The organism is Mesorhizobium sp. P2_B11 (assembly GCF_056404855.1).
Window position 1 is genome coordinate 53,789 of sequence record NZ_JBFUDF010000007.1, and the last position, 56,944, is coordinate 110,732.

At 63.6% G+C, this 56,944-nt stretch carries 50 protein-coding genes (2 of these 50 cut by a window edge); 24 read left to right on the forward strand and 26 right to left on the reverse strand.

Features of this window, described 5'->3' with window-relative positions; genetic code table 11:
• Both AC1DYJ_RS23115 and AC1DYJ_RS23120 read left to right on the forward strand, forming a co-directional pair.
• Positions 1-106, forward strand: partial view of an SDR family oxidoreductase gene (locus AC1DYJ_RS23115; RefSeq protein WP_477281871.1) — the 3' portion only. Its footprint begins 623 nt before the window's first position; the window shows 106 of its 729 coding nt (coding positions 624-729); the start codon falls outside the window, past its left edge; it ends in the stop codon at positions 104-106.
• A 134-nt stretch (positions 107-240) separates the two neighbouring features.
• The gene (locus AC1DYJ_RS23120) at positions 241-1,851 is read left to right on the forward strand and encodes an FGGY-family carbohydrate kinase (RefSeq protein WP_477281873.1); all 1,611 of its coding nucleotides are present in this window, start codon (positions 241-243) and stop codon (positions 1,849-1,851) included.
• A 26-nt stretch (positions 1,852-1,877) separates the two neighbouring features.
• Here AC1DYJ_RS23120 and AC1DYJ_RS23125 read toward each other — a convergent pair whose 3' ends face one another.
• Entirely contained in the window at positions 1,878-3,146 is a 1,269-nt protein-coding gene (locus tag AC1DYJ_RS23125; protein ID WP_477281875.1) for a cytochrome-c peroxidase, read from the reverse strand.
• 206 nt (positions 3,147-3,352) lie between these two features.
• On the opposite strand from AC1DYJ_RS23125, the gene AC1DYJ_RS23130 reads away from it, so the two are divergent.
• On the forward strand, positions 3,353-4,897 hold the full coding sequence (locus AC1DYJ_RS23130) for an acid phosphatase (protein WP_477281877.1): 1,545 nt from the start codon (positions 3,353-3,355) through the stop codon (positions 4,895-4,897).
• Positions 4,898-4,977: 80 nt separating this feature from the next.
• On the opposite strand, the gene AC1DYJ_RS23135 is transcribed toward AC1DYJ_RS23130, so the two are convergent.
• The 6 genes from AC1DYJ_RS23135 to AC1DYJ_RS23160 all read right to left on the reverse strand — a co-directional run bounded on the left by AC1DYJ_RS23135 (position 4,978) and on the right by AC1DYJ_RS23160 (position 10,895).
• Positions 4,978-5,910, reverse strand: a complete 933-nt coding sequence (locus AC1DYJ_RS23135) for a phosphatidate cytidylyltransferase (protein ID WP_477282612.1) — start codon at positions 5,908-5,910, stop codon at positions 4,978-4,980.
• Between the two features lie 97 nt (positions 5,911-6,007).
• Positions 6,008-6,676, reverse strand: coding sequence for a lysophospholipid acyltransferase family protein (locus AC1DYJ_RS23140; protein ID WP_477281879.1), 669 nt, complete (start codon positions 6,674-6,676; stop codon positions 6,008-6,010).
• A complete protein-coding gene (locus tag AC1DYJ_RS23145) occupies positions 6,673-7,113 on the reverse strand; it encodes a hypothetical protein (RefSeq protein WP_477281881.1) in 441 nt (146 codons plus the stop codon). Before AC1DYJ_RS23145 ends, AC1DYJ_RS23140 begins: the two co-directional genes overlap by 4 nt.
• On the reverse strand, positions 7,110-8,465 hold the full coding sequence (locus tag AC1DYJ_RS23150) for a phosphatase PAP2/dual specificity phosphatase family protein (protein WP_477281883.1): 1,356 nt from the start codon (positions 8,463-8,465) through the stop codon (positions 7,110-7,112). The genes AC1DYJ_RS23145 and AC1DYJ_RS23150 overlap by 4 nt, the downstream gene beginning before the upstream one ends.
• 4 nt (positions 8,466-8,469) lie before the next feature.
• Complete coding sequence (locus tag AC1DYJ_RS23155) at positions 8,470-10,251, reverse strand: bifunctional alpha/beta hydrolase/class I SAM-dependent methyltransferase (protein WP_477282614.1); 1,782 nt, start codon at positions 10,249-10,251, stop codon at positions 8,470-8,472.
• 41 nt (positions 10,252-10,292) lie between these two features.
• Entirely contained in the window at positions 10,293-10,895 is a 603-nt protein-coding gene (locus AC1DYJ_RS23160; protein ID WP_477281885.1) for a CDP-alcohol phosphatidyltransferase family protein, read from the reverse strand.
• Between the two features lie 174 nt (positions 10,896-11,069).
• Here AC1DYJ_RS23160 and AC1DYJ_RS23165 point away from each other — a divergent pair, with 174 nt between their 5' ends.
• Positions 11,070-11,624 (forward strand): NADAR family protein, encoded by a 555-nt coding sequence (locus AC1DYJ_RS23165; RefSeq protein WP_477281887.1) that lies wholly within the window; start codon positions 11,070-11,072, stop codon positions 11,622-11,624.
• A 7-nt stretch (positions 11,625-11,631) separates the two neighbouring features.
• Here the strand turns inward: AC1DYJ_RS23165 and AC1DYJ_RS23170 are convergent, their stop codons facing one another.
• A complete protein-coding gene (locus AC1DYJ_RS23170) occupies positions 11,632-12,135 on the reverse strand; it encodes a hypothetical protein (protein WP_477281889.1) in 504 nt (167 codons plus the stop codon).
• A gap of 362 nt (positions 12,136-12,497) precedes the next feature.
• Here AC1DYJ_RS23170 and AC1DYJ_RS23175 point away from each other — a divergent pair, with 362 nt between their 5' ends.
• Positions 12,498-13,619 carry a hypothetical protein gene (locus AC1DYJ_RS23175; RefSeq protein WP_477281891.1) on the forward strand — a complete coding sequence of 374 codons (1,122 nt, stop codon included), beginning with the start codon at positions 12,498-12,500 and terminating at the stop codon, positions 13,617-13,619.
• A gap of 238 nt (positions 13,620-13,857) precedes the next feature.
• On the opposite strand, the gene AC1DYJ_RS23180 is transcribed toward AC1DYJ_RS23175, so the two are convergent.
• The 3 genes from AC1DYJ_RS23180 to AC1DYJ_RS23190 are packed head-to-tail and all read right to left on the reverse strand — an operon-like array spanning position 13,858 to position 17,614.
• Positions 13,858-16,158, reverse strand: a complete 2,301-nt coding sequence (locus AC1DYJ_RS23180; RefSeq protein WP_477281893.1) for a xanthine dehydrogenase family protein molybdopterin-binding subunit — start codon at positions 16,156-16,158, stop codon at positions 13,858-13,860.
• Positions 16,155-17,138 (reverse strand): FAD binding domain-containing protein, encoded by a 984-nt coding sequence (locus AC1DYJ_RS23185; RefSeq protein WP_477281895.1) that lies wholly within the window; start codon positions 17,136-17,138, stop codon positions 16,155-16,157. The genes AC1DYJ_RS23180 and AC1DYJ_RS23185 overlap by 4 nt, the downstream gene beginning before the upstream one ends.
• Positions 17,135-17,614 carry a (2Fe-2S)-binding protein gene (locus AC1DYJ_RS23190; protein ID WP_477281897.1) on the reverse strand — a complete coding sequence of 160 codons (480 nt, stop codon included), beginning with the start codon at positions 17,612-17,614 and terminating at the stop codon, positions 17,135-17,137. Before AC1DYJ_RS23190 ends, AC1DYJ_RS23185 begins: the two co-directional genes overlap by 4 nt.
• 451 nt (positions 17,615-18,065) lie before the next feature.
• Between AC1DYJ_RS23190 and AC1DYJ_RS23195 the strand changes: the two genes are divergently transcribed.
• On the forward strand, positions 18,066-18,683 hold the full coding sequence (locus AC1DYJ_RS23195; RefSeq protein WP_477281899.1) for a TetR/AcrR family transcriptional regulator: 618 nt from the start codon (positions 18,066-18,068) through the stop codon (positions 18,681-18,683).
• Between the two features lie 9 nt (positions 18,684-18,692).
• On the opposite strand, the gene AC1DYJ_RS23200 is transcribed toward AC1DYJ_RS23195, so the two are convergent.
• Entirely contained in the window at positions 18,693-20,783 is a 2,091-nt protein-coding gene (locus AC1DYJ_RS23200; protein ID WP_477281900.1) for a bifunctional AfsR/SARP family transcriptional regulator/alpha/beta hydrolase, read from the reverse strand.
• Positions 20,784-20,917: 134 nt separating this feature from the next.
• On the opposite strand from AC1DYJ_RS23200, the gene AC1DYJ_RS23205 reads away from it, so the two are divergent.
• Positions 20,918-21,280 carry a hypothetical protein gene (locus AC1DYJ_RS23205; RefSeq protein WP_477281902.1) on the forward strand — a complete coding sequence of 121 codons (363 nt, stop codon included), beginning with the start codon at positions 20,918-20,920 and terminating at the stop codon, positions 21,278-21,280.
• A 27-nt stretch (positions 21,281-21,307) separates the two neighbouring features.
• Here AC1DYJ_RS23205 and AC1DYJ_RS23210 read toward each other — a convergent pair whose 3' ends face one another.
• From AC1DYJ_RS23210 to AC1DYJ_RS23230, 5 genes are all read right to left on the reverse strand, one after another.
• A complete protein-coding gene (locus AC1DYJ_RS23210) occupies positions 21,308-21,604 on the reverse strand; it encodes a hypothetical protein (RefSeq protein WP_477426266.1) in 297 nt (98 codons plus the stop codon).
• 3 nt (positions 21,605-21,607) lie between these two features.
• A complete protein-coding gene (locus AC1DYJ_RS23215) occupies positions 21,608-24,157 on the reverse strand; it encodes a caspase family protein (protein WP_477281904.1) in 2,550 nt (849 codons plus the stop codon).
• A 268-nt stretch (positions 24,158-24,425) separates the two neighbouring features.
• Positions 24,426-25,430, reverse strand: a complete 1,005-nt coding sequence (locus tag AC1DYJ_RS23220; RefSeq protein WP_477281906.1) for a zinc-dependent alcohol dehydrogenase family protein — start codon at positions 25,428-25,430, stop codon at positions 24,426-24,428.
• Between the two features lie 37 nt (positions 25,431-25,467).
• Positions 25,468-25,734 (reverse strand): hypothetical protein, encoded by a 267-nt coding sequence (locus tag AC1DYJ_RS23225; protein ID WP_477281908.1) that lies wholly within the window; start codon positions 25,732-25,734, stop codon positions 25,468-25,470.
• A gap of 97 nt (positions 25,735-25,831) precedes the next feature.
• Complete coding sequence (locus tag AC1DYJ_RS23230; protein WP_477281910.1) at positions 25,832-26,581, reverse strand: DUF899 domain-containing protein; 750 nt, start codon at positions 26,579-26,581, stop codon at positions 25,832-25,834.
• Between the two features lie 380 nt (positions 26,582-26,961).
• Here AC1DYJ_RS23230 and AC1DYJ_RS23235 point away from each other — a divergent pair, with 380 nt between their 5' ends.
• Together AC1DYJ_RS23235 and AC1DYJ_RS23240 are read left to right on the forward strand one after the other, a co-directional pair.
• Entirely contained in the window at positions 26,962-28,182 is a 1,221-nt protein-coding gene (locus AC1DYJ_RS23235) for a helix-turn-helix domain-containing protein (protein WP_477281912.1), read from the forward strand.
• A gap of 29 nt (positions 28,183-28,211) precedes the next feature.
• The gene (locus tag AC1DYJ_RS23240) at positions 28,212-28,844 is read left to right on the forward strand and encodes a Vgb family protein (protein ID WP_477282617.1); all 633 of its coding nucleotides are present in this window, start codon (positions 28,212-28,214) and stop codon (positions 28,842-28,844) included.
• Between the two features lie 38 nt (positions 28,845-28,882).
• On the opposite strand, the gene AC1DYJ_RS23245 is transcribed toward AC1DYJ_RS23240, so the two are convergent.
• Complete coding sequence (locus AC1DYJ_RS23245; protein WP_112566614.1) at positions 28,883-29,188, reverse strand: hypothetical protein; 306 nt, start codon at positions 29,186-29,188, stop codon at positions 28,883-28,885.
• A 173-nt stretch (positions 29,189-29,361) separates the two neighbouring features.
• Between AC1DYJ_RS23245 and AC1DYJ_RS23250 the strand changes: the two genes are divergently transcribed.
• From AC1DYJ_RS23250 to AC1DYJ_RS23265, 4 genes are all read left to right on the forward strand, one after another.
• The gene (locus tag AC1DYJ_RS23250; protein WP_477281914.1) at positions 29,362-30,144 is read left to right on the forward strand and encodes a 4'-phosphopantetheinyl transferase family protein; all 783 of its coding nucleotides are present in this window, start codon (positions 29,362-29,364) and stop codon (positions 30,142-30,144) included.
• Positions 30,145-30,243: 99 nt separating this feature from the next.
• Entirely contained in the window at positions 30,244-36,504 is a 6,261-nt protein-coding gene (locus AC1DYJ_RS23255) for an amino acid adenylation domain-containing protein (RefSeq protein WP_477281916.1), read from the forward strand.
• Complete coding sequence (locus tag AC1DYJ_RS23260) at positions 36,497-38,149, forward strand: AMP-binding protein (protein ID WP_477281918.1); 1,653 nt, start codon at positions 36,497-36,499, stop codon at positions 38,147-38,149. Before AC1DYJ_RS23255 ends, AC1DYJ_RS23260 begins: the two co-directional genes overlap by 8 nt.
• Positions 38,150-38,255: 106 nt before the next feature.
• A complete protein-coding gene (locus AC1DYJ_RS23265; protein ID WP_477281919.1) occupies positions 38,256-38,867 on the forward strand; it encodes a sulfotransferase family protein in 612 nt (203 codons plus the stop codon).
• A 15-nt stretch (positions 38,868-38,882) separates the two neighbouring features.
• On the opposite strand, the gene AC1DYJ_RS23270 is transcribed toward AC1DYJ_RS23265, so the two are convergent.
• The 4 genes from AC1DYJ_RS23270 to AC1DYJ_RS23285 are packed head-to-tail and all read right to left on the reverse strand — an operon-like array spanning position 38,883 to position 41,379.
• Positions 38,883-39,623, reverse strand: a complete 741-nt coding sequence (locus AC1DYJ_RS23270) for an SDR family oxidoreductase (RefSeq protein WP_477281921.1) — start codon at positions 39,621-39,623, stop codon at positions 38,883-38,885.
• Positions 39,624-39,650: 27 nt separating this feature from the next.
• On the reverse strand, positions 39,651-40,640 hold the full coding sequence (locus AC1DYJ_RS23275; RefSeq protein ID WP_477281922.1) for an aldo/keto reductase: 990 nt from the start codon (positions 40,638-40,640) through the stop codon (positions 39,651-39,653).
• A 2-nt stretch (positions 40,641-40,642) separates the two neighbouring features.
• Positions 40,643-40,978 carry a carboxymuconolactone decarboxylase family protein gene (locus AC1DYJ_RS23280; protein WP_477281924.1) on the reverse strand — a complete coding sequence of 112 codons (336 nt, stop codon included), beginning with the start codon at positions 40,976-40,978 and terminating at the stop codon, positions 40,643-40,645.
• Entirely contained in the window at positions 40,975-41,379 is a 405-nt protein-coding gene (locus tag AC1DYJ_RS23285; RefSeq protein ID WP_477281926.1) for a (R)-mandelonitrile lyase, read from the reverse strand. Before AC1DYJ_RS23285 ends, AC1DYJ_RS23280 begins: the two co-directional genes overlap by 4 nt.
• A 141-nt stretch (positions 41,380-41,520) precedes the next feature.
• Between AC1DYJ_RS23285 and AC1DYJ_RS23290 the strand changes: the two genes are divergently transcribed.
• Positions 41,521-42,414, forward strand: a complete 894-nt coding sequence (locus AC1DYJ_RS23290) for a LysR family transcriptional regulator (protein WP_477281928.1) — start codon at positions 41,521-41,523, stop codon at positions 42,412-42,414.
• 34 nt (positions 42,415-42,448) lie between these two features.
• Here AC1DYJ_RS23290 and AC1DYJ_RS23295 read toward each other — a convergent pair whose 3' ends face one another.
• Positions 42,449-43,192 (reverse strand): DUF2270 domain-containing protein, encoded by a 744-nt coding sequence (locus AC1DYJ_RS23295; protein WP_477426267.1) that lies wholly within the window; start codon positions 43,190-43,192, stop codon positions 42,449-42,451.
• A gap of 154 nt (positions 43,193-43,346) precedes the next feature.
• Here AC1DYJ_RS23295 and AC1DYJ_RS23300 point away from each other — a divergent pair, with 154 nt between their 5' ends.
• Complete coding sequence (locus AC1DYJ_RS23300) at positions 43,347-43,637, forward strand: hypothetical protein (RefSeq protein ID WP_477281931.1); 291 nt, start codon at positions 43,347-43,349, stop codon at positions 43,635-43,637.
• Positions 43,638-43,687: 50 nt separating this feature from the next.
• Here the strand turns inward: AC1DYJ_RS23300 and AC1DYJ_RS23305 are convergent, their stop codons facing one another.
• The gene (locus AC1DYJ_RS23305; RefSeq protein ID WP_477281933.1) at positions 43,688-43,990 is read right to left on the reverse strand and encodes a hypothetical protein; all 303 of its coding nucleotides are present in this window, start codon (positions 43,988-43,990) and stop codon (positions 43,688-43,690) included.
• 302 nt (positions 43,991-44,292) lie between these two features.
• Between AC1DYJ_RS23305 and AC1DYJ_RS23310 the strand changes: the two genes are divergently transcribed.
• The 8 genes from AC1DYJ_RS23310 to AC1DYJ_RS23345 all read left to right on the forward strand — a co-directional run bounded on the left by AC1DYJ_RS23310 (position 44,293) and on the right by AC1DYJ_RS23345 (position 53,619).
• Positions 44,293-45,435 (forward strand): helix-turn-helix domain-containing protein, encoded by a 1,143-nt coding sequence (locus AC1DYJ_RS23310; RefSeq protein ID WP_477281935.1) that lies wholly within the window; start codon positions 44,293-44,295, stop codon positions 45,433-45,435.
• Between the two features lie 245 nt (positions 45,436-45,680).
• On the forward strand, positions 45,681-47,423 hold the full coding sequence (locus tag AC1DYJ_RS23315; RefSeq protein ID WP_477281937.1) for a putative bifunctional diguanylate cyclase/phosphodiesterase: 1,743 nt from the start codon (positions 45,681-45,683) through the stop codon (positions 47,421-47,423).
• A 278-nt stretch (positions 47,424-47,701) separates the two neighbouring features.
• Positions 47,702-48,223 carry a ubiquinone biosynthesis methyltransferase UbiE gene (locus tag AC1DYJ_RS23320; RefSeq protein ID WP_477282619.1) on the forward strand — a complete coding sequence of 174 codons (522 nt, stop codon included), beginning with the start codon at positions 47,702-47,704 and terminating at the stop codon, positions 48,221-48,223.
• The gene (locus AC1DYJ_RS23325; RefSeq protein ID WP_477281939.1) at positions 48,220-49,398 is read left to right on the forward strand and encodes a methyltransferase domain-containing protein; all 1,179 of its coding nucleotides are present in this window, start codon (positions 48,220-48,222) and stop codon (positions 49,396-49,398) included. The genes AC1DYJ_RS23320 and AC1DYJ_RS23325 overlap by 4 nt, the downstream gene beginning before the upstream one ends.
• Positions 49,395-51,761: a SpoIIE family protein phosphatase gene (locus tag AC1DYJ_RS23330; RefSeq protein WP_477281941.1), complete on the forward strand. Its 2,367-nt coding sequence runs from the start codon at positions 49,395-49,397 to the stop codon at positions 51,759-51,761. Before AC1DYJ_RS23325 ends, AC1DYJ_RS23330 begins: the two co-directional genes overlap by 4 nt.
• Before the next feature lie 2 nt (positions 51,762-51,763).
• A complete protein-coding gene (locus AC1DYJ_RS23335; RefSeq protein ID WP_477281943.1) occupies positions 51,764-52,324 on the forward strand; it encodes a slr1658 superfamily regulator in 561 nt (186 codons plus the stop codon).
• 18 nt (positions 52,325-52,342) lie between these two features.
• Complete coding sequence (locus AC1DYJ_RS23340) at positions 52,343-52,681, forward strand: slr1659 superfamily regulator (protein WP_477281944.1); 339 nt, start codon at positions 52,343-52,345, stop codon at positions 52,679-52,681.
• 269 nt (positions 52,682-52,950) lie between these two features.
• On the forward strand, positions 52,951-53,619 hold the full coding sequence (locus AC1DYJ_RS23345) for an ATP-dependent DNA ligase (protein WP_477281946.1): 669 nt from the start codon (positions 52,951-52,953) through the stop codon (positions 53,617-53,619).
• Positions 53,620-53,668: 49 nt separating this feature from the next.
• Here the strand turns inward: AC1DYJ_RS23345 and AC1DYJ_RS23350 are convergent, their stop codons facing one another.
• Both AC1DYJ_RS23350 and AC1DYJ_RS23355 read right to left on the reverse strand, forming a co-directional pair.
• Positions 53,669-55,891, reverse strand: a complete 2,223-nt coding sequence (locus tag AC1DYJ_RS23350) for a sensor domain-containing diguanylate cyclase (protein ID WP_477281948.1) — start codon at positions 55,889-55,891, stop codon at positions 53,669-53,671.
• A gap of 197 nt (positions 55,892-56,088) precedes the next feature.
• Positions 56,089-56,277, reverse strand: coding sequence for a hypothetical protein (locus AC1DYJ_RS23355; protein ID WP_477281950.1), 189 nt, complete (start codon positions 56,275-56,277; stop codon positions 56,089-56,091).
• A gap of 238 nt (positions 56,278-56,515) precedes the next feature.
• Between AC1DYJ_RS23355 and AC1DYJ_RS23360 the strand changes: the two genes are divergently transcribed.
• Positions 56,516-56,944: the 5' portion of a hypothetical protein gene (locus AC1DYJ_RS23360; protein ID WP_477281952.1), read on the forward strand. Its footprint extends 138 nt past the window's final position; only the first 429 of its 567 coding nucleotides appear in the window; it begins with the start codon at positions 56,516-56,518; its stop codon lies off the right edge, out of view.

Consider the following 56,944-nt stretch of genomic DNA (forward strand, 5'->3'; position numbering starts at 1 on the left):
GCTTCAGCCGGTCGAGGTGGCCGAAGCCGTGCTGTTCATGCTGACGCGGCCAAGGAACGTCACCATAAGGGATCTGGTGATCCTGCCACAGAGCAATGATTTGTGAGGCAGTAGGGATTAGGCAGTAGGGAATAGGGGAAGGCCCCTTGCGGCCCACCGCCAACGACTGACACCCTCCTACTGCCTACTGCCTACTGCCTACTGCCTACTGCCTACTGCCTAACCCCTCGAGGTCTCCCCATGCCTTCCCACTTCCTCGGCATCGACGTCGGCACTGGCAGCGCCAGGGCAGGGGTGTTCGATAGCACGGGCACGATGCTTGCCTCGGCCAAGCGAGACATAGCGCTTTTCCTCGAACCGGGTGAAATCGCCGAACAGTCGAGCGAGGACATCTGGCGCGCGGTGTGCGCCGCCGTGCGCGAGGCGGTGACGAAGTCGGGACTGGCCGGGCGCGACATTGCCGGCATCGGCTTCGACGCCACCTGTTCGCTGGTTGTGGTCGGCAAGGGCGGCGCACCACTGGCTGTCGGCGGCTCGGGCGACAGTGAGCGCAACATCATCGTCTGGATGGACCACCGCGCGCTCGACCAGGCGCAGCGCATCAATGCCGGCAAGCATGCCGTGCTCGACTATGTCGGCGGCACGATTTCACCGGAGATGGAAACGCCGAAGTTGTTGTGGCTGCGCGAGAACCTGCCCGCCACCTTCGATGCGGCCGAGCATTTCTTTGACCTGACCGACTATCTGACCTGGCGCTCGACCGGCAGCCTGGCGCGTTCGATCTGCACGCTCACCTGCAAATGGACCTATCTCGGCCATGAGCGACGCTGGGACGACGCCTATTTTCGCGCTATTGGCCTCGGCGTTCTCGCCGATGAAGGCTTTGCCCGCATCGGCACCGAGGTCGTCGAGGGCGGCACCGCGCTGGCGCAGGGCCTGACCGAAGCGGCGGCGGCCGATCTCGGCCTGCTGCCGGGAACGCCGGTCGCCGCCGGCCTGATCGATGCCCATGCCGGCGGCGTCGGCACGGTCGGTGGGCAGGGCTCCGTCGGCACGCTGCAATCGCGCATGGCCTATGTCTTCGGCACCTCGGCCTGCACCATGGCCAGCACTAGCGAACCGGCCTTCGTGCCGGGCGTCTGGGGGCCCTATTTCTCCTCGATGGTGCCGGGCCTGTGGCTCAACGAAGGCGGCCAGTCGGCGGCAGGTGCGGCGCTCGATCATCTCGTCGCTTTCCATCCGGCCTCGGCCGAAGCATCCGCAAATGCGAAGGCGGACGGTCTCGGCCTGACCGCATGGCTCGGGCGACAGGCGGCAACGAAATCCACCGACCTGTCTGCGCTGGCGCGCCTTGCCGAAGGCCTGCAGGTCGTCCCGGAATTCCTCGGCAACCGCTCGCCCTTCGCCGACCCGGAATCCAAGGCGCTGATTGCCGGGCTCGGCATGGATACGTCCCTCGACAGCCTGGTCGCGCTGTACGTCGCCGGCCTGCTGGGCATCGGCTATGGCGTGCGCCAGATCGTGGCGGCCATGGCCAACAAGGGCATCGCCATCGACACCATCGTCGTCAGCGGCGGTGCGGCGCAAAGCGACCTGGTGCGTCAGGTTCTGGCTGACACGACAGGCTTGACCGTGGCCGGATCGACATCGCCCGAACCGGTGCTGCTCGGCTCCGCCATACTGGCTGCGGTGGCCGCTGGAACCTATCCGGATGTGATTGCGGCAATGACCGGCATGTCGCGCATCGGCGACATCTATCGCCCGGCCGGCGGTGATCTCGTGCCCTGGCACGACAAGCGCTTCGCCGCTTTCGAACTGCTACAGCAGGCGGGACGTGCCATCCGCGAGTGACCAGGGGCGCGGCCGGCGGTCGAGGCTCAATGTGTCTGCGCCGCACCCGCCAGCTGATCGGCATCGGTGAGCGTCTGCAGGAACGCGACGATGTCGTCGATCTCGGGATCGGTCAACGCCGGCTTGCCGCCGGGTTTTCTGCCAAAGGGCGGATCCTGGTTGAGATTGCCCCAGTAAGCCCTTGGCAGATCATCATTTTGCCGGACCGTGCCGTCGGCATCCCTCGGGTACCAGCGGCCGGGATCGGTATCGCGGCTGGCATAGAAGGCGACCGCCTCGCGCAGCGTGTGGAAATAGCCATTGTGGAAGAAGCTCTTCTTCAGCGCCACGTTGCGCAGCGTCGGCGTGCGGAACAGGCCGCAATACTCCGCCCGGCCCTTGAGGTCGGTCCTGAGCGGACCGCACAGGCCGAGGTCGAAATAGGCGGGGTCGGCATTGGCCGGGATGACCGGGTTGCGCGGCACGCCGATGCCGAGGAAGCCGAAATCGGTGAATTGCGGCGGCTCGCCGTCATTGGCCGGTTCGCTGAGGTGGCAGCTGGCGCAATTGCCCTTGGTCTCGTCCTCGAACAGCGCGCGCCCATGTAGCTCCTGTGCGGTCAGCGTCGCCTTGCCGGCCAGGAAGGCGTCGTAGCGGCTGGAGTAGGGGTAGAAGTCGGCTGCACTCTGCTCGAACGTGCCGAGCGCCTCGACGGTGGCGTCGAAAGCATCGCCCGGACGGTCGAAGACTTTGTCCCCGAATACCGACTTGAACTCGTCGGCATAGGCCGCCTTGCGCAAGGCAGCGGCAACCGCGTCGCCATCCTTGTTGGCCATTTCGAACGGCGACAGCAGCGGTATGCGCGCCTGGTCGCTGCCATGATCGGCGCGGCCGTCCCAGGTCAGGCCGCCGGTGGCGCCATTGTCGACGCTTTCATCGCCCTCATCCTCGGAATCGTAGAAATGCTCGCTGAAGGCCGGTACCGCCTGGAGATAGCGCAGCGACGGCACTGCGCGCAGCCCGGGCTGGCGCATGTCGGGTCCACCCATCTCGACCGGTCCGGCCGATGCCGGGCCAAAAGCATGATGCGGATCATGGCAGGACGAGCAGGCCTGCAGTCCTGACGCCGACAGCGATGGATCGAAGAACATCTTGCGGCCGAGCGCGGTCAGCGCCGCGGCCCTGGCATAGGCATCGCTGCGCGACATCGGCCCGGGATGGACGCCGTCGGCCGTGTTTGCCGGTGTGAGCACAGCAAGACCGAGCAGCAATGCCGCGCCGATTGCGATCGCCCGCTTTGTCCAGTGTCGCGTCATGTCGTTCGGTCCGGTTTTGTCAGGACTTAAAACTGCACTGCTACCGATTGATGACCGCTCTGCCTGCTCACGCAACCGTGTTCGAGACAACAGAAAACGTCACAAAGGTGACAAGGCGGCGGTCCTAATTTGGCGCGCCGCGCGAAAAGGCCCGCCTTGCCGTGCTGCTCCTCCAGCCATCGGTCCAAGCCACGAGGTTTTCCATCATGACGAGGCTCAAGCTCCTCACTTCCCTGTATCTAGCCGGCTCAGCCCTTGCCCCTCTTGCCGCGGCAGGCGCCGTTCACGCCGCGCCCGCCGGCTATGACAAGATCGATACGGTGGTCGTCATCTATGCCGAGAACCGCAGCTTCGATAACCTCTATGGCGGCTTTCCCGGCGCCAACGGCCTGTCGAATGTGACGGCCGGCCAGGCGCGCCAGCTCGACCGTGACGGCCAGCCGCTGACAGAACTCCCGCCGGCCTGGGGTGGACTGACCGGCAAGGGTGTCACGCCGGCGGTGACGGAAGCCCAGACCGCGCATCTCGCCAATGCCGTCTTCGCCATCGACGATCCCAAGGGTTTTAACGAGAATACTGGGGTCATCACCCATGATCTCTGGCACCGCTTCTACCAGGAGCAGATGCAGATCGACGGCGGCAAGAACGACAAATTCGTCGCCTGGGCCGATTCCGGCGGCCTCGTCATGGGCCACTATGACGGCTCGGTGCTGCCGATGTGGGCGGTCGGCAAGAAATACGTGCTCGCCGACAATTTCTTCCAGGGCGCCTTCGGCGGCTCTTTCCTCAACCATTTCATGCTCGCCTGCGCCTGCGTGCCGGTCTATCCCAATGCCGACACCAGCCCGGTGAAAGGCCAGATCGCGGTCGTCGACGCCGACGGCAAGACACTCAAGATCGCCGACAATTCGCCGCCTTCGGCGCTCGGCGGCGTGCCGAAATTTGTCAGTGACGGCGCCATCACGCCCGATTTCTACGCCGTCAACACCATGCAGCCGCCCTATCAGCCGAGCAACAACAAGCCGGTGGCAGGCGGTGACCAGGCACTGGCTGATCCGGCTCAGCCGACCACGCTGCCGCCGCAGCACGACATCACCATCGGCGACCTGCTGTCGCTGAAGGGCGTCAGCTGGGCCTGGTATAGCGGTGCCTGGCAGGCCACGCTCGACGGCAAGAATGCGACCCCGGTGCCCAACTTCCAGTTCCACCACCAGCCCTTCAACTATTTCGCCGCTTACGCGCCGGGCACCGCCGCGCGTGCAGAACATCTCAGGGATGGCGGCCTTGGCGGCAGCGAGTTCATCAAGGTGATCGACGACGGCAAGCTGCCTGCCGTCTCCTTCTACAAGCCGCAAGGCAACCTCAACGAGCACAGCGGCTATGCCGACGTCACCTCAGGCGACCAGCATCTGGCCGACCTCGTCTCCCATCTCGAGAAAAGCCCGCAATGGCCGCATATGCTGGTCGTCGTCACCTATGACGAGAATGGCGGCTTCTGGGATCATGTCGCGCCGCCCAAGGCGGACCGCTGGGGCCCGGGCAACCGCATCCCGGCCTTCATCATCTCGCCCTACGCAAGGATGGGCATGGTCGATCACACGCAATACGACACCACGTCGATCCTGCGCTTCATCACCGCGCGCTACGATCTGCCGGTGCTGCCCGGCATCGTCGCCCGCGACAAGGCGCTGCGCAACAACGACCAGCCGCCGATGGGCGATATGAGCGCGGCGCTCGATCTCAGCCGGTAGAGCAATTCCAGGAAAAGTGTGAAGCGGTTTTCCGTCCGGAATTGCGTCAAACGAGATAGGCCGAAAACGAACCTGTTCTTTCACACCGTCCAGAAATAGCGGACGATGTGGAAGAACACCGGGGCGGCGAAGACCAGGCTGTCGGCGCGGTCCATCATGCCGCCATGGCCTTCGATCAAATGGCCCCAGTCCTTGACGCCCTGGTCGCGCTTGATGGCCGACGCGACCAGGCCGCCGAGAAATCCCATCAGGCAGGCGATGAAGGCAACGCCTGCCGCCGCCAGCGGCGAGAACGGCGTCAGGAACGACAGCAGCGCACCGAGCAGGCTCGACGCCACCAGCCCGCCGACCAGCCCTTCCCAGGTCTTTGACGGCGAGACGGAGGGCGACAGAAGATGCCGGCCGAACAGCTTGCCGAAAATGTATTGCAGCACGTCGCTGCCTTGCACGGTGATGATCAGGAAGGCGATGAGCAGAAGATTGCGGCCTTCGAAGCCGGGCACGTTGAGCGTCAGCAGCGCCGGCACGTGGCTGACGCAGTAGACCGAAATCATCACTGCCCATTGTTGCGCAGACACGCGCTCGAGAAAACGTTCGGTGTCGCCGTTGAGCGCGGTGATCGCCGGCATTAAGAGGAAGCAGTAGACCGGGATGAAGATGGTAAAGAGCCCGTACCAGGCAGTCCACACCAGCCAGTACTGGTAGGGGATGATGATGCCGAACATGCCGAGCAGCACCCAGTGATCGCTGCGCCGGCTGTGGGTCAGCGTCACGAATTCGCGCAGCGCCGCAAACGAGATCAGCGCAAACAGGATGGTCATGCCGGTGCGGCCGAAGAAGAAGGCGACCGTGATCGCCACCACCATCACCCACCAGGCGTTAATGCGCTGGTTGAGATTGACGAGCGTCGACGGCAGCGGCTTCGCCGCCCGCCACGACAGGATGCCGGCAACAATGCTGGCCGTGGTCAGTACCGCGACCAGGCCGACCAACAGGATGACGGTTTCATGCATCGGCGGCAGTGTCATGCGCAGTCTCTGGTCATGATCGAATCTTTTCCTGAGGCATGATCTTTTCCAAAAACCGGTACCCACTTTTTGGGATCATGCTCTAGTCGTCCCGATCGGGGCGCGGGTCGAGCGACAGCAGCGTCTGGCGCGCGCGTTCGAGGAAGGCGCGGCGTTCCTCGCCTGGCGCGATCGCCACCGGCGGACCGAAGACGACGCGGCACAGGAGCGGCACAGGGAGGAATTGGCCCTTGGGCAGCACGCGCGACATGTTCTCGATCCAGCACGGGATGAGTTCGACGTCGGGCCGAGCCATCGACAGATTGTAGAGGCCGGAGCGGAACGGCAACAAATCCGCCTCCGTCGTGTTGCGGGTGCCCTCGGGAAACAGGATCAGCGAATGTCCCTGGTCGAGCACCGACAGCATGATCGAGATCGGGTGTTGCGTTTCGTCTGTCCACTGCCGGTGGATGAGCACGGAAGACAGCATGTCCTCGGCGATGAAGCGGCGCAGCCGCGACTTCCCCCAATATTCGGCCGCCGCGATCGCATGCGTGCGGGCGCGTACCTTTTCGCTGAGGCAGGCCGACAACAGGATGAAGTCGCCATGGCTGGCATGGTTGGCGAAGTAGATGCGCTGGCGCTCCGACGGCTGGCTGCCGTTCCAGATTGGCCGCACGCCGGTTACCACCCAGGCCGCCGCCGACAGGCCGACCGAGGTCACCGTCTGCAGCAAGGTGAAAGTGTTGGCGCGAAGGTGAAGCTTGGTCATGGTTCAACAAACGCCGCGACAAGGGATGCCGCCGCAAACATGGCGAGCGCCAGGCGCTGTCTGGTCAGCAGGCGACGCGTGCCTGCCATGCGATGATCGAGCGAGCGGCCGCCGGCAGCGGTGGGTTTCAGGCGCATGCGCGCCAGCACATCGTCGACGACCGCGCCAGCGGCGGCCTCGGTGGCGTGGCTGGCCATCAGCCGGAACAGCAGCGCGTCGAACAAAAGCAAGACCGAAAGAGCCAGCGTGGCTACGGCACTCGCCGCCGCGACCAACCAGGCCGCCGCCGACAGCGCTGTCGTCTGCGGGGCGGCCGCCAGCCCGATGACCGGTGCTGCCATAACGCCTGCCACCACCAGCAGGATCGGCCACACCGCCTGCACTATCAGCCCGGCGGCGAACGCCTCGGCCTTCTCGGGAAAATTCTCACCGTTCATGCCGGCCCACTCAATTCGTCCGCCGCGCCATGAAGGTGCACAGGCCGACCCGATGCAGCGAGCTTATTGCGCGCCTGTGCGGCTGTGTGCGAGCGCCCGGTCACCACCAGCCAGTCGGCGACGATGGCCGCACTGCGCTGGAAGCCAAGCGCGCAGCAGACCAGCACGGTGCCGCGCCGGCGCGCCAGCTCGATCGCCGCCACCGCCCGCTCCAGCCTGTCATGCGGCGGCTCCAGGAGGTCGAGCATGGCATAGCTGAGCCAGCGGCAGGTCACGCCACCAGGCCGTTCCAGCTCGCCGGCAAGGTCGATCACGGTGCCGAAACGGTTGGCCTCCACTGCGCTCGGAAACCTGCCGAAGAAAACACCATCGGTGATCTCGGCCTGCGGCGCCAGCTCACGGGTCCATGCCCAGACATTGACTTTTGCTCCGAGCCGGTAGGGCAGGAGGAGAATCCGGCTGGCCAGCGAGACAGTGCCATCGGCCGCCTTCTGGAACACTTTGGCGCCGGCTCCGGCATAGGCGAAGGCAACGATGGCCAGCGCCAGCGCCGGCCACAGCAGGACGAGAAAATCGGCGGAGACAAATGCGCCCGCAGCCGCGGCGGCCAGGGCAAGGGCGGCACCGAGCGCATAATATCCCGCCAGCCGCCGCGCCTTCGGATCGGCGGTCAGCCGAAAACCCCAGAACGGCAATTCGCCCTTGGCCGGAAACAGCCACAGCGCAAACAGGCCGAGCAGCGCGCCGGTCGGAATGTCGATGAAATGATGCTGCCAGGTCGTCAGCACCGAGGCGCCGATGAGAAAGCACCAGACATGCCAGACAGGCCTGAGCACGCTTCCCAGACGGTGGTGTATCAGGGCATGGCGCCAATGGTCCCAGATGATCACCAGAAGCGCGATGTGCAGCGATGGCGCCTGGTTGAACGGTTTGTCGAAACCGCCGAGCACCGCAAACAGGAAGCCCGGCAAGCCGGTGGTTTCCGGCCGCACGAACGTCGCCGTCAGCGGAAACGCGATGAAGCAGGTGACGGCAACAACCTGCGCCGTCAGATAGCGGCCGGCGAGGCGGTCGACCACGCGCCTGGTGGTGTTGAGCAGCAGCGACAGGCCATAGAACAGGTTGATCGACCAGTAGGGCACGATCGTCCAGGCGACGAACGGGATGGCGTGTTCCCAGGCATAGACGATGCTGCCGACATGATCGCGCCGCGACGCCAGCCAGTTGGCGAAGCCATAGGTCGAGTAGAAGAACGGCGCCAGCAGAGCCAGCCAGAGGGCGGCCCGCAGCAAGATGCCAAAATAGGGCTCCCGCGCCGGGGCAGGGGCAGGGTCAGTGACAGCCAGGACCATGGCCTCAGACGCGCCTTGCGACTGAAACGGTGAAGATGCCCCATTGGTCGATGCGCTGGTCGATCTTCTCGAAACCGGCCGCTGTCACCAGCTGGTCCATCTCGCCCTGCGTGCGCCGCCGCATCACCCAGGCCTGGCCGCCGCGATGCGAGGTCAGGCTGCGCGCAATCATTTCCAACTGCGGATGCCAGGGCTGGTTGGTGTAGACGAGCAGGCTGCCGGGCTGCATGGCGCTGGCCAGCCCACCGAGCGAGCGCGAAATCATCGTATTGTCGGCGAACAATTCGTAGAGGCCGGAGACGATGGCGAGGTCCGGCGCCGGCTTTTGCCTGGCCAGCATGTCGGCATCGAAGGCGTCGGCCTTGTGGAAGGTGACGCTGGTCGGCAGATGCCGCTCGGCGATCAGTTTCGAGCCGAGCCCGACATTGAGTTCGGAATAGTCCTGCAGCCGCACGCTCGCCGGCGCCTCGGCGCATTTGGCAACGGCATCGAGCACATAGCGGCCATGGCCGGCGGCGATGTCGAGCATGTGCACGGGCCGGCCGGCTGCCTTCAGGCTGGCGACAGCGTTGCCGATCAGCTCTTCCAGATGCAGCTTGCGCTGGCGGATGCCGCGCCAGCCGATGGCGTCGAGGAAGGTGCGGTCGATCATGCGGCCGATAAAGCCGGTGCCGCGCGCCTCATTCTCGTAGACATAGTCGAGCGTCGAGCCGGAATCGAAGCCGGTGGCAATGCCCGTCTTCATGCCCGAGGACAACCAGGCGCCCATGCGGATCGAGGCGCGGCTCATCGCCCAGTAAAGGCCTTTTGCCGACAGCAGCGCCAAGGGCGAGGCGAGCTTGTCGGCTTCGTCGCGTGTGTAGCCGGCGTGATCGGCCTGAAGCAGGTCGATTTTCTTTTCCGGCGCGGCGAACTGCTTTTCGAGGAACGGCCGGATCAAGTCGAGCGCCTGCTTGCGGTCGCGTTCGCCCAGCGTGTCGTGGAAGAAGCCGGGCAGCACATGCCGCTTCTTGGTGCTGCTGCCGAGGTTGACGAAGAACTCGTGCTGCGGCCCATGGCGCACCACCCAGTCGCTGCCCGAGATCAACAGTTGGGTCGGCACGGTGATGGCGCGGGCGTCGGAAACGATGCGGGCGGCGTGGTCGTAGAGTTCGACCAGGATGTTGGAAGCGATCGGCCGCGTGATCAGCGGATCGGCGTCGAAGGAGGCGATGCGCTCGGCATCATGCGTCAGGAACTTCGCCTTGACGTAGGAATTGACGAAGAAGCGGCCCTTGAGCTTCTGCCACAGCGCAATGCCCTCCTTGGCGAAGGGCACGTAGAGCTTTACCGAAAAGGCCGGCGAAGCGACCACCAGTGCGCGGATGTCGGGCGCATAATCATGCACCCAGGCGGCGGCAAGCACCGCGCCGAAAGATTGCGCGATCAGCGCGACATCGCGCTGGCCAAAACCATCCCTGCCGATCTCGCGCACCAGGCAATCGATGTCGCGCACCAGGGAAGCAAAGGACGGAGCATACCCGCGCTCGCCGGCCGAGCGGCCATTGCCGCGCGCGTCCCAGGCGTAGAAAGCATGGTCGGGCATGGCCAGTTCGTCGACCAGATGCGCCATGCGGCCGCCATGCTCGTGGCCGCGATGGAACAGAAGGATCGCGCCTTTGGGCGTCTGCCCGACGGCCGGCCAGTAGCGGTAAAAAATCTCGGTGCCGTCATGGCTCTTGAAGGTGCGCTCCTGCGCGATGCGCTCAAGGCTTGCCGGTGCTGCGGCGGTGACGGTCTGGTGGATCATGGTTCCCCTCTGGCGGCCGGGCTGCTGACGCTTGGGCATCAGGCGTCGCCCGCTCTAAGGCCGCTGCGTATCCGGTTGATGGCGGTTACGAGAGACAGTGTAGCCATGACCGGAAACACAAAGGGCGTGATCGCCTCGACCCATAGGCCGCAGGCGATCAGGAAGCCGATGACGCCGAGCACCATTGCCCGGTCGCTCTTGCCGAACGGCCCGACATAATTGCGCCCGCTGCCGGCAGCGACGCCGAGCACGCCGGCGAACTCGACAAGCATGGCGGCGATGGCGAAAGCGACGACGCCCCAGGCCGAAAACAAGGTGGCAAAGGCGAGGATCAGCGCCAGGTCGGAGACGACGTCGCAGAGCTCGTTGAGATACATGCCGAGTTTCGACGCCTGCGCATGTTCCCTGGCCAGCATCCCGTCGATGGCGTTGAGCGCCATGCGCACGAACAGCACCACAGGCATCAACAGGAAAATCGCACGATGGTCGGCAAAGACGGCAACCACCAGGCCGGTGGCGAGGGACAGCGCGGCGGCGAGAAGCGTGATCTGGTTGGCGGTGACGCCGGCATCGGCCAGCCGGTCGGTGAGCGGCCGCAACCTGGCCTGAAAGGCCGGTTTCAGTGCATAGAGCGTAGGCATATGCGATCCCCCCGACCGCGGCTCATGACAGTGTCGGCGAGATTGGTCAATCGGCGGGCAAGACGCAAGGGGCGTTCTGCCACGCATAGCCGGCAAAAAGAATGGCGGGCCGAACCGCTATTCGCAGCTGCCACCGGCGTTGACAAGCAGCCCGCCGTTCCGCTTCATCCCGCCATGACCTACGACCGTTCCTGGCTTGAAGCAGCCGTCCGCGCAAAATCCCGGGCGAAGCTGCTCTTCTTCTGGGGCCACCAGCCGTCGAAGGACAGCCGCATCACCACGTCCTGCCTCAGCCAGTGGTGGCCGGCGCCGTTCAGCGTCGGTGGACTGACCTATCCGACGGCCGAGCACTGGATGATGGCCGGCAAGGCGCGCCTGTTCGGCGATGATCAGGTAGCAACGCAGATCCTCGGCGCAGGCAGCCCCAGGCAGGCCAAACAGCTTGGACGCCAGGTCAGCGGCTTCGACACGGCGCGGTGGGATGCGGAGAAATACCGCATCGTCACCGAGGGGAGCTTTGAGAAATTCCGCCAGCACAAGGCGCTCGGCGCGTTTCTGCTGTCGACCGGCGATCAGGTTCTGGTCGAGGCGAGCCCGGTCGACCGGATCTGGGGTATCGGCCTTGCCGCCGATGACGAGCGTGCCGCAAACCCGCTGCTGTGGCGTGGCGAAAATCTGCTCGGCTTCGCGCTGATGGAGGCACGCGACCGGCTGCGCAAGTTGGGGTAGGGCAGGTTCAGTCGGCGTCGCCGGCCGAACCTTTGCCGCACTGCGCCAGCACCTTGCCGATGGCCGCACTCGACTTCGTCAGCGGAAAGCTGTTTTCGCCATATTTGTCGGCCGAAACCGTGACGTCGCCCTTGCCCCGCAGCAAAGCGAGCAGCGGGTCGGTCGGGCCTGACAATTCCAGTGTGAAGTAATTGTACATCTCCTCGAGCTGAAGCGTCTTCGTTATGCTCTTGTCGGCGGTCTTGAAGGTGAAGGAAGCGCTGTTGCCCGGCTCCAGCTGCTGGCCCGCGGCGCCGAGATCGTAGCTCAGCACCGGCTTTTCGAAACAGACCAGCATCAGATGTGCATCGGCCTTCGGCCCGCCGCACACCGAGGCCGTCAGCACGCTGCCGCCTTCGTCCTCTTCCATCTTGGCGGACCAGCCGCAGGAGGCCGCATGGGCCGGGAGCGCAGTCAGAAGCGAGGCGCCCATCGAGCCCGCCATGATGAGTTTCGCCAGTTTGCTTTTCATGATTTCCCCCCGTTGAGATATCGCAGGATCATACAGGGCAATCGAAGCCCTGGCAGCAGGGAGATTGGCGAAAGCGGCAGTGACGGGCAATCTCCCCCCTTGTGGGGGAGATGTCCGGCAGGACAGAGGGGGGCGCTGTCCCGCCAACGTATCAGCCATTCATAGTTGAATACGCTTGTAAGTTTTCGTGTGTTCTTCAAGGTTCCCCGAGAGGTGGCGTTCCTTCGCGCCCCCTCTGCCTTGCCAGGCATCTCCCCCACAAGGGGGGAGATCGGCAGCTTCAGCGCCGGTGCCGTCGCAAAATCGCCGCTCTTGCAGGAAATTCTACCAGCAGTTGCTGCCTGGCATGAGGGAGAGTCATGATGAGATTTTCGATCATGGTGGGCCTTGTTCTCGCAAGCTCCATGGCACGGGCGGGCGACAACCTCCCCTATTCGCCCTCCGCTGATGTCCCCGACTATGTCGCGACAATGACGGTCCAGCCATTGGTAGGACCGGCCGCAGCCCATACCAGGATCGTCACGCATCATGGCGGCTGGGTCCGTGTCGAGGAAATGCAAGCCACAACCTATGGAAATCCGGCAAAGCAGATATCGGTCACTTTCGGAGGGGATTCGCAGACAGGCTATTCGCCTGTTTCGATAAGTCGTGAGACATCGACATCCTATGAGAGGATTCGCGGGGTAATCGAAACCGGACAGACCGAGACGCACGGTGGCGAGCCATGCGACGTGCGGGAGGTCCAGCGGCGCGATCCAGACAAGCCAGAAAACGGGCTGAAATGGCTAAGTTGCGTGACAGAGGATGGTATTGAAATTGCCACCAAGGTGTTCGCGAACGGTTCGCCGTTTCGCCAGACGACGCTTGTCAAACTCGAACGCCGGCCTGTGTCTGCCGAGGAGGTCGCGCTGCCTGCCAAGCTGCTCGACGTCGCCCAATGGCTGCACTTCGACGACCAGCCGGCTGCGGCTGCCGTCAAGCGGTCGCCGGATTTCGCCTTGCGCATGCAATGGAAAGGTGCGGTCAGGGTCATGCGGCGGCACGATCCGTGGATCTACGATGAAACATCCTATCCGGATGGGCGGAGATACCTAAGCATCCGCAACGCTCGGACGGGGCAGGAACTGTCCTTCAGGGCCGCCAAGGGCGGCGCGTTCGAGAATCTCTTCCTGTGCCAGAAATGTCGGCCACGAGATATGCTGTCTATTCTCCTTGGCCGCGACGTCATCCCCGAGAGCATCGGTCGCACGGACAGTGTCCTCGGCGAGGCATGCGAGTGGTTCGACATGGCGCCGCGCACGTATGATGTCAACCATTCGCGATGTCTGACGCTGGACAAGATCCCGTTGGAAATCGGCATTGGTGGGGCGTGGGCGCCGCGTGAGGAGTTTGTGGCCGATGAGATCCAGCGTCGGGACCTCACGCCCGAGGAGATACTTCCACCCGGTGATGTGCTGACACGATCGAACTGGGACATTCCCTGATAGGCCGGGAGATTAGCGAAAGCGGCAGCGGCGGCTAATCTCCCTCCTTGCGGGGGAGATGCCCGGCAGGGCAGAGGGGGGCGCGAAGGAATGCGACGTTTGCGATCGTCTATTTCCAGCCGGAAACCAGGCTAGGCGAGCCGGTGCGATCAACTGAGACGCTGGCGGGACAGCACCCCCCTCTGGCCTGCCGGCCATCTCCCCCGCAAGGGGGGAGATTACGCGCACCCGCTGCTGCCTAAATCAACTTCTCCAGCGTGATCGGCAAATCCCTGATCCTTTTGCCCGTGGCATGGAACACCGCATTGGCGATCGCCGGCGCGATGCCCACGATCGCCAGCTCACCCACCCCCTTGCCGCCAAGCACCGAAGAGTGCAGGTCGGGAATGCCGACCGAGATCACTTCGATGTCGGGGATGTCGGCATTGGTCGGCACCAGATAGTCGGCGAGGTTGTTGTTGACGATGCGGCCGTGCCTGCGGTCGACGATGCCTTCTTCGAGCAGCGCCTGGCCGATGCCCATGATGATGCCGCCCTTCCACTGGCTTTCGGCAAGTTTCGGGTTGTAGAGCCGGCCGGAATCCAGCGCCGACACCACGCGCGACACGCGCACCGTGCCGAAATCCTCGTCGACCCGCACCTCGATGAAATGCGCGCACCAGGAGTGACGCGAATAGTCGCCCTCGGTGTGCGGGATCGACGTGGCGATGGTGGTGTAGTTCTTGTAGCGATCCTCGGCGCTCGAGTTGGCCGGCATGGTGTCGCCGGTGGCCTCGATGCGGTCACGGCCGACACTTGCCAAAAGGTCAGCGATTGAAACGTCGGGACCATCGCCGCGCGGCGAGGCGATGCGGCCATTGGCGACCACCAGCGTGTTGGCTTGCAGCGCGTGGAAGGGCGAACGCGGATCGTTGATCGCCAGGCCGACCAGCTGGTCGAGCGCCGATGTCGCTGCCTTGTAGACGGCGCCCGTCATGACGCCGGCCAACCGCGACCCGCCGGCGACGCCGGCGCGGGCATATCGGGAATCGCCGAGTTTGACCACGACGTCGTCGGCCGCCACACCGACCGTCTCGGCCGCCGTCTGCGCCAGGATCGTGTAGGTGCCCTGGCCCATGTCGATCGAGGAGCTTTCGACCTCGACCGAACCGTCGGCGAGGATACGCACGACAGCCTCGCCATAGGCCCGCCGCACCGGATAGGTGCCGGCGGCGACGCCCCAGCCGATCAGCTGGTTGCCGTCACGCATCGAGCGTGGTTTGGGCGTGCGCCTGGCCCAGCCGAAGCGCTCCGCGCCGGCGGCAAAAGCTTCGCGCAACTGGCGGGTCGACCAGGCTTTTTTCGCCTCGGGATCCTGTTCGGCATAGTTGATCAGCCGTATCTCCAGCGGATCGATGCCGAGTTCATGGGCGAGCTCGTCGATGGCGCTTTCGATGCCAAAGGCGCTCGGGTTTTCGCCGGGCGCCCGCTTGGCGCCGGGCACCACCGTGTTCACCCGCACAACATTCTGCTTCGAGGAGAAGTTGGGCGTGGCGTACATGATCGAGGTGACCGAAGCCAGCGGCTCGACCCACATGCCGTCGACCGCGGTCTCGTTGACGCCGCGATGCACGATCGACTGGATCTTGCCGTCGCGGCCGGCGCCGATCGTCACCGTCTGGCGGGTCGCGGCACGGCCGCCATAGGAGGTGAAGTTCTGCGGCCTTGTCAGCACCAGCTTGACCGGCCGTCCGAGCATTTTCGCCGAGGCCGCCGCCACCGCGCTGTGGGCGAGCGCCAGCGCTTTCGAGCCGAAGCCGCCGCCAATATAGGGCGAGACCAGCCGGACATTCTCGAACGGCACCCCGAACCATTCGGCATAGGTGCGCGCCATGCCGTCCAGCCACTGGCTGGGCTCCCAAATGGTGAGCTCTTCGCCCTGCCAGCGCGCGATCAGCCCATGCGGCTCCATCGCCGCCTGGTATTCGCGCTGCGTGTTGTAGGCGGCGCAGATGCGCACCGGTGCCGCGGCGAACGCCGCTTCGGCGTCGCCCCATTCCTTGGTCATGGCAGCGATCGGGATGCCGTCGCCGGCCTTGGGATCGCTGAGGTCGACGATCGCCGGCGTCTCGTCATAGCTGACCTCGACAAGGGCCGCCGCGGCGACCGCCTGCTCGAAGGTCTCGGCCACGACGGCAGCTATATGCTGGCCGGAATAGGTGACCGTGCGAGCGAGCGGTGCGTATGTCTTCTGCGTCGGCGGATTGCCCAGCCAGTCCGACGCGCCCTTGATCTCCATGATGGTGTCGGGCGTCAGCACCAGAAGCACGCCAGGCGCGGTCTCCGCCGCCCGTGTGTCGATGGCGGTGACCTTGCCGGCGGCGATGGTGGCCCCGACCATCACCGCATGCGCCAGCCCGTCGAGCTGCTGCTCGAAGGCGTATTTGGCAGCACCCGTGATCTTGGCCGGGCCATCGACGCGCGACAGCCGTCCGCCGACAGCGCCGTCGGAGGCGTCGCCCCTTCTTGTATTGGCGTGTTTCATGTTGTGAACGGTCATGCCGTCTCTCCCAGTTTGAGGATGGCGCGTGCGACCACCCGCGGCGCGAGCTCGATCTTGTAGTGGTTGGCGCCATGGTCGACAGCGCCTTCCATGGCGAGCCCGCTCGCCTTGCGCACGGTGTCTTCGTCCAGCACCTTGCCTTTCAGCGCCTCTTCCACGGCGCGCGCCCGCCACGGTTTTGTGGCGACGCCGCCGAGCGCGACGCGCAGGTCGCGGATGGTGCGGCCATCGGCTTCCAGCTCCAGCCCGACCGCGGCGCTTGCGGCGGCGAACTCGTAGGACTGGCGGTCACGCACCTTGAGATAGGTCGAGCGCCGCGCGGCGGCCGAGCCGGGGATCTCGATCGCGGTGATCATCTCGCCGGCGCGGATGTCATGCTCGCGCTCAGGCGTGTCGCCCGGCAGCAGGAAGAAATCGTCGACCTTGACCACGCGCTGGCCGAGATGGACCGTCGCATCGAAGGCGACGAGTGCGGTGGCCAGGTCGCCCGGATACATCGCGATGCAGGTCTCGCTGGTGCCGAGCACGGCGTGGCCCCGCGTCACGCCGCCGATCGCCGAGCAGCCGCTGCCGGGCTCACGCTTGTTGCAGGCGGAAAAGTTCGAGGGGTCGCGGAAATAAGGACAGCGCGTGCGCTGCATCAGATTGCCGCCGACGGTCGCCATGTTGCGCAGCTGCGCCGAGGCGGCCTGCCACAGCGCTTCCGAGACGGCGGGAAAATGGCTCTTGATCCCGGCATGGTCGGCGACATGGCTCATTTTCGCCAGCGCGCCGAGCGTGGCGCGGCTTGCATCGACGCTGATTGTGTCCAGCCCCTTGAGGTGGGTGATGTCGACCACGGTGTCAGGCTGGGCGACGCCGCATTTGGCGAGGTCAACCAGCGTCGTGCCGCCGGCAAGCAGCATGGCGCCGGGAAGCGCCGCCGCCTTGCGCGCGGCTTCGATGCTGTCGGCGCGAACGTAGGAAAAGTCCCTCATGATGCCACCTCCAGGGCCGCCTGGCGCACGGCGGCGACGATGTTCGGATAGGCGCCGCAGCGGCACAGATTGCCGGCCATGTATTCGCGGATTTCCTCGTCGGAACCGGCATGGCCCTCGCGGATGCAGGCCACCGCCGACATGATCTGTCCCGGCGTGCAATAACCGCACTGGAAGGCGTCCTGGTCGAGGAAAGCGGCCTGGACGGCACTGAGCGTGCCGTCGGCTCCGGCGAGCCCCTCGATGGTGGTAATCTTGCGGCCTTCGACCTGCGCGGCAAGGGTCAGGCAGGCAAGCACGCGCTCGCCGTCGACATGCACGGTGCAGGCACCGCACTGGCCGTGGTCGCAGCCCTTCTTGGTGCCGGTCAGATCGAGGCGATCACGCAGCGCGTCGAGCAGCGTGACGCGCGGCTCGACGTTGAGTGCATGGTCGCGGCCGTTGATGGTGAGGTGGATGGTGGTCTTACTGGTCATGGGCGTCTGGCTCCAGTTGCTTGACGCGAGGGGGATGAAATGGGGCTTGGGAGGCGAGGGGCAAGGGCGGAGGTGCGCCTGATCTCCCCCCTCGTGGGGGAGATGCCCGGCAGGGCAGAGGGGGGCGCGAAGGAACGCGACGTTTGCGATCTACATGCTTCGAAATGAATCTTTTCCGAGGAGGCGCCAGTCAGGACCTGATAGGCTAACGGGACAGCGCCCCCCTCTGTCCTGCCGGACATCTCCCCCACGAGGGGGGAGATTAGCCGCACTTCGGCTGTCGCCATTCTCCAGCGGGCAGGGGAAGCTTTCAGTCCTTCAGCACGTGACATACCGCATCCCCTGGTTATATGATAAAGGCACTCCACTAAAGCGGAGGCGCCTCCGTTTATTTAGGTGGGGGCTTACCCCTCGGGGTTCAAGCCCCCATATGTCGACGGTGGAGATAAAATTGGACGACCAGCAGACAGCAACCGCCAAAGGTGCGCGCGAAGCCGCAGCGCCAAAGCCTCTGCGCGCCGACGCGCAGCGCAACCGCGACCGGCTGGTCGAGGTCGCGGCGACGGCTTTTGCCGAGCAGGGCGTCGATGCCTCGCTGGAGGAGATCGCGCGCCAGGCGGGTGTCGGCATAGGCACGCTCTACCGGCATTTCCCAACCCGCGAGCATCTGGTCGAGGTGGTCTACCGGCGCGAAGTCGAAGCACTTTGCGCGGCTGCCGATGACCTCGCCAGCCACCATTCGGCCGACATGGCGCTGGAACAGTGGATGCAGCGCTTCGTCGACTACATCGCCACCAAGCGCGGTCTGGCGGCCAGCCTGCGCATCCTGTTCAACACCAACTCCGCCGTGTTTTCCGATCTGTCGGGCCGGGTGTCGCTGGCCTTGCGGCAGCTGGTCGAGGCGGCAGTGGCCGAAGGCTCGATCCGCGGCGACGTCGACGCTTCCGATGTGCTGCATGCGCTCGGCGGCATCTACTCGGCCCCCGACACCAAGGACTGGCGCGACCGCTCGCGCCGGCTGGTCAAGCTGCTGATGGACGGGTTGCGGTTCGGGGCGGGGAAGACGTGACTTGGCGGCTCAAGCCGCACCATCGACCGAATAGAACGGAAATGCGCCGGGCAGCCCGCTTGCTGCCATTTCGCCACGTTCCTCGAACCGCAAGCCCGAGCCGACCACGAGATCGCGGACCGTCCGTGACGCGATGATTTCGCCCGGCCGCGCATAATCGAGCAACCGCAGCGACAGTTCGATCGCTGCGCCGGAAAACTGATCGCCCCGCTGCTCGCACTCGCCGATATGCACCGCCGAGCGGACCTCGACACCGGATCGCCGCAAGCGATCGCGGATGGCGATCGCGCACTGGATCGACCGCGTTGGCCGCTGGAACACCGCGAGCATCTTGCCGTCCGCTCGGCTGATCTCTCTGCCTTCGGCCGCGAGGAGTTCACCGCGGAGCGCCTCTGCGTGCCGCTTGGCCGGCTCGATGCCGAAAGGCGAACCCGTCATATCGAGGGACAGCACCGACACCAGCAGCCGTTCGCCTGGAGCCGCCGGCAAGGCACCGGTGACGAAAGCCTGGATTTCGTCGACAAGGCGATCGGAATTCTCGCCCCAGATCACATGGTCGCGGCCGGCGAACTCGATGTGTTTGGCGCCTTCGATATGTGTCGCCAGGTAACGTCCTTCTTCCCGCTTTACCCAGCGGTCGCCGGTCGCCTGCACGATCAGCGTCGGAACATGGATGGCAGGCAGAATGTCGCGAACATCGATTTCGGTTCCCCAACGCCACAGCGCGATCGCGTCGGCGGGCGAGGCGGAATTCCTGAGATAGGCGGCGAACCATTCTGTCTCGAACGTGTCGCTCATCAGACTGGGCGCCGCGTTGCTCATATCCGCCGCCGCTCCCCATTCTCTGTCGACGATCGCCAGATCTTCTTCCACCTGCTCGCTTGTCTTCGCCCAGGGATAGTCTTTGGACCATCTGCCGCGGGCATAGGCCCCATTGAGCACGAGTGCCGCGGTGCGCTCGGGATAGGTCGCCGCGAACAGCATGCACATCGGGCCGCCCTCGGACGTGCCCAACAGCACCGTGCGCTTCGAGCCGACCGCATCCAGCACAGCCCGCACATCTTCCATCCGCTCTTCCAGTGTCGGCAGACCGACATTGCGGTCCGAAAGCCCGGTGCCGCGCTTGTCCATGCGGATCAGGCGCGAGAAAGTGCCGAGCCGCCGGTGCACGTGCGAAAGCCGCGGCGAGCCCCAGGCATGGTCGAGGTTGGAGACCCATCCCGGCACATGGATCAGGTCGACCGGCCCGTCGCCGGTCACCTGATACGCGATGTTGATCCCGGCCGATTTGACATAGTGGGTCGGGGGGCGCGAGGGTTGGTGGCTGAAGCCGGTAGCATCATCCGCATCGGACGTGGGTGGCCGCGCAGGCGTTGTCGTGCGGCGTGTCCGCAGCGTCTCGAACAATTGCCGCGTTTCCGGTTCAGGCTGCAGCTTGAGATCGCGTTGAAGCGCAGTGCGGCAGTGCTCATATTGCTTCAGCGCGAGATTGATCCGGCCTTGCGCCGCATAGGCGCGCATCAGGGCACGGTGGACGTCCTCCCTCAGCGGCTCCATGGTGAGCAGGCGCGTCGCCACGCGCACGCATGCAGCGGGATCGTTCGTTGCGGCATAATGCTCCACCAGCCTGTCGAGCGCCGCGACGACCAAAGCCCGCAGTCGCTCACGTTCAACCCTCAGCCAGTCCTCGAATGGCTCCTCCTTCAGGCCGAAGCCGTCGAGCAGGTCGCCGCGATAGACGTTGAGCGCCAGTTCGAGGTCTTCGGGTGCCGAACTGGCGACCAGCGCCTCGAACCGCGCAACATCGAAATCAAGGCCATCGAGATGCAGAGCGACGCTGTCGCCGTCGGTGAGGAAGCGGCCGCCGCCGCACGCCTGCATGGCCTTCCTGACGGACGACACCGCTTGCCGCAGGCTCATGCGTGCCTGCGCCTCGCTGTTGATGCCCCAGAGCAGGCTCGCCAGCTTCTCGCGCGACTGCGAATGCCCCGACTGCAGTGCGAGATAGGCGACCATCGCACGCGCCTTGCGGCTGATGGCCGGGACTGCGGCCCCGGCAAAGTCGAAACCACCCAAAAGGTGAAGATAAGGCCCGGTCATCGGATCCGCCACGGTCACAGCATCATGACGATCCGCTCAAGCTCACCCCATTTCAACACTTATTCCGCCGCCGAGGCGCTTTTCACGATTCCATCACGCCGGTTCCCACGCGTTTCTCACGACGCTTGAGGAGATTGTTCGCACTGGCTCTCTTTTCGCAGGAGGATACCGTGCATCACCCAGGCTCGACCGAATGGCCCATCTGGCATGACGACCCCGGGCGCGACCGGCAGGAGGTTGACGCACCATCGCGACACGACATTGCGCTGGCTCGCTATCTCGAAACGCAACAGGCCCATCGGGCATCGACGGCTCGCCGGTTCAATCCGGTGGCGGTCGTAGCCTCGGCACTGGCAGCGATCGTCAGCCGCGTTTTCCGCGCCGCGCTCCGCCCAATTGTCCGCGGCCCGGCCAATGCCGAGGCTTGGACGGGCGACATCGGATTGACGTTGGCCAGGGCTCATGCGCAATTCAGCAAGACCCTTTGGGGCCGCTGAGCGCGCACCGCCCTTTGGTTGACGACCTCACCCCCAGCCGCCGCCTCCGCCTCCGCCTCCGCCTCCGCTGCCACCGAGAGCAGGAATCACCGGCGGCTTTTGGGGAGTCTCCTCGGCCGGTTTGATCACTTTGCCGGTGGTCGCCTTCTTGTATCGGACCACCTTTGGCTGGGGCGCTACGCGCACCACCTTGCGATGTTCCACCGGCGGCGCTGGTTCAAACATCGGCGACACCGAGGTGCAGCCCATGAGCCCGGCCAGAACGCCGGAGAAAATTGTCCCGATGAATGCCTGCTTAAATACCTTGCCCACCATGACCTCCATTGTTCAAAACAAGTCCCGACGCGGATTGGCTTCTTCCCAGACTCCCCGGGCCGCATTGACCAGTTGCGTGTCCAGCGAACCGGACAGGGGGGGCTTCGACTTGAGCTCTTGACGCAGCGCGTCCAGGGCTGCCGTTTTCGGCTTCGTCCCGAACTGCGCCAGGCCCTTTTTGGCGTCCGGAAGCTCTTTGCGCAGGTCCAGCGCGACGGCGAATGCCAGGAAACGCACCGCGACAGCCTGGTCGGCCTTGTCGCCCTTCGCCATTTCGAGCGCCGCGCGATCATAGGCACTGGACGGATCGCCGCGCGTAGTTGCCAGTTCGAACAGCCTTTGTGCTTCCGCCTGGTCCTGGCGCACGCCCACGCCATCCCTGTACATGCGGGCGAGACTGCCGGGAGCATAGGGCTGGCCAAGATCGGTCGCCTGCTGGAACAGCGCCTGCGCCGTTTTCGGATCCTTGTCGATGCCCTGGCCGGCGAGGTAATTGCGGCCGAGCAGGTTCATCGAATACATGTCCTGGCGCTGCACGCCCGCTTGCAGGAAGGCCACGGCGCGGGCCGGATCGGCAGGCACGCCGTTGCGGCCCTCGGTGAAGATCGCGGCAAGATCGTTCATGGCATAGGTGTGGCCCATGGCCGCCGCCTTGAGCAGCAGGTCGAGGCCCTTGGCTGTATCGCGGTTGACGCCGTAGCCATTGAACAGAGCGCGGCCCCACGACGTCATACCGTAGGGATCGCCCTTGTCGGCGGCAGCCTTGTAGAGGGCGTTGGCCTGGGTGCGGTCGATGGCCGTTCCAGTCCCCGTTGCGTTGAGATAGCCGAGTTCGAAGACGGCGCGCACATGCCCTTTCTTGGCGGCGTCCTCGATCGCTGCCTTGGCCTCGGCGACGTTGCCCGCCGCAAGCAGCGCGCGGCCGAGCTCGTAGCGGAAGCGGGCGACATCGGGATAGGTTTTCACCGCGGCCTCGCAGGCCGCCACAGCGCCGGCGCCGATCTCGTTCGGCAGCAGGCCAGGCACCACCCCTTGCAGGTCGAGAGGCTCGCCTGCCGCGGTATCGCAAGCATCGACCGTCGGCGACAGCTTCATTGTGGCGGGTTTGGACGAAGTGCTGTCAGCGCGGATTTCAAAACCGACCACGATCGGCGCGGTGGTGCCGATCTGCGGCTCGTAGCGAAGATGGTCGACCTCGCCGGCCAAAAGGCTGGATTGCGGCGACAGCGTCCGATCCGGCAGCGACAGCGTTCCCGTTGCCGGATATCCCGAGACCTTCAGGCTCACCGCCGGATCATCGGTCGGGAAATCCAGGTTGAGCGCGACCGGTCCGACGCCGACGGGAATATCGAGCTTGCGGTTCTCGATCGCTTCGGCGGCGCCGGTGATGTGGATACCGCGCTCCAGCACCTTTTGTTTCTGCTCGGCCTCGAGCGAAGCCATGATCTGCTGGCCGGCGGCACCTTCGCCGCTCTTGACGCGAAACACCAATATGCCTTGGCTGCCGCCGCCCCAATTGTCGTGCGTGGCATAGGCCAGCATATCCACCTCGTCCTGCGTGGCGGCCCCTTTGGGTACATCCATCTGCAGGCGCGGCAGGTCCTTGCCCGCGATCGGTTCGCCGACCGCGACGTCCTTGCCGTCCAGCATCAGGCGGCCCATTGCGGGTGGCCTTTCGATGCTGACGCTGATGGCGCCGCCATCGATATCGACCGGCTCCGGCAGGCCAAGCGCCACAGGGCCGACCCCCGACAGAACCACCTTCTCCAGCACTGGCGGCAGCGAAGGCCGGTTGCTGCGGCGCACCAGCACCACGTCATCGATCAGCGAGGAATTTTCCCAGGGCACCTGCATGCCGTTGGTGGCTTGCACGACATCGCGGCGCACCGCCGACATGACGGTACGGATTTCCTGGTTCGGCGCCAGCGCGCGGCGCGAGAATGCCGATGAGAACGGGCTGAGGTCGCCGCTGCCGTCATAGGCGACGGCACCCGGTTCGGTGGCAAAGGCAATCAGCGTGTTGAGCGAGCTTCGCACTTGCGCCAGCCCGGTATTGCCGGCGGTGACGAGCTGGTCGCGCAGCCAGTAATTGTTGCGCGGGAAGGGATTGTTGCGGCAAGCGTCGAGGATGATCACCTGGATCTTCGACTTCGAGCGCAGCTGCTCCAGCACATCGTTGAGTTTGATGGCCTGGACCTCGATATCGGCCGCTTTCTTCAGTGAGGCGTCGATCGGTATCAGAAAGTTCTCGCCGCCGATCTGAAAGCCGTGGCCGGAATAGTAGACGACGGCGAGATCGGCGCCGTCGACGGCGGCCAGATAGTCCCGGAACTGGCCTTCGAATTGCTGCTTGGTGAGGTTCTCGGCGACGAAAACCTCGAAGCCCGCCAGCCGGAACGTGGCCGACACATCCTCGGCATCCTTGGCCGGGTTCTTCAGTGCCGGGATGTCACGGTATTCGGAATTGCCGATGACGAGGGCGACCCTTCGATCGGCGCTGGCCTCGAAGGTCGTGAGGCTAACGAGGATGAAGGCCGCGATGAATCCGCAAAGTCGGAGCATGGCAAAACCTCTGGCCGCTGCCTGACGCCGACGAGAACACCGCTTGCGGCATCAAGGTCCGTTGATCGTATGCAACCTGCCACAGGATAAAGTGAAAGGCCCGTCACCGCCAGACCATGGCAGGCGATTTCTTTTGGCGCCGACTGACCGTGGTGGCAGTAGCACGCGCTTCACGAGCGGGTATGTGACAAGTCTCACAGTTCGCATCGACGTGCTGAATGCGCCGTCCGACACTAGGGACTGGCGGCTGCGGCCGGGGATGCGATGGTCAAACTTCCAAGCAAACCTTGCCGAAATGCCTTTGCGCTTCGTAGTGCCTGAAGGCGGCGGCGATGTCCTGCAGCGGAAAGCTGCGGTCGATGACGGGCTTCAGGCGGTTGACCTCTATCGCCCGGATCATGTCTTCCTGGTCGGCCCTGCTGCCGATGGAAATCCCGCTGATGCGGATCTGGTTCGAAAACAGCGCCGGGATCGAAACCTCGGCCGCAAAGCCGGTCAGCACGCCGACGAGCGCGATGTGCCCGCCGGTCCGGCAGGCCGCTATGGACTGCGCCAACGTCGCGGGTCCACCGACCTCGATCACGTGGTCGACGCCGCGTCCGTCCGTCAGCTCCCTGGCCTTGCTGCCCCAGTCCGGCACGGCCTTGTAGTTGACGACGCTGTCGGCGCCGAGGCGTCTCAGCTTCTCCAGCTTTTCTTCGCTGGACGAGGTGGCAATGACCCGGGCGCCGGCGGCCTTGGCAAATTGCAGCGCAAACAGCGACACGCTGCCGGTGCCAAGGATCAGCACCGTGTCGCCGGGCTTCACCTTGCCGCACGTCACCAGGCCTCGCCAGGCGGTGACGCCGGTGCAGGTGAGCGTTGCCGCCTCGGCATGTGTATAGCCCGCCGGCGCCCTGGTGAAAGCCTGCGCCGGCATGCACACATATTCGCTGGCAAAGCCGTCAAAACTGTCTCCCGGAATGTCGCGCCTTGTGTCCGATGTCATGTCGCCGCCCAGCCAGCCGGGGTAGAAGGTGCTGACGACGCTGTCTCCGGGCTTCAACGCACCGACATCGTCGCCGACGGAAATCACTTCGCCGGCGCCGTCCGACAGGGGCACGCGGCCGTCGGCGAGCGGCAGCTTGCCTTGCACCGCGAAATCGTCGCGCATGTTCAGCGAGCAGGCGCGGATCCTGACCAGCACCTCTCCCGGCCCGGGCTGCGGCTGATCCTCCTCGACCAGGTCGAGCTTGTCCAACCCGCCCGGCGCTCTCAGCCTGACCAGCTTCATTGTCTGTCTCCGACGTGCGGGGTGTTGGAATGCGGTGCTATTGCCGGAGCGGCCGGCCGGAAATCATGCGCAGCCAAGGCGCCAGATGGAAGGCGCTCATCAGCAAATACATCACCGGCATGCCGGTGAGCAGGGAGGCATCGGCGCCCAGGCACGACATCACGCCTTCGCCAGTGTGAATGCAGGTGAGCAGCGCCATCGCAGCGAAAGTCGGGGCCGCGGCGAGGCACAGCCAGTCGGCTATGCCGAGAGGGGCCGCGGTTTGAGGGATTTCGCTGCCGCTGCCAATGCCGATATCGCTCATGGTTCTCATCCCTTTGGTGAATGCCTCGGACTTGTTTCCTCGCCCCTGCCTCGGCAGGGCGAGGAACGCGAGTTGGATGGCCGGCGCCAGGTCCGAGCTATTCAGCCTTGTCGCGGAACGCGGCTTCGCCGGCCGCGGCGACCGCTTCCCATGTATTGTCGGGCGCAGCGTCGTAATTGTCGTGCCAGTTCCACCAGCTGTAGAGCTCCGTCTGCGGATAGCCTTCGGGCGAGTCCTCCCAAACCTCCTGGCGGCCGAGCGGCGTGGCGTCGAGATAGCTCCAGACGGTGCCCATCTGCTCGTCGCCGCGGCTGTTGATGAAGTAGGTGCGAAAAACCTTCTTGCCGTCCTGGATGAAGACGTTGTGGCCATGCCATTCGTCGACGCCGAAATCCTTGTCGAAGCTGTCGGTGATTGTGTACCAGGGCATCTTCCAGTCCATCCGCTGCTTCAGGCTGGCAATGTCGGCCTGCGGCGCGCGCGAGGCATAGGCAAGCGTGGTGTTGCGGGCGTTGAGATGGGCGAGGTGGCCGACCTGGTCGGCGCCGAGCGAACAGCCGCGGCAGGCATGTTCGGGCCAGCCATAGACTCCGGGCTCGTAGAAGGCGCGGTAGACGATCAACTGGCGGCGGCCTTCAAACAGGTCGAGCAGGCTTGCCTTGCCGTTGGGGCCTTCGAACACATAGGCCTTGTCGACTTCCATCCAGGGCATGCGCCGGCGTTCGGCCGACAGCGCATCCCTGGCGCGCATCGTCGCCTTCTCCTTCACCAGCATCTTTTCACGCTCGGCTTCCCATTCCTGCCTCGAAACGATTGGCGGGGTCTTCATTGCCACATGCTTGGTCATTGCTCGTCTCCATTGTCAGTCGTTGAGCCGTTGCGGCCTGCCTGCTGATCGTGAGGTAGCGTAGGGCCGCGAGGCGGGGAGGGCGGAGTTACAAATGTGACGGGATTTGCAGGCGGCCCACCGCAGCAGGGGTGGCGGGGCCGCGCAGTGTGCTCAAGATCCTCGGAAACAGGCATCGTCAGTTTTCCCTTATGAGAAGCTTAAAAATACCATCTGAGATGCTCAGGCTAGCGAACGCCGATATTGGCGTCAACGACGGCCCGAGTGTCTCCTGCCAGCCCAGATGGCTAGGTCGCCGTCCCGGCTTGCTGCTTGGCGGCAGTGACTTAAGTTAGGGCCATGACCGGCGGGGTGGGAGTTACAAGTGTGACGGGATTTGAATGGACTCGCTGATCACCGCGGCAGGGCTGGCGCTGGCCGCGGGTGATCCGCTGGCCGCGCTCGACCGTGTCGCGCTGCGCGAAGACGCGCCGGCGCTGGCGCTGCGCGGCATTGCCATGGCGCAGCTCGGCGATCTCGACCGCGCCAAGCTGTTGCTGCGGCGGGCTGGGCGCGCCTTCGGTTCGAAGGAGGCGGTGGCGCGCGCCAGGTGCGTCGTCGCCGAAGCCGAGATCGCGCTGGTCTCGCGCGACCTCGGCTGGCCGGCCAAAGCGCTCGATGCGGCGCGCGCGACATTGGAAAAGCATGGCGACCGGCTGAACGCCGCCCATGCCGGCCATCTCAAGGTGCGCCGCCTGCTGCTGATCGGCCGGCTCGACGAGGCTGAAGACGTGCTGGCCGGGCTCGATCCGGCGCCGCTTCCGCCGGCCTCACGCGCCGCGCATGAACTCGCCGTTGCCGGCATTGCGATGCGCCGTCTCAAGACGAAAGCCGCGCGCGAAGCCCTTGAATGGGCGCGCCATGCCGCCCGCCGGGCCGGCATTCCGGGTCTTGTGGCGGAGGTCGACACCGCCTTCCTGTCACTCGAGACGCCGGCGGCCCGGCTGATCGTGGCTGGCGAGGCGCGTCCGCTGCTGCTTGAAGAGGTCGAGGCGCTGGCGGCGTCGCCGGCGCTGGTCGTCGATACGTTCCGCTATGTCGTGCGCAAGCAGGAAATAGCGGTCTCGCTGGCAACGCGGCCGGTGCTGTTTGCACTGGTGCGTGCGCTCGCCGAAGCGTGGCCGGCGGATGTGCCGAGGGCAACACTGATCGCCCGCGCCTTTGGCGGCAGGCATGTCGATGAATCGCATCGCGCCAGGCTGCGGGTCGAGATCGGCCGGCTGCGCGCCGAGTTGCGGCCGCTGGCCGGCATCGAGGCGACCAGCCAAGGCTTTGCGCTGGCGCCGCGCCAGGCAGGCGTGGTGGCGGTGCTGGCGCGGCCGATCGAAGAACGGCACGCGGTGGTGCTGGCCTTCCTGGCCGATGGCGAGGCCTGGTCAAGCTCGGCGCTGGCGCTCGCGCTCGGCGCCGGCCAGCGCAGCGTACAACGGGCGCTCGAGCAACTGGCCGAGGCCGGCAAGGTGCAGTCGTTCGGTCACGGTCGGGCGCGCCGCTGGATGACGCCGCCCGTGGCCGGTTTCACGACCACCTTGTTACTCCCGGCGCCGCTGCCGAACGGCTAGGAAAGGTGACCATGACCGAGGACCAGGACGTGAAACACTCAGAAGCTGAAATCCTGCGCGAATACGGCCCCTTTCCAGATGTCGACATCGTGCATGGCGTGAGCTTCGACGGACAAAATGTGTGGTTTGCCACGGGCGAGCAACTGATCGCCTTCGATCCGGCAAACGGTGAAACAAAACGCTCGATCGATGTCGCAGCCCATGCCGGCACTGCCTATGACGGCCGGCATCTGTTTCAACTGGCCGGGGATCGCATCCAGAAGATTGACCCGGATACGGGGCAGGTGCTGGCCACCATCCCGGCGCCGGGCGGCGGCCGCGATTCCGGCATGACCTGGGCCGAGGGCACGCTGTGGGTCGGCCAGAACCGGGCGCGCCAGATCCACCAGATCGATCCCGAGACCGGAAAAATCCTGCGCACCATCGAATCCAACCGTTTCGTCACCGGGGTGACCTGGGTGGATGGCGAGTTGTGGCACGGCACCTGGGAAGGCGACCAGAGCGACGTGCGCCGTGTGGACCCGCAAACCGGAAAAGTGCTGGAGCGGCTCGACATGCCGGCGGGGAAGGGCGTGTCTGGCCTCGAATCCGACGGCGGCGACCGCTTCTTCTGCGGCGGCGGCCCGGGCGGCATGGTACGAGCGGTGCGGCGCCCCAAATAAGGGCCGGCGGCGTATTTCCTACCGCCGTCCTGCCGAGATCATATCCCGGAGCCGTCGAGCTGCTGGGCGTCTTCACCGGCCCAGGGCGCCGGCATGGAAGCCCGGCTGAGATTGGCCGTCGGCAGCGGCATCCAGCATTTCAATTCGGGTTCAGGGTATTCGATCACGCGCCCCGGAGACGAATCGGAAGAGCGCCAGCCTTCTGAACCGAACTGGTCGGCGCGCGACCAGTAGGCGAGGTCGACCTCGGCCGGCCCCTGTTCCGACGGCCTCACGGTGACCAGGATGCGGCTGCCGTCCTTGGGCGCGCTTGCCATATGCCTCCAGCGATCGGGTTCGTCCATCTCATGTCCTCCTGCACGTTGCGGGGATAGTCGCCGCGCGCCCCACGGCGGTCAACCCGAACTTTGCGCAAGAAAGAGATATCGTAGGCGCACGCATATCGGACAGGCGCCCGGCGCCGGCACTTTGTACGTGATGCAGCGAGACCGCCACCTTGAGAGCGTGACTGTCTTGCGTGGATGATCGTGACGTGTTCACGATGGTGCGGCGAGGGTGCGCAACAAGCATTGCGGCCGACGAGGGAGTGGCGTTGCCGAGCGAGCCGGGAGTCCGTAGCAACCGGTTGCCGGCCGATATGGTGGCAGCCATTCGGCAACTGGTTTCCGATGGTGTCGTCGTCGAAGGCGGCGATCTGGACATCGCCGACCAGGACTTGGCGGTCGCGGAAGAACAATCCCTGGGCAACATCGTCCCGGCGCGGCGTCGGGAGTTTCGCGCTGGGCGCATCTACGCAAGGCAGGCTTTACAAGCTTTGGGCATTCCTGCCCGCATCATCCCGGTGGGGCCTGATCGGGTCCCGGTCTGGCCGACAGGCGTCGTCGGCTCGATCTCCCATACAAGGAGCCTGTGCGCTGTCGCCGTCGGCCTTTCCGCCGACTGGACGGGGATAGGCATCGACATCGAGGACGATTCTCCGCTGTCGGACGAGTTGACAAAGCTGGTGTCGCACGCCTCGGAACTGGAACAGCGGCAAGCGATCGAGAAGCAACTGGGCTACGACCTGCCAAAGCTTCTCTTCGTGATCAAGGAAGCTTTCTACAAAATGCATTTTCCGCTCCATCGACAATTTCTTACGTTTCAGGACGTTTGCGTCGAACTGGATGTGGAAAGGTGCACCGCCCAAGCCAGGATCGTTCCATCAGGCCGCCATGCGCTGGCCGGCAATGGTCGTTTCGAAGGCCGCTTCGACCGTGTTCAAGGGACGTTGTTCTCATGTTTCAAGATCGCCGCGCATTGACAGCCATTCTGTCAGCAAGCACTTAGGGAACCCGCACGGGTCTTTGGGCTGAAGGGTGGCACTATTTCTGATCAAGATCGATCCCGGGGCCGGGATCTGATGGACACGATACGTGGCCATGTGGACCGGCATGCGGGATCGGATTCGGTGGCGCTGGTGGCTGCGGGGTATACGCCTCTCACCTATGAAAGGTTGGGGCGCCAGATCCGCTATGTCGGCGAAAAGCTGGCGCTGGAGGGCGTCGCGCCATCGGACCGCGTCGCCCTGTTGCTGCCCGAGGGCGGGCAAGCCGCGGTGGCGATCGTGGCGGTCGCCGCGAATGCGGCATGCGTTCCTCTGAACCCCGGATGGCCCGCCTACGAGCTTGAAACACAGCTGGCCGCGCTGCACGCCAGAGTGCTGATCGTGCCGCATGGCTGGCAATCGCCGCTGCTTGAGGTCGCCGCGTCGCTGAACATGCGTATCCTGCGCCTGCTTGCTGAGCCCGGCTTGGTGGCCGGGCTTTTCTCGCTGCAGGGCGTGGGTTGGGCGCCTGGCGACGATCAGCCACTAGCGTTACCAGAGCGTACAGCAACGCCGGACGATGTCGCGCTGCTGCTGTTCACGTCGGGCACGTCGGCGCGACCCAAGCTGGTGCCATTGAGCCAGCGAAACCTTTGCGTTTCGGCACAGAACATCGCCGGGGCGCTGGGTCTTGGGCATGCCGACCGCTGCCTGGGCGCGATGCCGCTGTTTCACATTCACGGCATCAGCAGCCTTTTGGCGTCGCTGGTTTCAGGCGGCTGCTACATCAGCATGGTCGGCTTTTCCGCCGACAGCTTCTTCAGTTCTCTCGCTGAGTTCAGGCCAAGCTGGTATTCGGCATCGCCGACCATTCATCGAGCGGTCCTCGATCAGATCCATCTCTGTCGGGCCGACCCTCGCCAAAGCGGCTTGCGCTTCATTCGCTCGGCTTCTTCGCCAATGCCGTTGCAGTTGATCGCGAATATCGAAACCGTGTTCGACGTGCCGTTCATCGAAGCCTATGGCATGACCGAGGCGGCGCCACAGATTGCGAGCAACAGCCTTCCTCCCTTCGAACGCAAGCCAGGCTCCGTCGGCAAGGCCGCGGGTCCCGAAATCGCCATCATGGATGAGGCCGGGCATATCCTGCCGTCCGGGGCCACCGGCGAGGTGGTCATTCGCGGCGCGAATGTCATGCACGGCTACGATGGCGATCCCGCAGCCAACGAAGCCGCGTTTGTCGATGGCTGGCTGCGGACAGGCGATGTGGGGCATCTCGATGCCGAAGCCTATCTGTTCGTCACCGGCCGATTGAAGGACATCATCAACCGCGGCGGCGAAAAGATATCACCGGCGCTGGTGGAGCAGGTTCTGCTCGACCATCCGGCGATCGAACAGGCGGTTGTTTTCGGCGTCCCGCATCCGGTGCTCGGCGAGGCCATGGAAGCAGCTATCGTGCTCAAGCCCGGGCAGGGGGCGTCGGCTCAGCACATCCGTGGCTTTGTCGCCAAGCGGCTGGCGGGCTCGAAGGTGCCGCAGCGGATCGTTCTGGTGAGTGCACTGCCTGTCGATGCCAACGGCAAGCTCAATCGCCGGCATCTGGCCCTGGTGCTCGCTCCGCAACGGCAGAACGGTCAATCCGGTCGGTCGCAAGCCGGCGAGCGAGTTGCCGCCCGCACTGCCACCGAGCGCCGGGTGGCGGCGGTTCTGGCCGAAGTGCTGGGAAGCGAACCGCCCGGAATCCACGACGACTTCTTCGATCTCGGCGGCCATTCGTTGACTGCGATGCAGGTTCTCGCCCGGCTGCGGTCGATCTTCGGGGTCGAATTGCCGGTCGATTGCATGTTTGACGGCCCGACGATCGCGCGGCTGTCGCAGCGCATCGGAGAAGAGATGGCCAATCTCGTCGCGGACGGAGCGGCGCGGCTGGAGCAAGGGTCGGCGTCTGCATCCGGGCAAGGCGCGAGCATTCCTCACCGGCCGGAGGGGGCATCCGCACCGCTCTCGTCCGCACAGCAACGCGTCTATTTTCTCGACCGGATGGGTGCTGGCGGCGCCTACAACATGTCGGTCTCACTGTGGCTGACAGGTGCGCTCGACCAGCACGCACTGGCGTTGGCGCTCGATGAAATTCGCCGCCGGCACGACATCTTGCGCACCACCTTTCACATGCGCGACGGCAAGCCGGTGCAACTGGTTTCCGAATTTCGGCAAACCGGGCTGGCGACCATCGACCTGGCTGGCCTCGGGGCGGACACGGCCACCGCCGAGGCAATGCGCCTTGCCGGCCAGGATGCCGCCGAACCATTCGATCTGGCGCAAGGCCCACTGTTTCGCACCAGCCTGATCCGGCTGGCGCCCGAGCAACATGCCCTGCTTCTGACGACGCATCACATCATCTTCGATGGCTGGTCGATCGGCGTCCTGCATGCCGAACTGAAGCAGCTCTACGAAGCATTTCGTGACGAGCGGGCATCGCCGCTGGCGGACCTGCCGCTTCAATACGGTGACTTCACCGCCTGGCAGCAACGCGGCACCGAGACAGCCGAGTTCGAGCGTCAGACCAGGTACTGGACCCGTCAGCTCGAGGGGCTGCCACCGGCCTGCACGCTGCCGGGAGACCGACCCCGCCCGGCGACCCAATCCTATCGCGGCGGTACGCTGAAAATGCAGATCGACCGTCAAACGACGGACCGGTTGAAGGCCCTCGGCCGCAGCCATGATGCGACCGCCTTCATGGTTTTTCTGGCGGCGTTCAAGACATTGCTCTTTCGCCACAACGACCAGGACGATTGCATCATCGGCGTGCCGATCGCCAATCGTCCGCGGAGGGAACTGGAACAGCTGATCGGGTTTTTCGCCAACACGCTTGCGTTGCGCACGACGCTTGCCGGCGACCCCTCCTTCATCGAATTGCTCGGCCGCATCCGATCGACCGCACTCGACGCCTATGCGCACCAGGATGTCGCGCTAGAACACATCGTCGAGCAGCTGAAGATCCGGCGCGATCCCGGCCACACGCCGGTGTTCCAGGTCATGTTCGCGTTTCAGAATGTTCCAGACGCGCCAGGTTCGCCAGTTGATAACTCAGCGGGATCTGCCTTCGATCTCGCGCCAGGCCTCGCGGCGCGGCCGCTGAGCATCGACAAGGTGACGGCGAAGTTCGACCTTACTGTTTACCTGTCGGAAACCCCGCAAGGGATGGCGGCGACCTGGCAATTCAACGCCGATCTGTACAAGCCGGCCACGATCGATCGGCTGTCGCGGCAGTTCCAGACTTTGCTCGAGGGCATAGCAAGCGATCCCGAGCAAAGACTGTCGCAACTGCCGCTGTTGCCAGCGATCGACCGTCGCCAGATCGTGATCGACTGGAACCGCACCGAAGCAGGTGAACTGCTCGGGCAGGATTATGTCAGGCTGTTCGAGGCACAGGTCGAACGGACACCCGGCTCCGTCGCCGTGCTGGATCAGGACCGGCAGCTCACCTATCGCGAGCTCAACGAGCGGTCCAACCGCTTCGCCCATTATTTTCGCAGCTGTGGCGTTACCAGCGAAACATTGGTCGCGATCTGCCTGCCGAGGTCTGCCGAGATGCTGGCCGTGCTGCTGGGCGTGTGGAAGGCCGGCGGCGCATTTCTGCCGCTCGACCCCGACCATCCGCCGGAACGCATTGCCTTCATGCTGCGCGACGCAGGGGCTGCGTTGCTCATTACCGAGACAGCGCTGCTGCCGACATTCAGCGCGGCCACGGTGCAGGCCATCTGCATCGACGCCTGTCAGTCATACGTCGCCGTGCAGTACCCTGGCAATCCAGGGATCACCCCGGCGGCAGATGCGTTGGCTTACGTCATCTATACGTCGGGCTCGACCGGCAAACCAAAAGGCGTGATGATCACGCAGGCCAATGTTGGCCACTATGCTCAGGCGATGGTTCGCGCCGTCGCCATCCGTCCAGACGACATCTATCTGCATACCGCCTCTTTTTCGTTTTCTTCTTCGATACGGCAGTTTGCCGTCCCTCTGTCATGCGGCGCGGCAGTGTCCATCGCCTCAACCCAGGAGACAGCTGACCCACATTTGCTGTTCGAGACGGTGCGCCGCCAGCGGGTGACGGTACTGGATCTTGTCCCATCCTTCTCGACCGGTTGCCTGCAGGTCTTGATGTCGCTTGACCAAATCGCGCGGGCAAGGCTGCTCGACAATCAGCTGCGGCTGATGCTGTCGGCCAGCGAGCCTTTGTCCAGCGCGCTGGTCGAAAAATGGCGGCGCCTCTGCAAGCCCGGGACGGAATTCATCAATATGTTTGGCCAGACCGAGACGACGGGGATCGTGACCGTTCATCCCGTTCCGGCCGACGGCGAGGCGGCGGCGATGGTGCCGATCGGCCGGCCGATCTCCAACACGCAGGCCTATGTGCTGGACGCGTTCCTCAGTCCGGTTCCGGTTGGCATAGGCGGCGAGCTGTACGTCGGCGGCGCCAGCATAGGCCGGGGCTACGTCAATCATCTCGAGGCCAGTCATTTCGTGCCGAACCCGTTCGGCGCGGACAACGGCTCGCGGTTGCTGCGAACCGGTGATCTGGCGCGTTTTCGGCCTGACGGGACAATCGAAATAACCGGACGCGCCGACGAACAGGTCAAAATTCGCGGCTACCGTATCGAGCCGGGGGAGGTCGAGGCTGCGATCCATTCACATCCGGAGGTGCGCGAGTGTCTCGTCGGCGTTATCGAAGACGATGACGATGTAGGCGATGGCAAACGCCTGGTCGCTTTCGTTGCGGCCAACGAGCCTGATGCTGCGCAAACGCCCGCTCTGTCCCGGCGGCTGCGCGAATTTCTGCGTCAGCGGCTGCCGCATTACATGCTGCCTCAACGCATTGTCCTTGTGGACCGCTTGCCGCGCCTGCCGAACGGCAAGATCGACCGGCGGATCGCCAGGCAAATGGAGGCGCTGGCCCGGTCGAGTGCAGGCATGCTCCCCGCGAGCCAGGCCGGGCCGCGCGGGGTCGGGCAGGCCGGCGCCCAGACAATCCTGGCGCAGGTCTGGAAAAAAGTTTTGCGGCTGGATGAGGTTGGGCTGCACGACAACTTCTTCGACCTCGGCGGCAATTCCATCCTCAGCCTCAACATTGTTGTCGAAGCCGGCAAAGCCGGACTGGGCGTCGAGTTGCGTCAGCTCTACCAGCACCAGACGATCGCCGATCTGGCGCGCGCCATTGCTCGGACGAGCCCGGGAAAGACAGCCGCGACGGTCTCGGCGACGGGCGCAAATCCGGCGAAAATCCTGGTGACGATCGAAAGCCTTCGCGCCTACGGCCGCGAAGCGTTGACGCGGGCCGGCTTGACCGAGATGGGTGCGGAGATCGTCACCGAAGTGCAGCTCGAGGCAAGCCTGCGCGGACAGCCGACGCACGACATGGTCAGCATCCCGCGTTATGCCTCGCGGATTGCCGCGGGCAAGATCAACCCACGGCCGCAGATCCGCATCGAGCATGAGAGCGCCACCATTGCGCGCATCGATGGCGACAACGGCCCGGGCCAGTGGGTCAGCACGGTGGCGATGGACCTCGCCATCGAAAAGGCAGGCAGGGACGGCGTCGGCATTGTCGGCGTGCGCCGCTCCAATCATTTCGGCGCCGCCGGCCACTATGTCTGGCAAGCGGCCAGGAAAGGCCTGATCGGTCTGTGCACAACCAATGGACCGCTGATCCTGGCGCCGACGGGCGGCGTCACGCCGACATTCGGCAACAATCCGCTCGGCGTCGGCATTCCGGCAGGACGGCATTTCCCGATCCTTCTCGATGTCGCCATGAGCGTTGCGCCGCGCGGCAAGATCGGCCTCTCGGTTGCCGAAGGCAGCCCGTTGCCCGCGGGCTGGATCCTTGACCGCTTCGGGCGTCCTTCCACGGACCTCGGCGACCTGGCCGCCGGGCTCGGCGTGCCGATTGGCGGCCACAAAGGATATGGCTTGGCCATGGTCATGGAAGTGCTTGCCGGCGTGCTCAGCGGCGCCGGTTTTGGAGGCGACCACCATCACGACAGGCTGCGTGAGGGCGCGCCCGACTACGGCCATTTCTTCATGGCGCTCGATCCCGAGCGGTTCATGCCGGCATCGGACTTCACCCAGCGCGTCGACCGGCTGATCGAGCAGACCAGGAACGGCGAACGCGTCGAAGGCGCCAGCGAAATCCTGGTTCCCGGCGAGATGGAATTGCGCACCCGCCAACAGAGTCTGAGCGAAGGTGTGCGATTGCGTCCATCGACCTACAGGGCGCTCGTCGCCTACTCACGCAAGGCCGGGCTCGACGCCGAACTGGACGTCGTCAGCGAAAAGCAGCTCGCCGAGAGCCATGGTTGAGCCGGCGATGTCGTTCGACCGGGCCGAGTTGGATGAGAGCATCCCGGCGCGCTTCGACAAAGTGGTGCGCAAACACGCCGGGCACGTGGCGATCGGCGGCGCCCGGCCATGGACATATGGCGATGTTGAACGGCGCACCAATCAATTGGCCCGGGCGATCCTCGATCGCACGCAGCCTGGGCGCGGATGCGTCGCCTATCTCGTCGATCATTCGCCTGACATGGTGATCTGTGCGCTGGCGGCACTGAAGGCGGCAAAGGCATTCCTTTGCATCCATCCGGGAATGCCGCCAAAAGCCCAGCATGACATCGTCAGCGATGCAGCACCCGATCTGCTGCTTGCCGACGCGGCGCACGCAACCGCGGCGCGCGGGCTGGTCGATGACAGCAGCCGGATCCTGCTGCTCGATGACATCGACGCGGGCTACTCCGCGGATGCACTGCATGTGGCGGTCGACCCTGGCGACCCGGCCGCGATCTTTTACACCTCGGGAAGCACCGGGCGGCCAAAGGGAGTGGTCAAGAGCCATCGCACCGTGCTGCATCGGGCCTGGCTTTGCGCCCGATATGACGGGGTGAGTGCGACGGACCGACAGTCGCTTCTGACCTATTGCAGTTTCGCCTCGTCGGAGGCCGATGTTTTCGGCGCGCTGCTCAACGGCGCTACGCTGGAACTCTACGATGCCGCATCGCGTGGCCTTGGCGACCTCGGGGCGTGGATCGATGCGCGTCGCATAACGCTGCTGCACCCGCCCGTCATGCTGTTTCGCAAATATCTTGAGATGATCGAGGGTAGCGGCCGACATCCCTCGGTTCGGCTGGTGGCATTGGCGGGCCAAACGGTGATTGGCTCCGACATCGAGCAATGGCGCCATCGCTTCACCAAATCCTGCGCCTTGCGTCATCGCTTCTCGTCCACCGAAGCCGGCCACATCGCCGTGGCGTCGGTGGCTCCGGGCGAGACGCTTGCGCCGGGCATCGTACCGCCGCCGCGCGCGGTCACTGACAAGTCCCTCCTGATCGTCGATGAGGACGGTCAACCGGTCGAGCAGGGAAGCGCCGGCGAACTCGTCGTTCGCAGCGCGTTTCTGGCCGATGGCTATTGGCGGCAGGAGTCCGAAACGGCGAAGTATTTCCGCAACGACCCCGATTTTCCGGACCAGCGCCTGTTCTACACCGGCGACATCGGACGTTTGTCGGGTGACGGCAGTTTCGAATTCATCGGGCGCCGCGACGACCAGGTGAAGGTGCGCGGCTACCGCGTCGAGACACGGGAAATCGAGCAGGCCTTGGTGTTGCTTCCAACTGTCAGGGAAGCCGCGGTCGTCACCGAACTCCGCCAGGATGCACACCAGCTTGCTGCCTTCGTGGTCATGGAGCCGGGCGCATCGTTTCAAGCCGAAAGCCTGAGAGCCGGGTTGCGGCCGATCCTGCCGCAATGGAAGATTCCCGGTCGCATCCACGCGCTTGAAACATTGCCGTTGACAGCGACTGGCAAGATAGATCGGCCGCTGCTCCAGCAGTATTTGCAGGCGCACCGGCCTGCCGAAACCAGGGAAGACGTGCGTGATGGGAATGCAGACGGGCCGACTGCAAGACTGACCAAGATATGGCAAGGGCTTTTCGGCCGCCCCGGCAACTTGTGACATCGGGCTCCGCGGCAGCCCCGCCAATCTCGAGGGAAAACCGCATTCGGGTCGTGGCCGTGGACAATTGACCGACCTAAGCCGGTTCAAACCAGGGAGGACAAACATGTCGATCAAGGTGATCGGGACGGGCTTTGGTCGCACTGGAACGGATTCGATGCGCGAAGCGCTGGCCATACTCGGCCTTGGCCCATGTCATCACATGTCCGAAGTCATCGCCAACGAGGAGCAGAAACGACTCTGGCGCGCCCTGGCAAAGGGTGCTGCGCCTGATTGGAGCGAGCTTTTTGCCGGCTATGCCTCCTGCATGGACTGGCCATCGGCGCATTATTGGCGCGAGCTGATCGAGGTCTATCCCGATGCCTCGGTCATCCTCACCTGGCGCTCGCCGGAAAGCTGGTGGCAGAGCTTTGAGAAGACCATCCTGGCCAGCATCAACCAGCTGAGGGATCAGGAGGCGCTGGGCATTTCCCTGGTCGCCAAGCAGGTCTTCGGCGGCAAGGCGCATGATCGCGCAACCGCGATCGCCCTCTATGAAGCCAACGTCGCCGCGGTCATGGCGACCGTGCCGCGGGAGCGGCTGCTGGTCCATAGACTGGGCGACGGCTGGGAGACTTTGTGCGCGCATCTGCGCGTTCCAGTGCCCGACCAGCCCTATCCCAACCGCAACGACACCAGGGAATTTCAGGCGCAATTCGGGCTGGACCGGCGCCCCTGAGCAAGATCGGCGGCTCTAATATTCCTGGGCCGTCGGCCGGAACAGGATCTCATTGATGTCGACCTCGTCGGGCTGGCTCATGGCGAATACCACTGTTCGGGCGAAGGAATCGGCTGGGATGGCCACCCGGTCGTAAAGCGCGCGCACGCCTTGGGCGACATCGGCCTCGGTGACGCTGTCCGGCAATTCCGTCGCCACCGCGCCTGGCGATATGATGGTGGTGCGGATGTTGTAGGGCTTGACCTCCTGGCGCAGCCCTTCCGAGATGACGCGCACCGCATGCTTGGTCGCGGCATAGACCGCGCCGCCCGGCCCGACCTTGTGGCCGGCGACCGACGAGACGTTGATGATGTGGCCGCTCTTCTGCGTCTTCATCTGCGGCAGGGCGGCGGCGATGCCATAGAGAACGCCCTTGATGTTGACGTCGATCATTCGGTCCCAGTCCTCGACCTTGCCGCGCTCCAGCGGCGAGTGCGGCATCAGTCCGGCATTGTTGATGATGACGTCGAGGCGGCCATGCGTCTTGACCGCATGGTCGACGAGACGACGGACCTGACCGACATCGGTGACGTCGGTCTGCAGGATGGCGTCCTTGCCGAGCGAAAGCTCACTTGCCAGCGTCTGCAGGCGGTCGAGCCGTCGCGCGCCCAGCACCAGTTTCGCGCCTTCTTTCGCCAAAAGCCGCGCGGCGGCTTCGCCGAGCCCGCTGCTGGCGCCGGTGATGACGACGACCTTGTTCTCGATACCTTGCGTCATGACTTTACCTTCTGATTTCCGTCGCGATCAGCGATCGATTCTTGCCGCCTGTTGCGGGGAATAGCGCTCTCCCTGCACGGCAATCGCCGAGACCGCGTTTTCGATGTTGGCAAGATCATCCGTCGTCAGCGCAACTGCCGACGATCCGATGTTCTCTTCGAGGCGGTTGAGCTTCGTGGTGCCGGGGATCGGGACGATCCAGGGCTTTTGCGCCAGCAGCCAGGCGAGCGCGACCTGCGCCGGCGTTACCTTCTTCTCGGTCGCAATGACGCCGATGGCATCGACCAGAGCCTGGTTCGCCAGCCTGGCCTCCGCCGAAAAACGGGGCACGGTGTTGCGGAAGTCGCTGCTTTCGAACGTCGTGTCGGCGCTGATGGCGCCGGTCAGGAAGCCCTTGCCCAACGGGCTGAACGGCACGAAGCCGATCCCCAGTTCCTCGAGCACCGGCAGGATCGCCTCCTCGGGCTCGCGCCACCACAGCGAATATTCGCTCTGAAGGGCGGCGACCGGCTGCACGGCATGCGCGCGCCGGATGGTGCGCACGCCGGCCTCGGAGAGACCGAAATGCTTGACCTTGCCCTGTTGGATCAAGTCCTTGACCGTGCCCGCCACCTCTTCGATCGGCACGACCGGGTCGACGCGGTGCTGGTAGAGGAGGTCGATATGATCGGTGCGCAGTCGCTTGAGCGAGGCCTCGACGACGTCGCGAATATGCTCCGGCCGGCTGTCCATTCCGCTGTGTCCGGCAGTGCCGGCAATGTCGATGCCGAATTTGGTGGCGATCACCACCTGGTCACGGATCGGCTGCAATGCCTCACCGACGACCTCCTCGTTCTTGAACGGCCCATAGACTTCGGCGGTGTCGAAGAAGGTGATGCCGCGCTCGAACGCCGCGCGGATCAGGCGGACGGCATCGGCCGTCTCCATCGGCGCTCCGTAGGACTGGCTCATTCCCATGCAGCCGAGCCCAATGGCCGAGACTTCGAGGCCGCTTGTTCCAAGTGTTCGCTTTTGCATTGTCATTGTCCTTGTTTCTCGGTGTCGGCCTGTTCGAAAACCTTCCGGGCGATGCCGATCGCCGTGGCTGCCGTCGGCCATCCGGCGTAGAAGGCGAGATGGGTGATGGCTTCGATCAGTTCGTCGCGGGTGACGCCGTTGTCGAGCGCCCGCTTCATGTGCCCCGGCATTTCATTGATCCGGTAACCTGAAATCAGGCTGGCAACGGTGATGAGGCTGCGGTCGCGCGGCGACAGGCCGGGGCGCTTCCAGACGTCGCCGAACAGCACCTCGTCGGTGTATCTGCCGAGGGCAGGGGCGATGTCGGAGAACGGGTTCCTGGGAGATGCATCGGTCATGATGGCTGGACCTCGTATTGTTCGTCGCTGACCTTCTCCAGCCAGTCGACGACCTTGCCGTCCAGCGCTTCGGCGATGGCGATGTGGCTCATCGCCGTGGTTGGTGCCGCGCCATGCCAATGCTTCTCGCCGGGCGCGAACCAGACGATGTCGCCGGGGCGGATCGGCTCGACCGGCCCGCCTTCGCGTTGCACCAAACCGGCGCCCGACAGCACGACCAGCGTCTGGCCGAGCGGATGCGTGTGCCAGGCGGTGCGCGCGCCGGGCTCGAAGGTCACGGTGGCGCCGCCGACCCGGGCCGGCTCGCTGCCCTTGAACGGTGCGTCGATGCGCACCGATCCGGTGAACCAGTCGGCGGGGCCTCTGGCTGAAGGCTGCGAGCCGCTTCGCTTGATGTCCATGGATCTGTCCTTCGTAGGCGGAGTCACCGGCCTTCGGGGCCGCCGATTTGGTTGCCTGAATTTGATGATGCCTATTTAGGGCCTGCGATTATCCACGATTAGCTGCTATATCCGGCATGCACCTATGACGAGAGTTCATCAATGCCGCGCGACAATCTCAATGAGCTCACCGCTTTCCTCGCTGTTGCCCGCGAGAAGAGCTTCACCAAGGCGGCGGCGAAGCTCGGCGTCTCGCAGTCGGCGCTCAGCCACACAATGCGGGCCTTGGAGGAGCGGCTGGGCGTGCGGCTTCTCGCCCGCACCACGCGCAGTGTTTCGCCGACCGAGGCGGGCGAGCGCCTGCTGCGCACGGCCGGCCCGAGGCTCGACGAGATCGAGGCCGAGCTTGCAGCCTTGGGCGAGTTGCGCGACAAGCCCGCCGGCACCATCCGTATCACCGCCGGCGAACATTCGGCCGAAAGCATTCTGTGGCCGGCCTTGGCCAGGCTGCTCCCCGATTACCCCGATATCGCGGTCGAGATCATGGTCGACTACGGCCTGACCGATATCGTTGCCGAGCGCTACGATGCCGGCATTCGTCTTGGCGAGCAGGTCGCAAGGGACATGATTGCGGTGCGCATCGGCCCCGACATGCGCATGGCGGTCGTCGGCGCGCCATCCTACCTGGCACGCCACAAGCGGCCGCAGACCCCGCAGGACCTGACGGCGCATGCCTGCATCAACCTGCGCCTGCCGACCTATGGCGGCATCTATGCCTGGGAGTTCGAGAAGGCCGGCCACGAGCTGAAGGTGCGGGTCGAGGGACAATTGGTGTTCAACAATTTCCGCTTGCGCATGAACGCCGTGCTTGCGGGCCTTGGGCTTGCCTATCTTCCAGAGGATCAGGTGCGCGCGCAGATCGACGACGGCCAGCTGGTCAGGCTGCTTGCCGACTGGTGTCCGCCGTTCTCCGGGTACCATCTCTATTACCCAAGCCGAAGGCAGCCTTCGGCGGCCTTCGCCCTGCTGGTCGACGCGCTTCGCTATCGCGGCTGACAGCTGCCGGCCGCGCGCGCTTCAGGGACAATGCTCAGACGTGCACGGTGCCATGCGAAAGCTCGCCCTCGTCGCTCGAGATGAGGAACGCGGCGGCAAGCATGCCGACATAGAGCAACCCGACCATGCACATCACATAGATGCCTGGAACAGGGCCGAGCTGCGCCACGCGCGCGGCATCGAGAAACGAGGCTCCGAAGCCGATCGGCGATCCTTCGCGCTGCAGGCTGGGCGTCGTGATCTTCAGCACCCAGGCCAGCATCAGGATCGTGTACATGAAAACGTAGTTGCGGCGCAGCCGGCGTACCAAAGCCGCGCGCTGCGAGATCAGAAAGCGCGGCGAACGCAGGCCTTCGCCGACGATGGCCAGCCAGTTGGAGGCGTAGTCAGGCTGCGGCGAGAAGATCTGCGCGAAATAATGGCGCTCGAACTGGCGCACCCTGGCCCGGTAGACGTCGAAGAAGCGATAGCGCCGCGCCTCGATCCACAGAAGCAGCGTGATCAACAGCATCGCGAACAGCAGCACGCCGTGATGGGCGCTGCGGGTCGACAGCGAGACGGAGAGCATGGCCGCGACGACGGTGATCGCCCAATTGCTGGTGCGGTCCAGACGGTCGCGCCAGCCGGCCATGCGGGCGATCTCGGCGCGGTGGAAATGTGACATGGTGGTCGCGAGTTCGGATGAGGTGAGCTTCAGCGCGAACACATCGGAGGCCCGCGGCGCCGCCGCCGCCTCGTCGGGCTTCACGGTCTTGACCTGCGACATACCCCTTGCCATGCGCCTCCCGAACGCAGCAGCCGGCCGAAAAGACCCCGGCCACTCCCCAGAAATCACAACGCGCGGTCGGCTGAAACGTTCCAGCCTCTTTCCTTGGAGGGGTTTATGCGCTCAACCATACCCGCTCGGCTACGCGATCGAATGCGGTGCGCTAATGCCCGCTTCCCGCGACCTTTTGCCGGCGGGACCTGACCGCTTCCAGCAGTTCGTGCTCGCCTGTGTGAGCATTTCGAAAAATGGCCACAACCATCACCGCCAGGATTTCGGCGTCCGGGTCCAAGGGGTTGAGGTGTTCATCCGCGCAGACCCGATCAAACACGCGTTCGCAAATAGCCAGATCTTGAGGGCTGAGGCAGGTGCGATTGAAACGCCCACGCGGCATTTGCGCGAATCTTTCAGGCCCGCCGCCGGTGCTGCGGCGGGCTTTTTGCCGACGAACCGCTGAGGCGATGGAATGCTCCAGCGATCATATCGTCGAAGGTATATTGCGGTGGTTTACTCGTTTCTTGACGCTTGAGCAGTCAGCAATCCCAAAATCTCCGCGCACTCGCGAGCTTTATACTGGCCGATGTTCATCAACTGGTAGTAATCCTGCCGCTTGTTTTCCGGGATATGAAAGCCGCGCCTGAAATCAGCCGCCTCCTGCGGCGTTCGAGTGCAGCCGATTTTGCTGGCTGTGACTTTCAAACTTGCCAGTGAGCATCCGATCCTGGCCGCAATATCCTTCAACGGCTCGTTGTTAACGTATCCGTCGAGAATTATCTTGCGACGAGCTTCGCTGTTGAGCTTTGCGTTCATTTACCGGGTCTCCCCAACTACGCTTCCACAATGCTCAATTCTATATGCAGCCGGCTGAAGAGTGTCGTTAGCGTTGCATCCAGAAACTTATCTCGGAATGCATTTCTTGCTGTTGCTCAGCGTGATTGCCGGTTCTGGCGACGCGAGTTCCGCTGCCATTGGCAGGGTTGTGGCTGTGGTCATCAAACGGCTTGATTTGGCTGATCTGTCGATATCGGCCTCAAAGTCTTGCCAGATAGCCGAGATACACCACATGATTGCCAGGGGCATGGGCATAGCCGATTCGGATATGGCACCACGCGATGAACGTTAAAAAGCCAGACGAGGCACCTGCGAGGCAGCCGCCGGAGCGTGATCGACGTCGTTGGCCGCGCGAAGCTCAACCTTACAATGAGTCAGCTTCGCCTCTCGCGCCGGCGCTCGAGCCTTTGTCCTTTTCAACGCTCGAACTGGCGCCAGAGGATCAATTCGCCGCCTGGCAAGCGCACATGGCTCCGCTTGTCGAGGTCAAGTTGCCGGATGACAAATCGCCGGACGATGGCTTTCCCGCCGACCATACGGCCTGGAACCTCAATGGCATGCTGATCGTTCAGCAGCGCGCAGCGGCACACAGCTACATGCGTTCTGCCGCAAAACTCCGGTCCAGCTCGATCGATCACTGGTGCATCGTCTTGCCCCATACTGGCCGGTCATGGACGGAGGTCGATCGCCGTGTTGCAGAAGGCCAGCCGGACAAATTGGAGATCAGGTCGCTTGGCTACCCGTTTCGCGGGAGGGCAACGGACTCTGAAAGTCTCCTTCTCTATTTGCCGCGTGATCTGTTCGCCGATGCGGCGGCAACCCTCGACGCGAAAAACAATTCAATTCTGTCCGGCAACTTTGCCAACCTCCTGGTCGGCTACATCAACAGCATAGAGGCAAGACTGCGCGGTCTCACGGCTGACGATCTGCCTCGCATCGTACACGCAACGCGCAGCATGATCATCGCCTGCCTCGGGCCCGCGGGGGAACATGCTGCCGCTGCCGAACAACTGGCGAATGTTGCGCTCATGGAGCGGGCGCGCAGATACGTCCACAACAATCTGGATGCGGCTCATCTGACACCGGATTCAATGTGCCGGGCGCTCGGCGTCTCGCGCTCCCGTCTCTATCAGTTGTTCGAACCAAGCGGTGGTGTTCTCCATTACATCCAAGGCCGCCGGCTTCTGGCGGCGCATATTGCGCTCAGCGATCCGGCGGACAGCCGGCGAATTGTTGAAATTGCCGAGGCCTTCGGGTTCAGTTCAGCGGCCAATTTCAGCCGGGCATTCAGCAAGGAATTCGGTTACAGCCCCCGCGAAGGACGCAGCACGGTGGTGTTGCCGCGCCCGGCCCAGTCTGCTTCGCTTGCCGAACACCAGAAAGCCTCTTCCTTTGAAGGTTGGCTCAAAGCGCTCGGAAGCTGAGCGATCGGCGATGTTGAATTGGGCAGGTTCAAACAGGCTTGCCGGGAGCGGCAATTGCGATTTATTAACCAACTGTGGCTGTTTATCGTTATCGACAATTTGCCGCCAATCACGGTGGAGCATACATTGCAAGTACGCAGCATGTGGAACTTGTTAAGACTGCGAGTTGAAAGTTTGCCAAGCTTGGCAGTTATGCTATTTCTGGACTGGGGGACGCGGATTTGCACCGCCTATGGAGGTGGCTCTTGCACCCAGAGGCATCAGGCGTCGGCACGGAGAGTGAGGGGCCTTCCTCAAGCGATGCTCCACGTGCCGGCGAAGCGCTTCTCGCTGACCTTTTGGCAAACACGACCGAACTTTTGTCGTTCTATGACGGCGACTTCTGTCTGACGCACTACGCAACCAGGCTCAAAGGCGTGTACGGAGGCGCGGTAGCGCCGGGTGCCGCCGTTTGGGAGATCTACCCGAGCTTCCTCGATGCGAGGTATCGAGACGAATTTCTTCGTGTGTTCCAGGGCGGCACTCCGGCAAGCATCGACTTGCCGCGATCATCGGGCGAAGCGCCCCGTTCCGTTTTCGTCTTCGCTGCCGCGAATGGTGTGGGAATCATCGAGTCAAGGGGGCATGGCGAGCGGAGCGCGGCCGAGGAGCAGGAGCATGTAACTCTGCTCCATCAGGCGACACACGACGTGCTGACCGGACTGCAGAATCGGCGGCGATTCGGCGAGCGGCTACAGCAGGCGCTGGCGGCCATCGGCGGAGCAAAGCCGAAAGCCGCCCTGCTGCAAATCGACCTCGACGATTTCAAAGCGGTCAACGACACGCTCGGTCATGGAGCAGGCGACACGCTTCTTCAGCTCGCAGCGGGTCGAATCCGCGACGCGCTGCAGGACGGTGAATCCGCATACCGATATGCCGGCGATGAGTTCGCCGTCATCCAATTGGGAAAAGATCAGCCTGCGGAAGCCGAGCGCCTCGCGGGATCGCTGGTCGACGCGTTCAAGGAGCCGTTCGTCATCAACGGCATTCCCGTCTTCGTCGGCTCGAGTATCGGAATTGCTTTCGGGCCGGAGCACGGGACCGATGGCGAGCAGTTGATGAAAGCCGCGGACATTGCTCTTTACGCAGCCAAGACGGATGGACGCGGTTGCGCTCGAACGTTCAACCGTTCGATGCTGCTCTTGCTCGAGCAACGCGAGAATCTGAGGCGCAACCTTCGAACCGCGCTGGAGCGGGGCGAGCTTTATCTGGAGTATCAGCCCCTCATTCGGTCCCCCGCGTCGGTGATCGGTTTCGAAGCGCTACTGCGGTGGCGGCACCCCGAGATCGGAATCATTCCACCTGGCGTGTTCATACCCATCGCCGAGGCGGACGGTCTGATGGACGAGATTGGACGATGGGTGCTCGAGGAAGCCTGTCGCCAAGCATTGACGTGGCCCTCGTCGCTGACGGTCGCGGTGAACCTGTCGCCGGCTCAGTTCCTTAGCGGTTTGCTGACGGATACCGTCGCTCAGGTCATCGATGCAGTTGGAATCCGTGCCGACCGACTTGAGCTCGAAATTACCGAGACAGTTCTTCTCGAGAAGACGATCGACAATATCGACACGTTAAACACTCTGAATGTCTTGGGAATACGAATATCACTCGACGACTTTGGAACATACTACTCATCGTTGAGCTATCTTAAGAACTTTCCCTTCGACACGTTGAAGATAGATCAGTACTTCATTGCGGACCTGGAGACCGACCTCAAAAGCCAGACCATAGTGCGATCGATCATAAATCTGGCGCATGGCCTGGGAATAAGCGTCACCGCCGAGGGTGTCGAGACGTCGGCACAGGCGCGGTGGCTGATCGAGGAGAATTGTGATTGCCTGCAAGGCAATTTCCTGGGACGCCCGCTCGGAGCCGAGGCAACCGGAAATTTCATCAGACGCTCCCCGCTGAGGGTGGTGCGAGCGATGGAGGAATCAAATCGGGCGGTTTAGAGCGGTTCAGCTTTTGATAGTTCCGCCGATCCGCTCTAAGTGTTTGTTTTTACGCAATTTCGGACAGGAACCGCTGCGCACGTTTCCTGGAATCGCTTTGCACCTTGCACCCTTTGTTAACGGTGAAGTGGAGATTTGTAGAAACGATCGAGGCAGATACCGCTCAATTCTTCGAGTCGGTGCAAGAGTGGCTGATCGCGGCGCGCGGTGAAATTTTTCATCGCGGAGACCATCGCCCTACCAGGGGCTCGATGCTGATGGAACAAGGGAGGAAGCCTATGGGACCTGTTCATCATGAGCTGGCTGGCGAGCCGACTTTTGCGCCCATGATCCAGATCGACATGGAAATCAAAGCTTTCGTCTCAGCCTGGAGACACTGCGATTATGTCTCGTCATACATGGCCCGGATGATCAGTCAAAACAGATCAGACTCCGTCCGACATTCAAATCTCTTTTCCTCTGCCCTCAATGAATTGCTGGAAGTCGCCTTTCGTACGCGCCATGCCGGTGGTGAACTGGCATGCAGGGTGTCCCGCCACGGCGCGACGGACAGGATCGAGCTGACGTTCCCATGCGTGCCAGAGGAGCGCGAATTCTATGAAGAAGCCGTGTCACGCGTCGCAGGAACAGAGGCCAGGGAGCGATACCTCAATTCGGTGTCTGGGGATGTCGCGCCCAGCCGGGAGGTCGTGCTCATGGAACTGGCTGTCGACTACAACGCGATACTCAGGGTTGAGGAAGCCGAAGGCGATGCAATCAAGCTTGTCGTGGATCTTCCGCTTGAGGGCCTGCAACATTGAGCCCTTACGACCTCCTCCCGCGCTTCAAGGCGCAATATGACGCCAACAACCAGGAGTTCTCCATATCCGGGGTGGTCCGGCCTCAGGCGATCGATGAGCTTGGGCCCAGCATAGCATTGCTCCGCGATGCGATCGGTCGTGTGCGCGGCGTTCTCTACGTCAATGTCAGACGCCTGACGCAGATGAACAACGCCGCGTTTCACGCCTTTTCGAGGACCATCATCGACGCCTGCCGCGCTCGGCCCGATCTCAAATTCGTCGTCATCACATCAAGCGTCGTGGGATGGACCTCGCGAAAATTCGGTCGCTTGAGCGGAATCGAGCCGAACATCACGGTCGAGGAGTATGACAGTGAATTCTATCCGGGACAGGGCTTCCTCGAGGAAGGCGGGTTCGTTCCGATCCTGCGTTCACAGACGAAGATGACCTGGCGCCACGAGCGCGCAATCTTGCCGCGACACGGCATGAGGCAGGGGATCGTCATGGCCGACATCTGTTGCGGGATCGGCGATTTCGCCGTGCTCGTGCAGAAGGAGTTCCAGCCATCGCGGATCGTCGCCCTCGACCACTCCATATCGAGCCTGAACTATGCTCGACAGGTGATGCGGGAGTTCGATATCCGGGGCATCGAATATACCTATGGCGATGCGTCGGAGATGCTGCTCGACGAAGCGCAGTTCGACCTGGTGACCTGCCGGCATTCCCTCCAGATATTCAATCGGCCTGAACTCATCCTCAAGGAGCTCTACCGCATATGCAAGCCAGCCGGGCGGGTCTACATCACCAACGAGAAGAATTCGCATTGCCTCGGCGAGCCGCGCGCCGAAAGCATCCGTTGGACCTACAACGAGGTGGCGAAGCTGTTCGGGCATTTCGAGATGGACGTCGAGCTTGGACCTAAGAGCCGGCGATATCTGATGGAAGCAGGATTCGAAGACATCCGTGTAGAGACCTTCATGGTCACTAACCTGGACGGCGATCCGCAGGATTTCGCCGATGTCATTGCGGCATGGGCGGATGTCTATGCGGGCGAGATGGCGATCAGGCGCGGCGATGGACCGGAGTTCGTCGCACGGTTCCGGCAGGGCTTCGAGGACCACATTTTCGCAGCGCTCCACCCCAAGGGTTATGCGGGTTGGCCGATCTGGGTCGCATCGGGGCGACGGCCGCAATGAAAGCCGACAATGAACCTACGCCACGCTTCGGCCTGCGCTCCTTTCGAGCGAAATTCGTGTTGGTCGTTGGCGGCGCCGTCCTGTTCGACCTCCTGCTGAGCGGTGGCCTGGCGCTTTGGAACGTTCAGAAGCTGTCGCGCGACGCAACATCGGAAGTCGGTGAGGGCCTGACGACCGCAAACCAGGAATACATTCGTTCCTATGCCGAATCGACGGCGTTGAGCGTCGATCTGCTGCTCGATCGGGTTCACGGCGACGTCAAGGCGCTGGCTGGCGTACTGCAGGCCCAGATCGACGAACCGACGAGGCAGCAAGAGGTCGGACTGACGCTTTCGCATGAAGCGCCCGGCTCCGTGAAGGTCGTCTACGACGCGCAGGGCGACTGGGCTCAGAACCTGCCGGGCGCGCCTTCCGTGGTCAGTGTCTGGGGCTACCTGCTGGGCGCCGACCACACTCCTTTGCCGGGCGTTCAGAAGGAGATAGAAGACAGTACCGTGATCGATCTCGTCGCGCCAACTCTCATGGCCAGTGGTTCGTCCAAACTGCAAATGTACTATATTGGTCCAAAAGAGCGGCCGATCTTCAGGACGGTGCCGTATACGAACCAGGCGCAGACCTTCGACAAGCTCTATCCGGGCCACAACAAGGCGGAGTTCTGGGAGTTTTTCTTTCCAGGAATCTATGGTTCATGGCTGCAATGGGCCAAGGATCCAGCTTCGCGTCCGGTCCCTGACGATATCACCCAGACAGCGCCTTACACCGATGCAATCACGGGAAAGCTGATCGTCAGCTTTTTCCACCCGCTGTGGACGCGCGATCACACCGGTATCGCCGGTACGGCCGGGGCAGACATTACTCTCGATCAACTCGCGGAAGTCGTCGAAAGGGTAAAGATCGCTGAAACCGGGTTCGGCTTCCTCACCATGTCGACCGGCAATGTGGTGGCGATCAATCCGTCGGGCCAGGCGGTCATCGGCCTGACTTCATCAAGCGACGCGGGCACGCAGGGCGTCACCGGCCTGGAGCGGTCCCTGCGGGGAAGTACGCAGCCGGCTATCGCGTCGCTGCCTCTCGACCAGAACAATGACGGTGTCATTCAACATATCATGCTCGACGACAAGGGCGAACGCGTACCCTACATTGTTGTCCTCAAGCGACTGAAGCCGACCAATCTGTGGAGTTCGGGACCGATCAGGTCCGAAACGATGTCGGTCGGGATCGTCGTTCCAGAACGGGAGATCTATGCGTCCCTGTTTGCCGCGCAGCAGAGTATTTCGCGCGCAACCAATCGCATCCTGCTCTTTCAGATCGGTGCGATCATCGTTTCGCTTCTGATTGTTTTCGCGGCGGTGCTCGGAATTTCGAAGCGGATCACCGCGGGCCTCAGGGCGCTTGCCAGTGCCGCGCAGCGGCTCCAGACCAAGGATTATTCAGTCCGCGTCAGCATTCCGACGCGCGACGAGGTTGGAGCCGCTGGCATCGCTTTCAACCGCATGGCCGAGCAGATCAGCTTCCACACGGAAAACCTCGAGCAACTGGTCGACGAACGAACAAGGGAGCTCGGCGACGCCAATCAGGAGATTTCCGCTCTCAACGAAAAGCTGCAGGACGAGAACGTTCGCCTCGGTGCCGAACTCGCGGTTGCCAGGCAGATCCAGTTGATGGTCCTGCCGAAATCATTCGAACTCGATGCGATTCCGGGGCTCGAGATCGCAGCCTACATGCGGCCGGCCGACGAGGTCGGCGGTGACTATTACGACGTCCTGCAGAATGGATCACGCATCAAGATCGGCATCGGCGACGTGACCGGTCATGGTCTCGAGAGCGGCGTGCTGATGCTGATGGTCCAATCCGTTGCACGCGCGCTGCAGGAGACCGACGAAGCGGATCCGCACCAGTTTCTGGACCGGCTTAACAGAGCGATCTACAAAAACATCGAGCGGACGAACACCGGCAAGCACCTCTCGCTGGCCTTTCTTGACTTCGAGGATGAGCGGGTAACCCTATCCGGCCAGCATGAGGACGTTCTCGTCGTGCGTGCGGACGGGGAGGTCGAACGCATCGATACGCTTGATCTGGGTATGCCGGTCGGTCTCGAGAATGACATCTCGAAGTTCATCGACACGCGTGACATCCTGTTCGAGAGCGGCGACGTGATCGTGCTGCACACCGACGGTGTGACCGAGGCGGAGGATCAGGATAAAAGGCTATTCGGGTTCGAGCGCCTCTGCCAGAGCGCAAAAAAACGTTACGGCGGGAGCGCCGAGGACATGAAGACCGGGATCATCGAGGATCTGATGGCCCATATCGGAGTCCAGAAGATCCATGACGACATCACCCTCGTAATCATAAGGCACACATAGCGATGACAACGCTGTTCGGGACCCCTGACATTGCAATCGGGATGAAGGAGAGCGCCAGTCGCGTGCGGCTGTTTGACGGACCTCTCGACTTGAGTTGGCGCCATTGTGCCACGACCTCGGACTTCATCGCCGATCTTTTCGCGTTGCGCTTCCGGTCGTCCCGCAATGACTACTTGGAAGTGCGGCACAGCATAGGATATCTGGTCAACGAGCTCATCGAGAACGCCGTCAAGTTTCGCGCACCGGGTGAGATCGTGATCGAGGCGTCGATGGATTCGGAGTGCTTCAAGCTCAAGGTGTCGAATGACGTCGATGGTGAAAACGCCTCCGAGTTCAAAAACCTCCTGGCGGACATCACGGTTGGCGACCCCAGAGACCTGCTGATACAGCGAATTGAAGCGAACGCCGCGAGCCCCGACGTGTCAGGCTCCGGGCTCGGATTGCTGACGTTGATGAGCGACTATGGCGCACGCCTGGCCTGGATATTCAGCTCCGCCGACGAAAGCGATCGGATTTGCCTGGAAACCTATGCCTCCATTCCGATCTCGCAAACGCACAACTAGAAGAAACGAAGCCAGGCCATGGAAATCAAGACAGACGACTACCGCGTGTGGAACGAAGGAAGCGATATTTTCTTCGACGGCGCAATGCGGCTTGCCAGTTCCGAGGCCGGTGCGCCCGTCACGGCTTTAGCGACCAGTGTTCTTGCCTCAAATCCCGCTTCCATTACGCTCAATCTAAGGGACCTTCACTTTCTCAACTCTTCCGGCATCAACCTGCTGGCGAAATTCACCATCGAGGTGCGCAAGCATCCCGATGTTCGACTCGTCGTGCGTGGAACGCCCGACATACCCTGGCAATCGAAATCGCTGCCGAACCTGAAGAAGCTGCATCCCGCCCTGGTGCTTTTGATGGACTAAGGGTCGCCCGAAATTGGCCAAGGGACTGCGTGAGCCAGCGGCAATCCTAGACAGCATCGGCCAGTCGGTGCAAGAGCGCCCGCACCGAGAGCGAGATATGTACGCCAGGACAAGTATCTGGATGCGAAGCTAACGACATTCCGGCCTCGTCCGTAGATTGTTCGCGATAGTCCGGCGGGGGCTCGGCACAGGCGGCAGGCGTCCAGATAGCTGGTGTGTCGCCGCCTGTGCCGATAACGCCCCCCGCTACGCGGTCAAAGGTGTCCGTCTTGAGTAAGCGTAGCAAGGTCAACGGCGGCCGGCTGGAGTTCGTTCCGCCGCAGATCCCGACTCTGGTCAATCAACCGCCCGAAGATGAGGGATGGGTTCACGAGGTCAAGTTAGACGGCTACAGGACGCAACTCATCATCGATCAAGGCGGCGTGCGTCTTTTCAGCAAGAACGGCCATGACTGGACGGCAAAATACTGGCCCATCGCGCTGGCAGTCGAGCTGCCATGCAAGGCTGCCATTCTCGACGGCGAGGTCATTGTAGCCGGAGAGCAGGGCGCTCCCTATTACCCTGCGCTGGAAGCCGCGATCTGGAACGAGCCGAGCCGGCTGGTGTTCGTGGCGTTCGACATTCTCCATCTCGATGGTCGCAATCTTGCCGCCTTGCCTCTGCTGCAGCGCAAGCACGCGCTGTGGCAACTGGTTGAGCCTGGCGCCGGCAAGATCCGCTACAGCGAGCATTTCGACGGCGATGCGCTGGCGATCCTTCGCGCCATCGACAAGATGGGGCTTGAAGGCATCATCTCGAAGCGCGCCGACAGCAGCTACCGGAGCGGACCGTCGTCCACATGGCTGAAGGCCAGATATTTCGAGGAAGGTGATTTCCGAATTGCCGGCCGTCATTCGCCAGCCTGGCACGGCGCCAATGGCCCTGATGGCCACGCGTGACGGCGAGAGACGGTATATCGGCAGCGCTTGTTGCAGCTCGGACTGCCAGTTAGCCCTTTTTATCCACGCTCGCTTTCGCGGCGGCTGATACCAGCTGGATCGCGGGCCGCTCGCCGGGAGCTCCGCTCTTGGCGACGACGACCCGGTCGCGTCCTTGGCCTTTGGCATCGTACAGCGCGTGGTCGGCGGCATTGGTGATTTCTGCCCAACCCGACCCATGCTCGGGGTAGGCAGCGACGCCGAACGAGACCGTCACGGTGCCCAACGTGCGGCCGCGATGCGTCAGGTGAAGCTGCCTGATTGCCTGGCGCAGTGCTTCCGCCCGCTCGGCCCCTTCCTCGATCGAGCATCCCGGCATGACGATGGCGAATTCCTCGCCGCCGTAGCGCGACACGACATCGCTGTCGCGCGCGTGTTCGATCAATGTGGCGGCGACTTGCTTCAGCACGAGGTCGCCGGCTTCGTGACCGAACGTGTCGTTGAACTGTTTGAAATGATCGACGTCGAGCATGAGGATCGTCAGCGGCTGGGCCGAGCGCTCCATCCTGCGCAACTCGCGGCTGCTCGTTTCCTCAAGATAGCGCCGGTTGAACAGGCCGGTGTTCGGATCGCGGATCGATTGCTGCCGGAGCGTCTCGCGCAGGCGCAGATTGGCCAGTGCCAATGCCAGCGTGTCGACGACGCCGCGCAGGATCTGCTGCCGCTCCGTAAGCCATTGCGGCTTCTCGACCGCGTTCGGTTCGCACAGATGCAGGATGCCCAGCGTCTCGCCTTGCGCCGCCAGCGGCATGCAGACGTAGCCCTTCTTGCCGTTCTCGGTGATATGGGCGCAGCGCGGCGTCAGCAGGCCCGGGCCGGCGACATGCTCCTGGCCGCGCCGTAGCGCCCAGCAGTCTTCCGGCGCAAATTGCGTGGCGCTCGACCGGACGTCGCCCCAATGCGCCATCTCCTCGACCAGATTGCGCGAGGCGCTGGTCAAATGCACGGTTCCGCTCAGGCCGCCGAGGAACTCGGTCATGGCCGTGCCGACCACTGAAAAAGCTTCGGGGAAGGTCACGCAGGCCTGCAGCAATTCGCCAAGCTTGACCAGACGGGTGGTGGTTTCCGACTTCTCGTGCAGTTCGCGGTTAAGCACCGCCAGCTGATCGGCACGCTCGTTGACGACCCCTTCGGCGCGGCGCAGCTCGCTGATGTCGTTGAGGGTGAGGACCAGACCGCCGTCGGATCGGCTGAGCGGGCTGCAGCTGGCGACAACCGGCAGATGAGATCCATCGGATTTGGTCAGGCGCACCTCGCCCTGGTGCTGGCGGCCGGTGGCCAAGGCCATTTCGATCGGTGAAGCGCCGGCTGCGAAGGCGCCACCTCTTGGGTCGCGCACCGTCAGCACCGCATCCCATTGCTGCCCGACGATCTTGTCGGCGCGGCGCCCGATCATCGTTGCGGCCGCCGGATTGGCGCTGGCGATGCGGCCGTCGCCGTCCAGCACCGCGATGCCTTCGGCCGCCGTCTCGACGATATCCTCGACATGCGCCCGCGCCGATGCAAGCTGGTCCGCCATGGTGTTGAACCCGTTGGCCAGCTGGCCGAATTCATCCTTGCGGGCATGGCTGATGCGCGTCATGGCATTGCCCTTCGCCAGCGCTTCCATGCCGCCCATCATATCCTTGAGGCCGGAGCCGAAACGGCTGAGCAGCATCCACGCAAATGCGGCCGCGACCAGCACGGCCGCCGCCGCGCTAAGACCAACCAGCCAGAGCAGCCCGTTGGTGCGCTGTTCGGCGGCATGCAGGACAGGATCATATTCCAGCAGCACGGCGCCGATGATCGTATCCTCGGGATATTCGATCGGCACGGCCAGTATGGCGTTCACTTCCTCCGGGTCGACAAACTTGCGCGGGATGCCGTCTTCCAGCGTTTGGCTGATTTCGTTGCCGGGATCGTGTTCGAATTTTTCGCCGATCTTGTGCTCTTCGTCCGCGGCATGGGCAACGACGTTCTTGTTGCGGTCGAGGACCAGGAAGTCCCGACGCATGCGGCGATGCTGGTGCTCCATGAATTGCTTGAGTGCGTCAGGCCGCTCGAACAGCGAAGGCGTCCCGTCGGATGGCTTGAAGACGATGGTGTCGGCCAGTTCACGCGCGACGTTGGTCGCTTCGGTCAGTCCAAGATATTTGGTCGCCGCGATCTGCGTGAAGATGGCGACGCCGCCGACCAGCCCGATCAAGGCCGCGGCGCTTACCATGCTGAGGATGATCTGGCTTCTAATGCGCATGACACGAATCCGCCGCGGATACCGGCATCCTATGCGCTGGATCGAGCCTGTATTTCATTGTCTGTGTTTATTACCAAATGCTTATCAACGTGCTAACGGCGAGCCCCCCCGTCGAACTCAATCAAAGACGGGCGATTGCCGGCTTGTCAGCATGGCATGCCGAGGCCGCTCCTACCCGAAGCGGCCTCTTCGTGGGACTACCGCAGCCTTGCCGACCGTGGAAAATCCACCACCTCCGCCACTGGCCTTGTGTACTGGGCCGCAGCGATCGCCTCGATCAACAGGTCGAGCGCCGCAAGGGCCCCGCTACTCGTTTCGTCGTCGCCGCGCAGATAGTGGCAGGCCCGCTCCAGATGCAGCCGGGCGGCGGCAAAGTCGCTTTTCATAAGCTTCTCCTTATTGCCCGCCGTGCGCCGAACATGAGCGACTCGCTTTACGCGAAAGCAAACATCCACAGCCGCATTTGAATCGAATTGTCCTGACCTCGCCGGATGTGCTGGATGGAGAAACCTGTACAGCCTTGTTGGCCGCAGCCGTTGTTCCGGCAGGAAGAGATCGCAGCTTCCGACGCCTTGCTTCAAAGTTTTTCCAGATCGGTTATTCTTCGTCGCTCACGAGGTCACGATGAGCTTCAGCGCAAAACCCCTCGACGAGACCACATGGTCGCAATTCGCTGCGCTGGTCGAGCGGCATAACGGCGTCTGGGGCGGCTGCTGGTGCATGGCCTTCCACGCCAAAGGCGTCGGCGCTGCCGGGAACCGCGCCGAGAAGGAGGCCCGGGTCCGCGAAGGCCATGCACATGCGGCCCTCGTTTTCGACGGCGCCGCCTGTGTCGGCTGGTGCCAGTTCGGCCCGACGCAGGAGCTGCCGCGCATAAAGCACCGGCGCGCCTATGAGGAAGGGCTGACGAGCCTACCGGACTGGCGCATCACCTGCTTCTTCTCCGACAAGGCCTATCGCGGCAAAGGCGTGGCGGCGGCAGCGCTTGCCGGTGCGCTTGCCGAGATCGCCCGGCTCGGCGGCGGCGCTGTGGAAAGCTATCCCGAGGACGCG

Excerpts from the sequence above, each read along its gene's own strand:
- AC1DYJ_RS23150 (WP_477281883.1), bottom strand. The coding sequence starts at position 8,465 with ATGGTCCTGGCTGTCACTGACCCTGCCCCTGCCCCGGCGCGGGAGCCC.
- AC1DYJ_RS23145 (WP_477281881.1), bottom strand. The coding sequence starts at position 7,113 with ATGAACGGTGAGAATTTTCCCGAGAAGGCCGAGGCGTTCGCCGCCGGG.
- AC1DYJ_RS23230 (WP_477281910.1), bottom strand. The coding sequence starts at position 26,581 with ATGACCAAGCATGTGGCAATGAAGACCCCGCCAATCGTTTCGAGGCAG.
- AC1DYJ_RS23300 (WP_477281931.1), top strand. The coding sequence starts at position 43,347 with ATGCCCGCTTCCCGCGACCTTTTGCCGGCGGGACCTGACCGCTTCCAG.
- AC1DYJ_RS23335 (WP_477281943.1), top strand. The coding sequence starts at position 51,764 with ATGACAACGCTGTTCGGGACCCCTGACATTGCAATCGGGATGAAGGAG.
- AC1DYJ_RS23180 (WP_477281893.1), bottom strand. The coding sequence starts at position 16,158 with ATGACCGTTCACAACATGAAACACGCCAATACAAGAAGGGGCGACGCC.
- AC1DYJ_RS23125 (WP_477281875.1), bottom strand. The coding sequence starts at position 3,146 with ATGACGCGACACTGGACAAAGCGGGCGATCGCAATCGGCGCGGCATTG.
- AC1DYJ_RS23165 (WP_477281887.1), top strand. The coding sequence starts at position 11,070 with ATGACCTACGACCGTTCCTGGCTTGAAGCAGCCGTCCGCGCAAAATCC.
- AC1DYJ_RS23265 (WP_477281919.1), top strand. The coding sequence starts at position 38,256 with ATGTCGATCAAGGTGATCGGGACGGGCTTTGGTCGCACTGGAACGGAT.
- AC1DYJ_RS23215 (WP_477281904.1), bottom strand. The coding sequence starts at position 24,157 with ATGCTCCGACTTTGCGGATTCATCGCGGCCTTCATCCTCGTTAGCCTC.
- AC1DYJ_RS23220 (WP_477281906.1), bottom strand. The coding sequence starts at position 25,430 with ATGAAGCTGGTCAGGCTGAGAGCGCCGGGCGGGTTGGACAAGCTCGAC.
- AC1DYJ_RS23280 (WP_477281924.1), bottom strand. The coding sequence starts at position 40,978 with ATGACCGATGCATCTCCCAGGAACCCGTTCTCCGACATCGCCCCTGCC.
- AC1DYJ_RS23130 (WP_477281877.1), top strand. The coding sequence starts at position 3,353 with ATGACGAGGCTCAAGCTCCTCACTTCCCTGTATCTAGCCGGCTCAGCC.
- AC1DYJ_RS23340 (WP_477281944.1), top strand. The coding sequence starts at position 52,343 with ATGGAAATCAAGACAGACGACTACCGCGTGTGGAACGAAGGAAGCGAT.
- AC1DYJ_RS23355 (WP_477281950.1), bottom strand. The coding sequence starts at position 56,277 with ATGAAAAGCGACTTTGCCGCCGCCCGGCTGCATCTGGAGCGGGCCTGC.
- AC1DYJ_RS23185 (WP_477281895.1), bottom strand. The coding sequence starts at position 17,138 with ATGAGGGACTTTTCCTACGTTCGCGCCGACAGCATCGAAGCCGCGCGC.
- AC1DYJ_RS23285 (WP_477281926.1), bottom strand. The coding sequence starts at position 41,379 with ATGGACATCAAGCGAAGCGGCTCGCAGCCTTCAGCCAGAGGCCCCGCC.
- AC1DYJ_RS23245 (WP_112566614.1), bottom strand. The coding sequence starts at position 29,188 with ATGGACGAACCCGATCGCTGGAGGCATATGGCAAGCGCGCCCAAGGAC.
- AC1DYJ_RS23330 (WP_477281941.1), top strand. The coding sequence starts at position 49,395 with ATGAAAGCCGACAATGAACCTACGCCACGCTTCGGCCTGCGCTCCTTT.
- AC1DYJ_RS23235 (WP_477281912.1), top strand. The coding sequence starts at position 26,962 with ATGGACTCGCTGATCACCGCGGCAGGGCTGGCGCTGGCCGCGGGTGAT.
- AC1DYJ_RS23270 (WP_477281921.1), bottom strand. The coding sequence starts at position 39,623 with ATGACGCAAGGTATCGAGAACAAGGTCGTCGTCATCACCGGCGCCAGC.
- AC1DYJ_RS23260 (WP_477281918.1), top strand. The coding sequence starts at position 36,497 with ATGGTTGAGCCGGCGATGTCGTTCGACCGGGCCGAGTTGGATGAGAGC.
- AC1DYJ_RS23140 (WP_477281879.1), bottom strand. The coding sequence starts at position 6,676 with ATGACCAAGCTTCACCTTCGCGCCAACACTTTCACCTTGCTGCAGACG.
- AC1DYJ_RS23135 (WP_477282612.1), bottom strand. The coding sequence starts at position 5,910 with ATGCATGAAACCGTCATCCTGTTGGTCGGCCTGGTCGCGGTACTGACC.
- AC1DYJ_RS23170 (WP_477281889.1), bottom strand. The coding sequence starts at position 12,135 with ATGAAAAGCAAACTGGCGAAACTCATCATGGCGGGCTCGATGGGCGCC.
- AC1DYJ_RS23295 (WP_477426267.1), bottom strand. The coding sequence starts at position 43,192 with ATGGCAAGGGGTATGTCGCAGGTCAAGACCGTGAAGCCCGACGAGGCG.
- AC1DYJ_RS23190 (WP_477281897.1), bottom strand. The coding sequence starts at position 17,614 with ATGACCAGTAAGACCACCATCCACCTCACCATCAACGGCCGCGACCAT.
- AC1DYJ_RS23290 (WP_477281928.1), top strand. The coding sequence starts at position 41,521 with ATGCCGCGCGACAATCTCAATGAGCTCACCGCTTTCCTCGCTGTTGCC.
- AC1DYJ_RS23160 (WP_477281885.1), bottom strand. The coding sequence starts at position 10,895 with ATGCCTACGCTCTATGCACTGAAACCGGCCTTTCAGGCCAGGTTGCGG.
- AC1DYJ_RS23210 (WP_477426266.1), bottom strand. The coding sequence starts at position 21,604 with ATGGAGGTCATGGTGGGCAAGGTATTTAAGCAGGCATTCATCGGGACA.
- AC1DYJ_RS23175 (WP_477281891.1), top strand. The coding sequence starts at position 12,498 with ATGAGATTTTCGATCATGGTGGGCCTTGTTCTCGCAAGCTCCATGGCA.
- AC1DYJ_RS23310 (WP_477281935.1), top strand. The coding sequence starts at position 44,293 with ATGAACGTTAAAAAGCCAGACGAGGCACCTGCGAGGCAGCCGCCGGAG.
- AC1DYJ_RS23255 (WP_477281916.1), top strand. The coding sequence starts at position 30,244 with ATGGACACGATACGTGGCCATGTGGACCGGCATGCGGGATCGGATTCG.
- AC1DYJ_RS23320 (WP_477282619.1), top strand. The coding sequence starts at position 47,702 with ATGGGACCTGTTCATCATGAGCTGGCTGGCGAGCCGACTTTTGCGCCC.
- AC1DYJ_RS23225 (WP_477281908.1), bottom strand. The coding sequence starts at position 25,734 with ATGAGCGATATCGGCATTGGCAGCGGCAGCGAAATCCCTCAAACCGCG.
- AC1DYJ_RS23350 (WP_477281948.1), bottom strand. The coding sequence starts at position 55,891 with ATGCGCATTAGAAGCCAGATCATCCTCAGCATGGTAAGCGCCGCGGCC.
- AC1DYJ_RS23200 (WP_477281900.1), bottom strand. The coding sequence starts at position 20,783 with ATGACCGGGCCTTATCTTCACCTTTTGGGTGGTTTCGACTTTGCCGGG.
- AC1DYJ_RS23305 (WP_477281933.1), bottom strand. The coding sequence starts at position 43,990 with ATGAACGCAAAGCTCAACAGCGAAGCTCGTCGCAAGATAATTCTCGAC.
- AC1DYJ_RS23275 (WP_477281922.1), bottom strand. The coding sequence starts at position 40,640 with ATGCAAAAGCGAACACTTGGAACAAGCGGCCTCGAAGTCTCGGCCATT.
- AC1DYJ_RS23120 (WP_477281873.1), top strand. The coding sequence starts at position 241 with ATGCCTTCCCACTTCCTCGGCATCGACGTCGGCACTGGCAGCGCCAGG.